Source organism: Streptomyces sp. NPDC002911, from assembly GCF_053591835.1.
Map to the genome: position 1 here is coordinate 1 of NZ_JBSFUO010000028.1, position 55443 is coordinate 55443.

Below are 55443 nucleotides of genomic sequence, written 5' to 3' on the forward strand. Positions count from 1 at the left end.
CAGCGGCAACGCTGCCCGCAGCCGCTTGTTCCAGCCCGGCTGCCTGGGCACGTACGGGAACATCGACCCCAGCCGGGAGTCCACGAACCGCAGCCAGCACGACTCCGAGGTGAAGCCCATCAGAGCCTGCGCAACAGCCAGGGTGACCAGCTCGGAATCCGTCAGCTGCGGCGGTCGACCAAGCCATCGAGTACCTCCGATCTCGTCGTCGATCTTCACCTGCAGTGCGGTCAGCAGGGCGTCCAGGTTGTTCGTCACACAACGATCTTGGACGCCCTGCCTGCGCTCCCAGACACACCGTCAGCATTCGGAATAACTCGTCCAGGAGATGGGCTTGGATCAGTGGCGCAGGACGCTTCGTCAGAAGATACTCACGATTCGAGTTACGGGCCCAAGGCACCGTTCGGTTGAGTATCACCTGCTTCAACGCCTCGTGGGTCGCCCGGTCCCACAGCCCCCTCACTGAGCCTTACGGGATTCCCGTCCTTGCCGAGCACCGGCCTGTGCTGGTGCATCAGGTAGCCGAGCGTGGCCTCGGAGAGGAGGATGTTCCTCAGGCTCTGTGGGGCCCGCGGGCGCCCTCCGGACGGCTTTCCGTACATCGTGGCCAGGTGGTCCGCAGGCGATGCCTCGCCCGCACGGTTGAGGCGGGCCGTTTCACTGCTGGTGGTGACGTTCTCGGGGTCGGCCAGGATGCGACGGGCGACATCTCGGAGCACCTCGGAGGGATGCGGGTGCAGTTCGACGTGGTCAACCCTGCCCCCCCATGACCTTGCGCACGTACTGGAAGCCGTACGACGGCTTGCCCTTCGGCCGGCCGGCGGCCCGGATCTTTATCGTGGCGTCGCGGGTTCCGGCGCTGGATCGCGCGGAGTTCCATCTGCGCGCCCCAGGCTTCCATGGTGAAGCGGTTCTCGTCTGCCGGGTCGTCCAGTTCCCAAGGACCGTCGTGTCCGTACGTGACGAGCATCTTCTTCTCGTCCCGCATCTTGTATCCGGTGTTCAGACAGTCGACGACGTTGCGTCCCAGCCGGTCCACGGCGGCCGCGACCAGACCGTCATAAGGGCCCTTCCCGTCACGGAGCCAGGGGCCCGCTTCGGGCGGGACACGGGGTCGGTGGCGCCCGAGACCTCCCAGTCGTCGGCCCAGCCGATGATGTGCGCGCCCACGGACGCGGCAGCTGTGAGCACGTTCTCCCGCTGACGCTCAGGGGACGACGTCGCCAGCTTCACGCGCGACAGTCGCCGCACTCCGAGCAGGCATGTACCGCATCCGTCGTAGGGACGTTCGATCGCATGTGGGGTCGTACCGTGCAAGATTCTCTCCGTTCGCGCACGCATGGTGAGGAGAATCGGCGGCACGACCCCTGGGAGCGATCTTGGTCAGCCCAGGAAGCTCAGACGAACCTGACGGTTGTCCTTAGCGATGTTCGTGTCGACCAGACAGACGGACTGCCACGTCCCCAGCGCCAGCCGCCCCCCGATCACCGGCAAGGTGGCGTGCGGTGGTACGAGGGCCGGAAGTACGTGATCGCGGCCATGGCCGGGACTCCCGTGACGGTGGCACCAGCGGTCGTCGGCGGGAAGCAGGGTCTGCAGAGCGGCGAGCAGGTCGTCGTCGCTGCCGGCGCCGGTCTCCAGGATCGCGATGCCGGCGGTGGCGTGGGGCACGAAGACGTTGAGCAGGCCGTCCCTGCCGTGAGCGGTGCGGGCCAGGAACTGCGTGCAGTCGTCCGTCAGGTCCACGACCGTTTCGGTCCGTCCCGTGGTGACGCTCAGCAGGTGTGTGGCGAAGGTGTCGGACATGGCCCCATTCTCTCGTCGCCGGGAATGTTTGCGCCCACCGGGAAGATCCGGGGCACAACCAGGGTTGGTAGAATCGTGAACAACATCGGGGCGTGTGAGCTGGACGTGGTCGTCATCGGCGCCGGGCAGGCAGGGCTGTCCGCCGCGTACCACCTGCGCCGCGCAGGCCTCGGCCCCGAACGGGACTTCGTCGTGCTGGATCATGCGCCCCGTCCCGGCGGCGCATGGCAGTTCCGCTGGCCCTCGCTCACGTACGGCAAGGTGCACGGCATGCACTCCCTCCCTGGCATGGAGCTGACGGGCGCCGACGACAGCAGGCCCTCCTCCGAAGTGATCGGCGCGTACTTCGACGCGTACGAGCTCCGCTTCGGTCTGCGGGTGCACCGGCCGGTCGAGGTGAGCGCCGTGCGCGAGGGCGCAGGCGGCCGCCTGCTCGTCGAGACCTCCGAGGGTACGTACGCCACGCGCGCGCTGATCAACGCCACCGGCACCTGGGACCGCCCGTTCTGGCCGCGCTATCCGGGCCAGGAGACCTTCCGGGGCCGGCAGTTGCACACCGCGAACTATCCGGGGCCGGACGAGTTCGTCGGCCTGCGGGTGATCGTGGTCGGCGGCGGAGCGTCGGGCACCCAGCATCTGATGGAGATCGCCGCGGTCGCGGCGGAGACGCACTGGGTGACGCGGCGCCCCCCGGTGTTCCGGGAAGGGTCGTTCGGCGAGGCCGAGGGGCGGGCCGCGGTGGCCATGGTGGAGGAGCGCGTGCGCAGCGGTTTCCCGCCGCAGAGCGTGGTGAGCGTGACCGGGCTGCCGCTCAACGACGCCGTCCGCCGCGCACGCGAGCAGGGGATCCTCGACCGGCTTCCCATGTTCGAACGAATCACGCCGGACGGGGTGGCCTGGTCCGACGGCCGCGCGGTCGAGGCCGATGTGGTCCTCTGGGCGACCGGCTTCCGGGCCGCCGTCGGTCATCTGGCACCGCTGAAACTCCGCGAGGCGGGCGGCGGCATCCGCGTCGAGGACACCCGGGCGGTGCGGGACGCGCGCGTCCACCTCGTCGGCTACGGCCCGTCCGCGAGCACCATCGGCGCCAACCGGGCAGGCAGGGCGGCCGTCCGTTCGGTCACCCGGCTGCTGGACAGCGTGACCGCCTGACCGGACACGGGTGACGTCCTCAGTGGGAGAGCACACGAACGCGGGATCGGGCATTCGCTCGAACGCTTGGGCGTTCCGGTTTTGATTGCTCAACCACCGTGCAGCGTCTGATGCTTACCAAGCACATGAGTCACCGAATGGACTTCCTGACCAGGGGAGCGGCGGCGCTGCCGTGTGCCCACCCTCTCAGACCCAGGGATCCCTGACGGCGGGTCCGGTGAACGGGGGCGAAACCGCGAAGCCTGAGTCCACGGTGACCGCCTCGGTGAGTGCTTCGAACGTACGGCGCGCGGGGTGAGCGAGTGGTCGGGGGACTGCGCGTCCCACAGGCATGGTCCGCCACGTGGAAGGGGAGTCCGCCCTGCACGTCGGGTGCGTAGGGGCGCGGGCGGAAGAACGCGCCGGGACCGGCTTCGGTCATCACGACGGCTTCCCGCATCCCCGCCGTCCCGCGCTCCGGCGCCTGAAGCTGCCGATGAGCACCTGCCCACCGGACAGCTGAGGCAGTGGCACGTGGAGTATCTGCAGGTGCATCAGGTGGCAGCCGGAGCCGGCTGGCTGTCGCGGCGGATCAGAGCGGCATAGCGCCCGTCCTGCGCGAGCAGCTCCTCGTGCGTGCCCCGCTCGGCCGTACGACCGTCGTCCAGGACCACGATCTGGTCCGCGTCCCGGACGGTGGAGAGCCGGTGCGCGATGGTGAGCGTGGTGCGGCCCTTCGACAAGGCGTCGATGGCCTGCTGCACTGCATGTTCCGTACGGGTGTCGAGGGCGCTGGTCGCCTCGTCGAGGATCAGTACGGGCGGGTCCCGGAGGATCGTGCGGGCGATCGCCAGCCGCTGCTTCTCGCCGCCCGAGAACCGGTACCCACGTTCGCCGACGAGGGTGTCGTAGCCGTCGGGCAGCCCCGCGATGTGGTCGTGGATCTGCGCGGCGCGGGCCGCGGCCTCGATCTGCTCGTCGGTCGCGTCCGGTTTGGCGAAGCGGAGGTTCTCGGCGACCGAGGCGTGGAAGAGGTAGGTCTCCTGGGAGACCACGCCGACGGCCCTGGCGAGGGTATCGAAGTCCAGGTCTCGCACATCGACGCCGTCGATCGTGACCCGGCCCGCCGTGACGTCGTACAGCCGCGGCACCAGGTAACTGAGCGTGGACTTGCCGGATCCGGTGGGGCCGACGACGGCGAGACTGTTCCCTGCGGGCACGGTCACGTCGATGCCGCTCAGGGTCGGGCCGCTCTTCGCGTCGTAGCTGAAGGTCACGTCCTCGAAGGCGATCTCGCCGCGGATCTTATGCAGCCGGACGGGCTTCTCGGGCTCGGCGATGTCCACGTCGAGATCGAGGTACTCGAAGATGCGCGCGAACAAGGCGAGGGACGTCTGCATCTGTACACCGGTGGAGAGCAGGCTCACGGCCGGCCGGAACAGGCCCTGCTGGAGCGAGACGAAGGCGACCAGTGTGCCGATGGAGACAGTCGTGACACCCGACTGGAGGGTGAGGCCCGCAGCCCAGTAGATGACCGCGGGCATGGCGGCCATCACGATCCCGATGGTCGACATCCTCCAGCGGCCCGCCATGTTGGAGCGTACTTCGAGGTCGACCAGACGCTCCGATTCCTCGGAGAAGGCCTTGGTGAGGGAGTCCGATCGGCCCATGGTCCGGCCGAGCAGGATGCCGCTGACCGAGAGTGATTCCGTGACCGTGGCCGCCATCGTCGCCATCTGCTTCTGGCGTTGGGTGGTGATCTTCTTGCGCTCCCTGCCGACCCGCCGGCTGATCCAGACGAAGACGGGGAGCAGGAGCAGCGAGACGAGGGTGAGCCGCCAGTCCAGCGCGAGCATGGCCACCACGGTGGCGATGACGGAGGTGAGGTTGGAGACCAGGGAGGTGGCGGTTGAGGTGACCGTCGCCTGCATGCCGCCGATGTCGTTGGCGATGCGGGACTGGACCTCGCCCGTGCGGGTCCGGGTGAAGAAGGCGAGCGGCATCCGCTGCAGCTGGGTGTAGACGGCGGTGCGCAGGTCGTGCATGACGCGCTGGCCGACCGTCGTGGAGATCAGGGTCTGCAGGACGCCGAAGACGCTGTTCATCACTGCCGTGAGGATCATGCCGAGCGCGAGCAGGGTGAGCAGACCCGTGCGCCCCTGGGGGATCGCGGTGTCCAGGATCTCGCGCAGCAGGAACGGGGAGGCGACCGACACCAGCGAGGAGGCACCGACCAGCAGCCCGACCACGGCGAGTCGGCCACGGTAGGGACGGAAGAGCCGGAAGATGCGGCGCAGCTCGGCGGGCGGCTGCCCGCCGTCTGCTGCTGGAGGTGTCCAGGTGGGATCGTCGGGTTTCATGGGCTCCTTCGAAGACGTGCGACGGGTGGGGTTCCCAGGCTTCCGACAGCCGACGCGGGGGCCCGGGGAGAGCTGGCAGGAGAGCAACCGTTGGAGAGCCTAGCTCATTGTTACCTCTATTCACAATGAACAGAGTCCTGATATTGTTCCCTCATGGACTCCCCCGATTCCGACGGCGTGCTCGCCGAGCAATTGCTGCGGCTCACACGCCGCCTCCAACGCATCCAGAGCCGGCAGCTGGAGCCGATCGGCATCACACCGGCCCAGTTCCGCCTGCTGCGCACGACCGCGCACTACGACGGCCCGCCCCGGATGGCCGATCTCGCCGAGCGTCTGGAGGTCGTCCCGCGGGCGGTGACCACCCTGGTCGACGGTCTGGAGGCGAGCGGCCGGGTGCGTCGCGCCCCGGATCCGACCAACCGCCGGGTTGTCCGTATCGAGATCACCGAGGAGGGTCGAGGGGTACTCCGTTCGATGCGCGCCGCGCGGAAGGCCGCCGCGGAGGAGATCCTGGCTCCATTGACCGCCGATCAGCGGGAAGTGCTCGGCGGACTGCTCACCGCTCTGGTCGACGGGATGCCGGAGCGCCGCCGCTGCTGAGGCATGCGGTGCGGCCACCGCATCGCGCGCCGTCGAGGGGATCCTGACATGCCGCTGCTGGAGACGGAGCCGGAAGCCCTGCACCCTCGGAAGGCACGCCCACCGTCGCCAGACCGGGTGCCGGGCTGGAAGGCGTCCGGGACCCCTTCGGAGCTGCGGGACGACCTGACCACTCTGCTCGGTCCGGAGAAGATGCTGTGGAAAGTCTCCGACCTCGTGACGTACGCCCTCCGAGGCCGGCCCTACCGCTTCCTGCCGCAGGCCATGCTGGCCCCCGAGGACCTCGAAGACGTCTCGGCGCTTGTCTCCTACGCGCACGGCAACGGCCGCGGCGTCGTCTTCCGAGCCGCCGGCACCAGCCTCAACGGCCAGGCGCAGGGTGAGGACATCCTGTTCGACGTGCGCCGCCACTGGCGAGGGATCGAAGCGCTGGACGGCGGGTCCGGGCCCGGGTCCGGCCCGGGACCGCCGTCATGCGGGCCGATGCCGCTCTCGCCCGGCACGGCCGGATCCTGGTCCCCGATCCCTCCAGTGCCATCGCCTGCACCATCGGCGGTGTCGTGGCGAACAACGCTTCGGAGATGACCGCGGGGACCACGAGGAATTCGTACCGTACGGTCTCCTCGCTGACCGCAAAGCGCGCTGTCTGCCTGCGAGCAGGCAGCGGCCTCGGTCCCCACGGATCTCGATCTGGTGGCTCCGGCCGTCTCGGTCATCAATGAGTTCACCCGGGACGCCGCCACGGTCTCCGGGTAGGGGAAGGCGCGCAAAAGTGTTCGTCACCGCGGTCGGCGGCTCCGCCCCTCGGGCACGACGCTGATCACCGAGGACTTCGCCGTGCCGCCGTCCCGGCTCTCCGAGTTGGGCGGAACGTACCCCGACGAGGCCCGCTCCCTCGCTACGAAATAATCGGTTGCCCCGGACGGGGTCAGGAAGCGAACCTTGCACGGTTTGGTCCCCCACTGTTCCACTAGGTCCGTCACGGATCTCCGCTTCCGATCCCTTGGGACGTCATGCAGATTCGCGATCTTCCGTACTCGGATCCCGGCGAGCCCGATGTACGGTCAGGCCCCCGTTTTCTGTTCTGGCTCGGGCGGAGTCAGCTCACCGGACAGCTCAAATCTCTCTCTTGGGGGCTGCTCCACCACTGCGCGATCGCGGGCCTCCCGCTCGCCGTCGGCCTGGCGGTACAGGCCGTCATCGACCGCTCCGGCCGGGGCCTCGCGATGGCCGGCGTCCTCCTCGTCGCCCTCGGCGTCCTCATCGCCGTGGGCGACACCATGCTCCACCGGACAGCGGTCACCAATTGGATCACCGCCGCGGCGCGGGTGCAGCAGCTGCTGTCGCGCAGGACGGCCGAGCTGGGCTCGGCGCTGACCCGGAGGGTGGCGGCCGGTGAAGTGGTCGCCGTATCGACCGGCGACGTGGAGAAGATCGGATGGTTCGTCGAGGCACTGTCGCGCTTCCTGGCCGCCGCCACCGCGCTCGTACTGATCTGTGTCGGGCTGGTCCTCTACCTGCCCTCGCTCGGTGTGCTGGTCGCGATCGCCACCCCGGTCCTGGCGCTGGCCGTACTGCCCCTTCTCCCCCGGGCCACCCGCCGGGCGGATCTGCAGCGCGAGAAGGCGGGCCGGGCCACGGAGCTGGCCTCCGACACGGTCGCCGGGCTGCGGGTACTGCGCGGCATCGGCGGCGAGGAGCTGTTCCTGGAGCGCTACCGGCTGGCGTCCCAGGAGGTCCGCAAGGCCGCCGTGCGCAGTGCGCGGATGTGGGCGCTCATCTCGGCGATCCAGGTTTTCCTGCCGGGAGTCCTGCTGATCTCGCTGGTCTGGTACGGCGCGACGCTGGCCCGGGACGGCCGGATCGACGTCGGCCAGCTGGTCACCGTGTACAGCGCGGCCACCCTGATGCTCTTCCCCCTGCGCAACGTGGAGGAGATCGCCATGGCGTACTCCTTCTCGCGGCCGTCGGCGCAGCGCGCGGTCCGGGTACTGTCCCTGCGTCGCAGTACCCGTCCCGCGCCGTCGGACGCCGCGTCGCCTCGGGGCGATCTGTACGACCCGGTGACCGGACTGATGGCGCCACAGGGCCTGTTCACCGCCGTGGTCTGCGGTGATCCTGACGAGGCGGGGCGGCTGGCGGAACGCCTCGGCGGCCATGCCGAGCCGGACGACACGTCCGGACCGGTCCCCTCCGTTCTGCTCGGCGGTGTGCCGCTGGACGAGCTGCCGCTCGAATCGGCCCGGGCTGCGGTGCTCGTGCAGGACAAGGACCCGGTACTGCTCTCCGGGACCCTGCGGGAGCTGCTGGACGTTCCGTCCTCGGGTTCCGTGACGGCCGAGGACGCACTCGCCGCCGCCCGGTGCGACGACGTGCTGGACGCACTGGCCCAGGCATCGGTCGACGCCGACGGCAACGCGTTGAACACCCGGATCACCGAGCGCGGCAGATCGCTGTCCGGCGGTCAGCGGCAGCGGCTGGCACTGGCCCGCTCGCTGGTCACCGACCCGGAGGCACTCGTGCTCGACGAGCCGACGTCCGCCGTCGACTCGCACACGGAGGCCAGGGTCGCCGCCGGCATCGAGCAGCTGCGCCGGGGCCGTACAACGGTGGCCTTCGCCTCGTCCCCGCTGCTGCTCGATGTCGCCGACCGCGTCGTGCTCCTTCACGGGGGCACGGTCGTGGCGGCGGGCACGCACCGCGAACTGCTGCGGGAAGAACCGCGGTACCGCGCGGTCGTGACCCGTGAGACCGACGGCGAGGCCGCGGCACGGGATGGGATCAACGCGATCGACGGCCTCCGGCCGGCCCGAGCGGTCGAGGAAATCGAGGAGAGCGCATGATCGGCCTGGCACCACCGGAGTACGACCCGGCCGCACCGCAGTCGGCGACGACCCTGCCGGTCGGTACACCGACGACGGTTCGGGCGTACGTGAGCGCCCTGCTGCGGCGCCACCGCAAGCCCTTCGCGGTACTGGTCGCGGTCAACGCGTCGGCGGTGATCGCGTCGATCACCGGCCCGTATCTGTTGGGCGGACTGGTCGAGGATCTCTCGAACGGGGTCACCGACCTCCATCTGGAGCGCACCGCCGCGGTGTTCGCGGTGGCGCTGGTCGTGCAGACCGTGTTCACGCGGACGATGCGGCTGCGCGGGGCCGTGCTCGGTGAGGAGATGCTCGCCGATCTGCGCGAGGACTTCCTCGTACGGTCGGTCAAGCTGCCGCCCGGCGTCCTGGAGCGGGCCGGGACCGGGGATCTGCTGTCCAGGATCACGACGGACATCGACCGGCTCGCCAACGCGATGCGTGAGGCCGTGCCTCAGCTGGCGATCGGCGTGGTCTGGGTCGGGCTGCTGCTCGGCGCGCTGACCGTGACCGCCCCGCCACTCGCACTCGCCGTGCTGATCGCGCTTCCGGTGCTGATCGGCGGATGCCGCTGGTACTTCCGGCGTGCGCCCTCCGCGTACCGCTCGGAGGCGGCCGGTTACGCGTCGGTCGCCGCCGTGCTCGCCGAGACCGTGGACGCCGGACGGACCGTGGAATCCCACCGGCTGGGGGCCCGCAGGGTCGCGCTGTCGGACCGGCGGGTCAAGGAGTGGACGGCCTGGGAGCGGTACACCCTGTTCCTGCGTTCGGTGCTCTTCCCGGTCATCAATACCACGTACGTGACGATTCTCGGCGCGGTGCTGCTGCTCGGCGGCTGGTTCGTGCTGGAGGACTGGATCACCGTCGGACAGCTGACGACGGGCGCACTCCTCGCCCAGATGATGGTGGACCCGATCAGCCTGATCCTGCGCTGGTACGACGAGTTGCAGGTCGCACAGGTGTCGTTGGCCAGGCTCGTCGGCGTACGGGAGATCGAGCCCGACGCGGGTGACGACCTCGTCGGTCCCGACGGCCGGGAGGTGAGGGCCGCGGAGGTGCACTTCGGCTACCGTGCGGGCGTCGACGTCCTGCACAAGGTGTCCCTCGACGTCGCCCCCGGTACGCGGCTGGCGCTGGTCGGGCCGTCCGGTGCCGGCAAGTCCACGCTCGGAAGGCTGCTGGCGGGGATCTACGCTCCCCGGGCGGGTTCGGTCTCACTGGGCGGCGCGGAGCTGTCCCGGATGACGGCGGAACGAGTACGGACCCATGTCGCTCTCGTCAACCAGGAGCACCACGTCTTCGTGGGTTCGCTCCGGGACAACCTCCTGCTCGCCCGTACGGACGCCGAGGACGCGGAACTGTGGGCCTCGCTCGCCGCGGTGGACGCGGACGGCTGGGCGAAGGCCCTCGACGAAGGGCTGGACGCGGAGGTCGGCTCGGGGGGCCTGGCACTGACCCCGTCACAGGCGCAGCAGATCGCGCTGGCCCGGCTCGTCCTGGCGGACCCGCACACGCTGGTGCTGGACGAGGCGACGTCGCTGCTCGACCCGCGGGCGGCCCGTCATCTGGAGCGTTCGCTGGCCCGGGTGCTGGACGGCCGTACGGTGATCGCGATCGCGCACCGGCTGCACACCGCGCACGACGCGGATGTGATCGCGGTGGTCGAGGACGGCCGGATCAGCGAGCTGGGCAGCCACGACGAGCTGGTGGCCGCGGACGGCGCGTACGCGGCACTGTGGCGCTCCTGGCACGGCTGAGCGGTCAGCCGGGCGCGGGGCCGGTGCTGCTGCGGGATGACCAGATCGATGGGGACGACCGAGGGATGCTGCTGAGGGTCGCGCACGCCGTCGAGCTGTGGGAGCAGCAGTCGTACGCAGCGGCGGCCGATCTCGGCGTAGTCGGTGCGGACGGTGGTCAGCGGGGCAGCAGGTAGGCGGCCTCCGGGATGTCGTCGTATCCGACGACACCGACGTCCTGCGGAACGTGGCGGCCGGCCTCGTGGAAGGCCCGGAGGTCGCCCGGTGCCATCCGGTCGTTGACGGCGAACACCGCCGAGAGACCTTCGGCCGGCCGGGCGGCTGCCCAGTGCGTATCCGGATGCAACGCTCCGGTCCCCGTACAGCGGGCTCAGCCACCTCGGCGCCCGCCGCGCGGAGAGCGGCGTGCCGGCCGTGCGCGCGCTGGTCGGCGACGGTCCGGCCCAGGGGGCCCGCGATGTGCTGGACCGTCGGGTGGCCGAGTCCGAGAAGATGCTCGGTCAAGTCCGAGTACCGAGCGGATGTTTCCGGTAACACAACGGGCGTCAACGCTCATGACGATCGCCCCCGGAACCCTCCGCCGCCCGGCCTCCCACGGTGACGACGTCCGCCGCACGGGAGGCGAAGTCCACCCTCCGAGGTGAGGATGAGAAGTGACTGGTCCCGAATACGGGGCAGGCGAGCGATGACCGCGTAAGCCCGAGAAGGGACGCACACCGTGGCACGACCCAGGATTCTCGTTGTCGGCGCCGGCTTTGCCGGGGTCGAGTGCGTGCGCCGGCTGGAGCGCAGCCTCGCGCCCGGCGAGGCGGACATCGCGCTCGTCACCCCGTTCTCGTACCAGCTCTATCTGCCGTTGCTCCCGCAGGTCGCGTCCGGGGTGCTCACTCCCCAGTCGGTCGCCGTCTCCCTGCGCCGGAGCCGGCGTCACCGCACCCGGATCGTTCCTGGCGGGGCCGTCGGAGTGGATACGAAGGCGAAGGTCTGCGTGGTCCGCAAGATCACTGACGAGATCGTGAACGAGCCGTACGACTACATCGTGATGGCCGCCGGCAGTGTCACCAGGACCTTCGACATCCCTGGACTGGTCGACAACGCCCGGGGCATGAAGACCCTGGCCGAGGCCGCCTACATCCGGGACCACGTCATCTCCCAGCTTGATCTGGCCGACGCCAGTCACGACGAGGAGGAGCGGGCGTCCCGGCTGCAGTTCGTGGTGGTGGGCGGCGGGTACGCAGGTACGGAGACGGCCGCCTGTCTGCAGCTGCTCACCAGCAACGCCGTCAAGCACTACCCCCGGCTGGATCCCAAGCTGATCAAGTGGCATCTGATCGACATCGCGCCCAAGCTCATGCCGGAGCTCGGCGACAAGCTCGGTCTCAGCGCCCTCGAGATCCTGCGCAAGCGCGGCATCGAGGTCTCGCTCGGTGTCTCCGTGGCCGAGGCCGGGCCGGACAAGGTGACGTTCACGGACGGCCGGGTACTGCCCTGCCGCACCCTGATCTGGACCGCCGGGGTCGCGGCGAGTCCGCTCGTCGCCACCCTCGGCTCCGAGACGGTACGCGGCCGGCTCGCCGTGACACCGGAGATGAAGCTGCCCGGCGCCGACGGTGTGTTCGCGCTCGGCGACGCGGCGGCGGTGCCGGACCTGGCCAAGGGCGACGGAGCGATCTGCCCGCCCACCGCCCAGCACGCCATGCGTCAGGGCCGCAGGCTCGCGGACAACATCATCGCGTCCCTGCGCGGCCGTCCGCTGCAGCCGTACGTCCACAAGGACCTCGGCCTGGTCGTGGACCTCGGGGGCCGGGACGCGGTGTCCAAGCCGCTGGGTATCGAGCTGAGGGGTATGCCGGCCCAGGCCGCGGCGCGCGGGTACCACTGGGCGGCGTTGCGGACGAACGTCGCCAAGACCCGGGTCATGACCAACTGGCTGCTCAACGCGATCGCCGGCGACGACTTCGTGCGCACGGGCTTCCAGGCGCGCAAGGCAGCCACCCTGCGCGACTTCGAGTACACCGACGCCTACCTCACGCCGGACGAGATCCGCGCACACACCGCCGGGACGAAAGCCTGAGGCTGACCCGGCCCCCGACCACCCTGCAAACGGGCGGGGGCCGGAGTCATGTCCGGCGGGAGAGCACCGTCTCGACCGTGTCTGCCTCCTGGGCCCGCTTGTCCTCGCGGTAGCGCAGGACCCGGGCGAACCGCAGGGTGACACCCGTCGGGTAGCGGGTGGAGCTCTGGAGTCCGTCGTAGGCGATCTCCACGACGAGTTCCGGGCGCACCGTCACCACGTGTCCGTCGTCTCCGGTGGCCAGATCCCGCAGGCGTTCGGTCTGCCAGGTGAGCATGGCGTCGGTGAGCCCCTTGAAGGTCTTGCCCAGCATCGCGAACGTGCCGTCCTCCCTGCGTGCCCCCAGATGCAGGTTGGAAAGCTTTCCCGTGCGTCTGCCGTGGCCCCATTCGGCGGCCAGCACAACGAGGTCCAGGGTGTGCACCGGCTTCACCTTCAGCCAGGAGGCACCCCTACGGCCCGCGCTGTACGCCGCCGTACCTCCCTTGACCACGACGCCCTCGTGCCCCCGGGCCAGCGTGGCCTCGGAGAACGCCAGCGCGGCCGCACGCTGCGACTCGTCCGTGGAGTCCTCCACGACGAAGCGCCGTACGCGCATCGGCTCGGGCACCAGCTCGGCCAGCTCCCGGTGGCGTTCGGCGAAGGGGAGGTCGAGGAGGTCACGTCCGTCGACGGACAGCACGTCGAAGAAGACGGGGAGCACGGGAACGGCACCGGCCGCGGTGGCGACGTCGCGCCGGGATCCCACCCGGCCGGCGGTCTCCTGGAACGGCCGGGGCCTCCCGTCGGCCCCGAGCGCGATCACCTCGCCGTCCAGAATGAACCGGTCTGCACGGAAGCCGGCCACCACCGCGGCGAGTTCGGGGAGCCGGTCCGTGATGTCGTCGAGCGTGCGGGTGTAGGCGCGCACCCGCGGCCCGTCCCGGTGCACCTGGACGCGGATACCGTCCAGCTTCTCCTCGACGACGCAGGACCCCAGCCGGTCGATCGCCTCGGCCACCGAGCGGGCGGTGTGCGCCAGCATGGGCTGGACCGGGCGGCCGACGGTGAGCCGGAAGGAGGCGAGCGCCCCCGGGCCCTCGGCGAGCAGCGCACGGGCGACGGGCCCGAGCGCACCGGCGAGCATGACGGCGCGGCGCACTTCGGCGCGCGGGGCTCCGGCGGCGTCGGCCAGGGCGTCGACGGCGACGGCGTCCAGCGCTCCCTGGCGTACTTCTCCGGTGAGCAGTCCGCGCAGAAAGTACTGTTCGTCCGCAGTGGCGGCGCCGAGCAGCCGCACCAGGCGCTCCTTGCGGGCGGACTGCGAGCCCGTGCCGGTCAGGGCGCCGATCGCGGTCAGCTCCGCGTTCGTCTCGGCCACGGTCAGTGTGGGTTCGTCGGCGGGCGCCACCGGAACGCGCAGAGCGCTCCAGCCGATCCCGAGCCGCCCCTGCGGGAGGTGGCCGGCGAGATAGGGGATGACGACCGGGACGTCGTCCGGCCCCGCCTCCCGGAAGAGTCCGGCCAGCAGGGCGGTCTTCCGGGTCCGGGCCGTCGTCGCGGCGACCTCCAGGGACACGTGGGCGAGCCGGGCGAGCAGCATGCCGCCCATGGTGCTACGGCCGCGCGCTCACCGCCCCCGGAGAGCGCCCGGGCGTCATATGACGTTGAGCGCCGCCGCGCCGCTCAGCCCCCCGACGATCATGAAGGCGGGCATCAGCACCTTGAGCTCCACCCAGCTGCCGGCCCGGAAACGCATGGCCTTCGGCGGCCCGATCGGATACCAGCGCTTGCGGCCCAGCGGGATCGGCCACAGGATCGGGCAGCCCGAGACCGTCAGTGCGTCCCCGATGTCGTGGACGAGGGCGCCGAGCACGATCGGGAGTCCGAGCCAGAGGTACTCCTGGCCGGGTGCGCCGAACAACCAGTCCGAACCGTTGCCGGGCTGGTCCAGCACTCCCGCCAGGATCCAGGCGCTGGTCGCGCCGAGCAGCCATACAAGGACGTCGCTGGACACCCTGGCGGCCCGCCACAGGAGCCCCTCGACCGCGAGGACGAGGTGGACGAAGAGGATCGCCAGGACCGCCCACCGGCCGCCGGTGATCGCCGCGACGGAGGCGGCCCCTCCGGTCAGCACGGCCCAGAGCCAGGTGTGCGTGAGAGTGCGGTGACCGCCGGTCCTGCGCGGGTCACCGGGTCCCCTTGTCGCTTTGTAGACCGCGTACGAGAGCTTGTCGACGATCTCGCAGAGGGCCTTGGATATCGGGCCGAAGGCCCGAGAGATGGTCGCCGACTTGTGGTCGAGGTCCGGGGCGAGCGCGGCGCCGGCGGTGATCAGGGCACCCACGACCAGGACGGGCCAGGGCATCGTGTGGCCCGCGGCGGCGGCCGCGGCACCCACCCCCAGCCAGGCTGCCGCCCCTGACAGAGAGTGTGCCGGTCCCATCATGGCTTTTCCCGCCCCCATCGTGATTCGGCCGTGCGTCCGGGCCGGGCCGCCATTGTCATTGCGAGGCAGCCGAGTTGAGTGGGCAGCGTATCGTCCGTGATCTTCGCCGGATCGTCCGGTTCCCTCATCCGGGCAGGAGACAGGCAAGATGGGGGCGTGACCCTTATCGATCAGCTGCCCCCGACCGCCGACCCGGACGCCCTCTTCGAGGCCTTCTCGTCATGGACCGAATCGCAGGGCATCACCCTCTATCCGGCTCAGGAGGAGGCTCTGATCGAGGTGGTCTCCGGGGCGAACGTGATCCTTTCCACCCCCACCGGCTCCGGAAAGAGCCTGGTCGCGGCGGGGGCGCACTTCACGGCACTGGCCCAGGACAAGGTCACCTTCTACACCGCGCCGATCAAGGCGCTGGTCTCGGAGAAGTTCTTCGACCTGTGCAAGCTCTTCGGCACGGAGAACGTCGGCATGCTGACCGGCGACGCCTCGGTCAACGCCGACGCCCCGGTCATCTGCTGCACCGCCGAAGTGCTCGCCTCGATCGCGCTGCGTGACGGCAAGTACGCCGACATCGGCCAGGTCGTGATGGACGAGTTCCACTTCTACGCCGAGCAGGACCGCGGCTGGGCCTGGCAGATCCCGATCCTGGAGCTGCCGCAGGCCCAGTTCGTGCTGATGTCGGCGACGCTCGGCGATGTCGCGATGTTCGAGAAGGACCTGACGCGCCGTACCGGCCGCCCGACGTCCGTGGTGCGTTCCGCGACCCGGCCGGTACCGCTGAGTTACGAGTACCGGCTGACGCCGATCACGGAGACACTCACCGAGCTCCTGGACACCCGGCAGTCGCCCGTCTACATCGTTCACTTCACACAGGCCGCGGCCGTGGAACGGGCGCAGTCGCTGATGAGCATCAACATGTGCACGAAGGAGGAGAAGGAAAAGATCGCCGACCTGATCGGCAGCTTCCGCTTCACCACCAAGTTCGGCCAGAACCTCTCCCGCTACGTGCGGCACGGGATCGGAGTCCACCACGCGGGCATGCTCCCCAAGTACCGTCGGCTCGTGGAGAAGCTCGCGCAGGCGGGCCTGCTGAAGGTCATCTGCGGGACGGACACGCTGGGCGTCGGCGTCAACGTGCCCATCCGCACGGTGCTGTTCACCGCTCTGACCAAGTACGACGGGGCCCGCGTGCGCACGTTGCGCGCCCGCGAGTTCCACCAGATCGCGGGCCGCGCCGGCCGGGCCGGGTTCGACACGGCGGGCTTCGTCGTCGCGCAGGCGCCCGAGCACGTCATCGAGAACGAGAAAGCCGTCAAGAAGGCGGGCGACGACCCCAAGAAGAAGCGCAAGGTGGTCCGCAAGAAGGCCCCCGAGGGCTTCGTCGCCTGGTCGGAGACGACCTTCGACAAGCTGATCCAGTCCGAACCCGAGCCGCTGACCTCCCGCTTCCGGGTCACGCACACCATGCTGCTGTCGGTGATCGCCCGTCCGGGCAACGCCTTCGCGGCGATGCGCCATCTGCTCGAGGACAACCACGAGCCGCGCCGCGCCCAGCTCCGGCACATCCGCCGGGCCATCGCCATCTACCGCTCGCTGCTCGACGGCGGTGTCGTGGAGCAGCTCGACACACCCGACGCCGAGGGCCGGATCGTACGGCTCACCGTCGACCTCCAGCAGGACTTCGCGCTCAACCAGCCGCTGTCCACGTTCGCGCTTGCCGCCTTCGACCTGCTGGACGCCGAATCCCCTTCGTACGCCCTGGACATGGTCTCCGTCGTCGAGTCGACGCTCGACGACCCGCGGCAGATTCTGGCCGCGCAGCAGAACAAGGCGCGGGGCGAGGCCGTCGGGCAGATGAAGGCGGACGGTGTCGAGTACGAGGAGCGGATGGAGCGGCTCCAGGAGGTCACGTACCCGAAGCCGCTGAGCGAGCTGCTCTGGCATGCCTATGACGTGTACCGCACGAGCCACCCGTGGGTCGGAGACCACCCCGTGTCGCCGAAGTCGGTGATCCGGGACATGTACGAACGGGCGATGACCTTCACGGAGTTCACGTCGAACTACGAGCTGGCCCGCACCGAGGGCATCGTGCTGCGCTATCTGGCGAGCGCGTACAAGGCGCTCGAGCACACCATCCCGGACGATCTGAAGTCCGAGGACCTGGAGGATCTGATCGCCTGGCTCGGCGAGATGGTGCGCCAGGTGGACTCCAGCCTGCTGGACGAGTGGGAGCAGCTGGCCAATCCTGAGGTGGAGACCGCCGAGCAGGCCCAGGAGCGGGCCGACGAGGTCAAGCCGGTGACGGCCAACGCCCGTGCCTTCCGGGTCCTGGTGCGCAACGCGATGTTCCGCCGGGTGGAGCTGGCCGCCCTGGACCGGGTCCGCGACCTGGGTGAGCTGGACGCCGACGCGGGCTGGGACGAGGACGCCTGGGGCGAGGCGATGGACGGTTACTGGGACGCGCACGAGGACCTGGGGACGGGCCCGGACGCGCGCGGCCCGAAGCTGCTGAAGATCGACGAGGACCCGGAGCACGGTCTGTGGCGGGTGTGGCAGGCCTTCGCCGACCCGGCGGGGGACCACGACTGGGGCATCCGTGCGGAGGTCGATCTCGCGGCCTCCGACCAGGAGGGCCGGGCCGTCGTCCGAGTCACGGCCGTGGGCCAGCTGTGACGGCGCACCGGCCGGGAGAGTGGAGAGGAACCGCATGACGAACCCCGCCGACAGGCTGGTCGATCTGCTCGACCTGGAGCGGATCGAGGTCAACATCTTCCGTGGCCGCAGCCCCGAGGAGTCCCTGCAACGCGTCTTCGGCGGGCAGGTCGCGGGGCAGGCTCTGGTCGCGGCCGGGCGCACCACGGACGGTGACCGTCCGGTGCACTCGCTGCACGCCTACTTCCTGCGCCCCGGCCGCCCCGGGGTGCCGATCGTCTACGACGTGGAGCGGGTGCGGGACGGCCGGTCCTTCACCACGCGCCGGGTCACGGCCGTGCAGCAGGGCCGGACGATCTTCAATCTGACGGCTTCCTTCCACCGCCCGGAGGAGGCCGGTTTCGAGCACCAGCTGCCGCCGGCCCGCGTCGTTCCGGATCCGGACGAGCTGCCGACGGTCGCCGACGAGGTGCGCGAGCACCTGGGCGGCCTGCCGGAGGCGCTGGAGCGGATGGCCCGGCGACAGCCCTTCGACATCCGCTACGTCGACCGGCTGCGCTGGACGCGTGAGGAGATCAAGGATGCCGACCCGCGCAGCGCGGTCTGGATGCGCGCGGTCGGGCCGATGGGCGACGACCCGCTCGTGCACACCTGCGCACTCACGTACGCGAGTGACATGACGCTGCTGGACGCGGTGCGTATCCCGGTCGAGCCGCTGTGGGGCCCGCGGGGCTTCGACATGGCCTCGCTGGACCACGCCATGTGGTTCCACCGGCCGTTCCGGGCGGACGAGTGGTTCCTGTACGACCAGGAGTCGCCGATCGCCACGGGCGGCCGCGGGCTGGCCAGGGGGCGGATCTACGACCGCCAGGGGCAGTTGCTGGTGTCCGTGGTGCAGGAGGGGCTGTTCCGTCGCCTCGACGTCGCATAGGCCCTCTGGGGTCAGGTGCCGGGCAGCGGGTCCTGGTCCACCTCGTGACGGCGGGTCCGGATGTCCGGGCCCGCCGGGTGCAGCTTGGCGTCGCAGGCGGGGCCGAGTCCGGTGCGTCGTGACTCCGCGCCGGTGAGTGGCCGTCCGCAGAGGGCGCACCGCACCGGGCGGCGGACCTCGCGACGGCCGGCTTCCGGTTGCGGTCCGGGGAAGAGTTCGGGATGGGGCTCGGGGGATTCCACGTACGGATCCTCTCAAGCCGGTATGACACCACGGGAGGGGCACAGCGGTGAGCAGCGTACTGAGGATGGAGCCCGCTCCACGGGACCCCGGGCCGGCGGCCGGGGGCGAAGCGTCCGCTCCGGTCGGCCACCTGGTGCGGCTCGCGGAGGGCGCGGGGCACGAGCGCGTGGCGGCGTACGTGGAGCGCGAACTGCCGTCCGGCGGGATACCCGCCTATCGGGCGGCGCGGGGCAGCGGTGCGCGCTCCTTCGTGCTGTGGGCGGACGAGCACCGCCGGGAACGGCTGGCCACCCTGGTGACCGTGTCGGCCGGTGGCGGTGTCTCGACCTACCAGGTGCTCGGAGCGCAGGGTGAGCTCATCGGTACGGTCGTCCGTGAGAAGGCACTGCGGGGCAGGGGCCTGCGCACCCGCTGGACGGTTATTCCGGCGGGCGGACAGGAGGCAGTGGGCTTCAAGGGCCGGATCCTCTGGTGGTGCGTGTGGTGGCTGCTCTCCCCGGTACAGACGTTGATCATCGTGCTGAGCCTGCTCAGCGGTGAGGGTGACGCGGCGCGCGGGCCCCGGCGCATCGTGTGGCGTGCGGGCGGGCAGGCCGTGCTGGAGTTCAGGTCGAAGGGCGACACGGTGCACCTCCGCGCGCCCGGATACGACTGGCGGCTGGGCGCGGCGCTCGTGGCCGTACTGCGCACGTTCGACAGCTGGTTGCTCGGGAACGTGTGGGACGACAAGAAGCAGTGACGGTCGGTCCCGCTGCCGGTCGAGTGCCTCGTCGAGGCAGGCTACCGGCTGCTCGTGCGGACCGAGAGCGAGGATCCGCCGGGCCGGCGCGTCGGTGGGCAGAGGTACTGCCGTCCGCGCGGAGCAGCGCTACCGCCCTCGGTCGCAGGACAGCCGAGGAGGTCGACAGCGACTTCGTGTGCCGCTGCGGGGAATCGAAGCGCGGAGCGGTGATCCAGTCGGCCCTTGCGTGCTCCGACACCAGCGCGCCGTTCTGCAGGTCGCCCCCCAGGCCGTGCGCCGCTGTGGGAAGGTACCGGTCCATGACCGTCCGATCTTCGTCATTCCACCTGGACAGCCACTATCCGTCACACGCCTGCCGACCGCTTCCCCCGTCCCGCGGAGGTGCCGCGTGGACATGATCCATGTCCGCGCCGTCAGCCCGCCGGACCTCACCGACCGGGTCGAGGAGCTCCTCGCCGATGACCCGTACGTCCTGAACCTGATCGTGCAGCGGGATGCCGTGCGCAACCCCGACGGCGACTCCGTCGCGTGCGACGTGCTGCCGGGGGCCGCGAACGAGGTCCTTCGCGGCCTGCGGGATCTTCAGGTCGACCGCCGGGGCTCCGTCGTCGTCGAGCCGGTCGACATGGCGTTCGCGGGGCAGGCCTCGGAGCGGGCCACGCGCAAGCTCGGAGTGCTGGCCAACGCGCCGGTCTGGGAACAGGTGGAAGCGCGTATCAGGTCCGAGGCGAGGTATCCGCCGAGCTTCTACCTGTACCTGGTCATCGCCGGCCTCATCGGCTCGGTGGGCATCGTGACCAACTCCCAGATCCTGATCGTGGGGGCCATGGTCGTCGGGCCCGAGTACGGAGCGATCGTCTCCGTGGCGCTGGGCATCGACCGGAGGGACCGGGCCACAGTACGCAGAGGGCTGTCCGCTCTGTGCTCGGGCCTTCTGCTGACGATCGCGGTCACCTTCCTGTTCAGCCTGCTCATCCGCGGGTTCGGTCTTCAGTCGGAGGCGTTCGACAAAGGGCTGCGGCCCGTCTCCGACCTGATCAACACCCCTAACTTCTTCTCCGTCGCCGTAGCGACCCTGGCCGGCGTCGTCGGCATCGTGTCGCTGACCGAGGCCCGCACGAGTGCCCTCCTCGGGGTGTTCATCTCCGTCACGACCATCCCGGCGGCTGCGGCCATCAGCGTCTCCACCGCCTTCGCCAGCTGGTCCGAGGCGCGGGGTTCCCTCGTCCAGCTCCTGGTCAACATCGTGGTGCTCATCGTGGTGGGCGCGGGCGCGCTCAGGTGCCAGCGGGCGATCTGGCGGCGCGCGGGCCTGGGCCGGGCCAGGTACGGGGGACAGGCCTGAGGCCGCACGGCGCCATTTGCCCCCGGACCGGTCCGAGCGGCCGGAACCGGGCCGACCCGGGATGATGTAGGACAGGGCCGCCCCCACGGCCCCGCACGCCGTCAGGAGGGCCGCCATGCCCCAGGAACGCACCTCACCGCTCCGTGCCGTGCCGGGCGCGACACCGCAGGAACGGGCCGCCCTCGGCCGGGCGGCCCGCAGGCGGACCCCCCGGTCCAGCCAGGGTGTGTACGAGTCACCGGCGGACCGCCCGGACCCACTGACCGTCCTGGAGACCCAGTCGGCGGCCCGGGTACCCGAGCTCGTGCCGATCCGCTACGGACGGATGACGGAGTCCCCGTTCCGCTTCTACCGGGGTGCTGCGGCGATCATGGCCACCGACCTCGCCGGTACGCCGGACTCCGGGATCCGGGCGCAGCTGTGCGGTGACGCCCATCTGCTGAACTTCAGACTGCTCGCCTCCCCTGAACGCCATCTGCTGTTCGACATCAACGACTTCGACGAGACGCTGCCCGGCCCGTGGGAGTGGGATGTCAAGCGACTGGCGGCGAGTCTCGTCATCGCGGGGCGCGCGAACGGCTTCTCGGACAAGGAGCGGGGGCGCATCGTACGGGCCACGGTGCGGTCGTACCGGGAGGCCATGATCCGGTTCGCGGACATGCGCAATCTCGATGTCTGGTACACGCGGACCGATGTGGACCATCTCCGGGCCGTCGCCGCCGACAGGCTGGCTCCCCAGGGCCGCAGGCGTCTGGCCAGGGCGACCGAGAAGGCCCGCACCCGGGACAGTCTGCAGGCCTTCGACAGACTCACCGAGGTTGCCGACGGGCGGTTCCGGATAGCCGCCGACCCACCCCTGCTCGTCCCCCTGAAGGACCTGCTGCCCGGCCCGCAACGCGGCGTGGTGGAGGCGCAGCTGGGGAAGCTGATCCGGCAGTACGGCCACAGCCTGCCGTCGGACCGCAGAGCGCTGCTCGCCGACTACCGTCCGGCCGACATGGCGCGCAAGGTCGTGGGCGTGGGCAGTGTCGGAACACGGTGCTGGATCATCCTGCTGCAGGGCAGGGACGAAGGGGACCCGCTCTTCCTGCAGGCCAAGGAAGCCGACATCTCCGTGCTCGCACCGTTCGCGGGGCCGAGCGCGTACCGGAACCAGGGCGAGCGCGTGGTGGCGGGCCAGCGCCTGATGCAGGCGGCGGGCGACATCTTCCTCGGCTGGCAGCGGGTGGACGGGATCGACGGGAAGCGCCGGGACTTCTACGTACGCCAGCTGCGCGACTGGAAGGGCGTCGCCGAGCCGGAACAGATGGTGCCGCGCGGCATGGGCGCCTTCGGCGAGGTGTGCGGGACGACTCTGGCACGTGCCCACGCGCGGTCCGGGGACCGGATCGCCATCGCCGCCTACCTGGGGCGCGGTGACGTGTTCGACCGGGCGCTGGAGTCGTTCGCCGAGCTGTACGCCGACCGGAACGAGCGGGATCACCGGGCACTGGTCGACGCGGTGGCGGCGGGCCGCCTTCCCGCAGCCGGGGCGGACGCACGGTAGCGGGCCCTCGAATCGTCACGCCTCAGCAGCGGGTACATCACGGACAGAACGCTACATCGTGGTATCACCGTGGAGATCCCGGCGGAACAGCGTGTTGCGGCCGGGACCCGACACTGAGGAGAGCATGACGATGTCGGCCGAACCCGGCGCCGCCCCTGGGACCGGACACCCTGATCCTCTCGCCGTGGTGCGCACCCGGGGGTACGCAATTCTTCTGATCACGGTGGCGGTCCTCGGAGTCCCCATCTCCGCGGCCGCGTTCGGCTTCCTGGCGCTCGTGCACGAACTCCAGTCGCTGACCTACGAGGATGCGCCCCGGACTCTGGGGTTCGACGGCACGCCTCCGTGGTGGCCGGTACCCCTGCTCGCCCTGGCCGGCCTGCTGACCGGACTGACCGTCCGCCACCTGCCGGGAAAGGGCGGGCACAACCCGGCGGAGGGCATGTCGCACGCGGGACCACCGGCAGCGGTGGAACTTCCCGGTATCGCACTCGCCGCGCTGGCCTCACTGGGACTGGGCGCGGTTCTCGGACCGGAGGCACCACTCATCGCCCTCGGCGGCGGGCTGGCCGTGTACGCGGTGCGCCTGGTCAAGCCCGGCATCGAGCCGAGCGCGGGCGCCATGGTGGCGGCCGCCGGGAGCTTCGCCGCCGTCAGCGCCCTGCTGGGCTCGCCCCTCCTGGGCGCCTTCCTGTTGATGGAGGCGTCCGGACTCGCCGGGATGATGCTCGGCCTCGTGCTCGTGCCGGGGCTGCTCGCCTCCGGCATCGGCTCGCTCATCTTCATCGGCCTGGGATCGTGGACCGGCCTGGGGACATACTCCCTGACCCTCCCTCACGTACCGCACGCACCCCAGCCCACACTTGCCGAGTTCGGCTGGGCCATCGCTCTCGGAGCCGCGGCGGCCCTCGCGGGCACGGGCATCAGGAGGCTTTCCCTGGCCTTGCAGGAGCGAGTCGGGCAGAGGCAGGTGACCGCGACCGTCGTGATGGGTCTCGCCGTCGGCGTACTCGCGCTGCTCTACGCCGAGAGCACGGGCAGGAACGCGTCCGAGGTGCTGTACTCGGGCCAGAACGCCCTCGGCGGTCTGCTCGCCGAGGACGCCACGTATGCGGCCGGAACGCTCATCGTGCTGATCATCTGCAAGGCGCTCGCGTACTCCGCTTCCTTGAGCACCTTCCGAGGCGGCCCCATCTTCCCGTCGATGTTCCTGGGAGCGGCGGGCGGGCTGGCCCTGTCACATCTGCCCGGCCTGAACGCCACGTCTGGCTTCGCGATGGGCATCGGGGCCATGTGCGTGGCGATGCTCAGACTGCCGATGACATCGGTGCTGCTCGCCACGCTGCTGCTGGGATCCGAGGGCGTCACCGTCATGCCGCTCGTGATCGTCTCCGTGGTGGTCTCCTACGCCCTCGTGCTCAGGCTCGAGCGTCCCGATGCGGCCCCGAGCACAGGGCCCAGATGACGAAGACGTTGATCGCGATGAGGACGAGGGACCAGAACGGGTAGTACGGCAGCCACAGGAAGTTGGCGACGGCCAGGAGTCCGGCGAGCAGGACACCGACGGCGCGCGCCCAGAGGGCTCCGCTGAACAGGGCGCAGCCTGCGAGGACGACCACGATCCCCAGGATGAGGTGCACCCAGCCCCAGCCGGTCAGGCTGAACTGGAACACGTAGTTGCGTGTGGAGACGAACAGGTCGTCCTTGGCGATGGCCGCGATGCCTTCGAAGATGGCCATGGCTCCACCGAAGATCATCATCACCGCCGCGAAGACGGTCCAGCCGGACTGGGCTCCGCGCCCGCCGACGGTGTCGTGCCCCGCTTTCGTTCCGCTCGCACTTCCAGCCATGTCGGCCTCCTCGGTTGTCCAGCCGATGAGCGACTCGAACGACTCGCTTTGCGGCTTATGCTCCGTTTCAGCCTGACACGGCATCACCCGACCGGCACACCGGACCACCCTGACTCACCTCTCCGATCCGAGATAGAATCCCGAATACGAGAGAGCTGGAGGGAGCGGACTCCGTCGACGCCCGGCTCGCGGCCCGGCTGGGCGCGCTCCGCGACGAACACGGCTGGTCGCTGGACGAGCTGTCCCGGCGCGCCGGAGTGAGCCGCTCGACCCTGTCGCGCCTGGAGCGTGGCGAACTGAGCCCCACCACCACGGTGCTCGGACAGCTGTGCACGGTGTACGGGCGGACGATGTCGCGGCTGCTGACGGAGGTGGAGGCCGAGCCGCCACAGCTGGTTCGGGCCGCACGGCAGCCGGTATGGCGGGACGAGCGGTCCGGGTTCGTACGCCGCTCCGTCTCACCGCCGCACGTTGGACTGCGTGCCGAGGTCATCGAAGGCACACTCGACGCGGGCGCCGACATCTCCTACGAGAACGCGTCCGTGCCCGGCTTGGAGCAGCACATCTGGGTACTCGAGGGCACGGTCGAGATCACCGTCGAGCGGACCGCGCACACCGTGGGCGAGGGCGACTGTCTGCGCTTCCGGCTGCACGGCCCCTCACACTTCCACTGCCCGGGCCCGCGACGGGTCCGCTACGCCTTGATGATCGTCCTGCCGTGAATGTGAGAGGACCCGCTTCATGACCGAGATCGTCCCCGTGTCCGGCCCCGAACTGGTCACGTACGCCGATGAGCTCGCCGCCCTGCTGATCGAGGCCGTGGAGGGCGGAGCCTCGGTCGGATTCCTCGCCCCGCTGGACCGGGCGACGGCCGCCATCTGGTGGCGGGAGCGGGCCGCCGCAGTCGAAGCGGGAGACCAACAGGTGTGGATCGCCCGGGACGACCAGCGGGTGGCCGGCACCATCGGGCTGGTCAAGGCGGCCCTGCCCAACGCTTACCACCGCGCGGAGATCTCGAAGCTCATGGTCAGGCCCTCCGCCCGCGGCCGGGGAGTCGGCCGGGCTCTTCTCGCGGCGGCCGAACAGTCCGCTGCCGACCAGGGGCTGACACTGCTGGTCCTGGACACCGAGACGGGAAGCGACGCCGAGCGCCTCTACTGCTCGGCGGGCTGGACGCCGTGCGGCTCCGTCCCGGACTACGCGGCGGACCCGTACGGCACGCTCAAGGCGACCACGCTCTACTACCGGCTCCTCGGCCCGCGGGAGGCTTCCCCGCAGGAACCGTCACAATGAGAACGACGGCACGCCAACAAGGAGATATCACATGACCCTGCACGACATCCCGCTCCACACCCTCACCGGCGAACCGACCACGCTGGGGGCCTACGAGGGCTCTGCGGTCCTGCTGGTGAACGTCGCCTCCAAGTGCGGGCTCACTCCGCAGTACGCCGGCCTGGAAAGGCTTCAGAAGGAGTACGGAGGCCGCGGTTTCACCGTGCTCGGGGTGCCCTGCAACCAGTTCGCCGGTCAGGAGCCGGGCACCGCCGAGGAGATCCAGACGTTCTGCTCGACGACGTACGGGGTCAGCTTCCCGCTGCTGGAGAAGATCGACGTCAACGGCGAGAACCGGCACCCGCTGTACACGGAGCTGACCAAGCTCGACGACGCCGAGGGCGTTGCCGGGGACGTCCAGTGGAATTTCGAGAAGTTCCTGATCTCCCCGGCAGGTGAGCCGGTCGCCCGGATCCGCCCCCGCACCGAGCCCGAGGCGCCCGAGGTCGTGGCGGCCATCGAGGCGCAACTGCCTCGGTAGCGGGACGGACAGTACGCGGGGCCGGGCCGGCGTACGGTCCGGCCCCGCCCTCGTCACTAGCGGATCGGCATCCCCGACAGGGTGCGGGCGATGACCAGGCGCTGGATCTCGCTCGTGCCCTCGAAGATGGTGTAGATCGCGGCGTCCCGGTGCATGCGCTCGACCGGGTACTCACGGGTGAAGCCGTTGCCGCCGAGAATCTGCACGGCCTGGGCGGTGACCGTCTTCGCCGTCTCGCTCGCGTAGAGCTTCGACATCGAGCCCTCGGCCGCCGTGAACGGCTTGCCGGCGCTCGCCATCCAGGAGGCGCGCCAGACCAGCAACCGTGCGGCGTCGATCTGCGTACGCATGTCGGCCAGCTGGAAGGCGATTCCCTGGTTGTCGATGATCGGGCGGCCGAACTGGGTCCGCGTCCTGGCGTAGTCGAGCGCGACCTCGTAGGCGGCGCGGGCGGTGCCGACCGCCATCGCTCCGACGGCCGGGCGGGACGCCTCGAAGGTGGCCATCGCCGCGTTCTTCACGCGCTCGCCACCCGTCTTGGCGCGCTCGCGGGCCCGGGCGAGGCGCTCATCGAGCTTCTCCTTGCCGCCGAGCAGGCAGTGGCCGGGGATGCGGACGTCCTCGAGGACGACCTCGGCCGTGTGCGAGGCGCGGATGCCGTGCTTCTTGAACTTCTGCCCCTGCGAGAGGCCGGGGGTGGCCGGCGGGACGATGAAGGAGGCGTGACCCTTCGAGCCCAGCTCGGGGTCGACGACGGCGACGACGACGTGGACGTTGGCGATACCGCCGTTGGTCGCCCAGGTCTTGGTGCCGTTGAGCACCCACTCGTCCTTGACCTCGTCGTAGACCGCACGTGTACGCATCGAGGCCACGTCCGAGCCGGCGTCCGGCTCGGAGGAGCAGAAGGCGGCGACCTTCACGTCGGACGCGTCGCCGTACATCTGGGGGATCCAGGTGCCGATCTGCTCCTCGGTGCCGTTGGCGAGGACGCCGACGGCCGCCAGACCCGTACCGACGATCGACAGGGCGATTCCCGCGTCACCCCAGAAGAGCTCCTCCATGGCCATGGGGATGCCGAGGCCCGTAGGGTCGAAGAACTGCTGAGCGTAGAAGTCGAGGGAGTAGATGCCGACCTTAGCCGCCTCCTGGATGACGGGCCAGGGCGTCTCCTCACGCTCGTCCCACTCGGAAGCAGCCGGCCGGATCACCTCGGCGGCGAATCCGTGCAGCCAGTCACGGATCTGCTTCTGGTCGTCGTTGAGCTCGAGCGTGAACTCGGCCATGGTTACCTCCATGCACTTCCGGATAAACCCGTTACTAGCGGTAACAACAGTCTGTTACCAGCAAGTAGCTTCTGTCAACCGGTCACCTACGGATCCGCGTGTGACAGAGCAGGGTGTTACGTTGCCCGAGACCGACGAGATCGCAGGGATCGCAGGACAGCCGGGTGGGGCGGGAGAGTACGACATGGAGACCACGCGAGGGGCCGAACGGCAGCGCACATCGGCCGAACGTCGCCGTCGGGAGCTGCTGGAGGCCGCGGACCGAGTGGTGCTCAGGGACGGCCCCAAGGCGTCCATGAACGCGATCGCCTCGGAGGCCGGGATCACCAAGCCCATCCTCTACCGGCACTTCGGCGACAAGGGCGGGCTCTACCGCGCGCTCGCCGAGCGGCACACCGATGCCCTGCTGAGCGCCCTGCGGGCCGCGCTCGACGCACCATCCGAGCGGCGCGAACGGGTCGAGTCGACCCTGGACACCTACCTCGCGGCGATCGAGGCGCGTCCGCAGGTCTACCGCTTCCTGATGCACCCGTCCGACGACGCGGCCCCCGCACCCGAGCAGGGCTTCGACGTCGGCCGGCACTCGGCACCGCTCCTGCGCCGCCTCGGGGAGGAGCTGGGCAAGGTGATAGCGGAGCGGGTCGATCTCGGCCCCGACAGCCAGCAGATGGCCCGCATCTGGGGCCACGGTATCGTCGGCATGATGCACGCGGCGGGCGACTGGTGGCTCGGTGACCGCCCGTGTTCGCGCGAGCAGCTGGTACGCAGCCTCGCCGACCTGCTGTGGGGCAGACTGGCCGAAGCGGGCGACCTGCCGGGCGGCCCGGGGTTCTGAGGGCACCGCCCGGCTCAGTCGGCGGCCGTGCGCCCCCACGGCGCCCGCCGCGCAGCGCGCAGCGCCCTGGCGCGGCGCAGTCCCGTGAGCCGGTCCGGGTAGATCAGGCCGTCGAGATGGTCGCACTCGTGCTGCAGGCAGCGGGCGAACCAGCCGGTGCCGGTGATCCGCACCGGGTCCCCGGTCACGGTCCGGCCCTCGACCACCGTGTGGTCGAAGCGCGGGGTGCCCGCTTCCAGGCCCGGAAGTGAAAGGCACCCCTCCGGTCCGCGTACGGTGATCCCGTCGGCCTCGACGAGTACGGGGTTGACGAGATGGCCGAGGTGCCGGACCTCGTCGTCGTCCGGGCAGTCGAAGACGAACACCTTCAGCGGCACGCCGATCTGGTTCGCGGCGAGCCCGACGCCGTTCGCGGCGTACATGGTGGCGAACATGTCGTCGACCAAGCGGGCGAGCGACGGCCCGAAGTCGGTGACGTCGCCGCAGGGGCCGTGGAGCGCCGGGTCACCGAACAGGCTCAAGGCACGAACGCGTCCGGAACTGCCGGGGATCGGGCGGTTTCGCATGGGGAGAAGCGTACGTTCCACGTGACCTCCACGTTCCCCGTGGTGCCGAGGTGCGGTCGTCGTGCCGGACATCGATAGGCTGGGTGCGGACTTACGCAAGGAGGATCTAGGACGATGGCAGGCAACACGGAGCCGTTGTCGCCGCGGGCCAAGCTCGCCGTGACGGCGGGCAAGGCCGCGGCGGCGGTGTCGCGCGCTGCGGGGCGCGGCAGCGGATCGGTGATCGGCGGCCGGGTGGCGCTCAAGCTCGACCCCGACCTGCTCGGGCGGCTGGCGCAGCACCTGGATGTGATCCTCGTGTCCGCGACGAACGGCAAGACGACCACCACCCGGCTGATCGCCGAGGCACTCCGGGCCGCTGGGCCCGTCGTGTCGAACGCGCTCGGCGCCAACATGCCGGCGGGGATCACCTCCGCGCTGGCCGGCGGCTCGGACGCGAAGTACGGCGTGATCGAGGTCGACGAGAAGTACCTCGCCGGCGTCGCACGCGACACGACGCCGAAGGTGATCGCGCTGCTCAACCTCTCGCGCGACCAGCTGGACCGCGCCGCGGAGACCCGGATGCTGGCCGAGAAGTGGCGTGAGGGCCTGTCGGGCTCCAAGGCCGTGATCGTGGCCAACGCCGACGACCCGCTGATCGTCTGGGCAGCTTCCTCCTCCCCCAATGTGGTGTGGGTGGCGGCGGGGCAGGCGTGGAAGGACGACGCCTGGTCCTGCCCGTCCTGCGGCGGTGTGATGCAGCGCCCCGGTGACGACTGGTTCTGCGGCGAGTGCGGTTTCCGCCGCCCCGCTCCGAGCTGGGCGCTGAACGGCGACTACGTCCTGGACCCGCACGGTTCCGCGTGGCCGATCCACCTCCAGCTGCCGGGCCGGGCCAACAAGGCCAACGCCACGAGCTCGGCCGCCGTGGCCGCGGTCTTCGGCGTGCCGCCGCAGGTCGCCCTGGAGCGCATGTACCAGGTGCAGGCCGTGGCAGGCCGCTACGACGTCGTCAGCTTCCTCGGCCGTGAGCTCCGGCTCCTGCTGGCGAAGAACCCGGCGGGCTGGCTCGAAACGTTTTCCCTGATCGATCCGCCGCCCACTCCGGTGATCCTCTCGGTGAACGCCCGGGGCGCCGACGGCACGGACACTTCCTGGCTGTGGGACGTCGACTACACCCAGCTCTACGGTCACCCGATCTTCGTGCTCGGCGACCGCAAGCTGGACCTCGCGGTCCGGCTCGAGGTGGCCGGACTCGACTTCCGTGTCTGCGAGAACCTGGACGAGGCCGTCCAGATGGCTCCGCCCGGACGCATCGAGGTCATCGCCAACTACACCGCCTTCCAGGATCTGCGCCGTCGTGTCGGCAACTGACCCCCGCGCGGGCAACCCCCGGAGAGGACGAAGCATGAGCAACAACAGCCTGCGGCTGGTGTGGGTCTACCCCGACCTCCTCAGCACCTATGGCGACCAGGGCAACGCCCTGGTGGTGGAGCGCCGGGCACGCCAGCGCGGTCTCGACGTGTCGCGCGTGGACGTGCGCAGCGACCAGCCCATCCCGACGTCGGGCGACATCTATCTGATCGGTGGCGGCGAGGACCGGCCGCAGCGGCTCGCCGCGGAGCGGCTGCGCCGTGACGGCGGACTGAGCAGGGCCGCGTCGAACGGCGCGATCATCTTCTCGGTCTGCGCGGGCTACCAGATCCTCGGTCACGAGTTCATCAACGACCTCGGCGAGCGGGAGCCCGGCCTCGGGCTGCTCGACGTCGTCTCGACCCGGGGTGAGGGTGCCCGGTGCGTCGGCGACGTGCTCGGGGACATCGACCCGAATCTGGGCCTGCCGCCGCTGACCGGCTTCGAGAACCACCAGGGCATCACCCACCTCGGCCCGGCGGCGCGCCCGTTCGCACGGGTGCGGCTGGGCGGAGGCAACGGCACGGGTGACGGCACGGAGGGCGCGTACAACGACACCGTGTTCGGCACGTACATGCACGGACCGGTCCTCGCACGCAACCCTCTGATCGCGGACCTGCTGCTGAAGCTGGCCCTGGACGTGAACGCGCTGCCGCCGTGTGACGACCGGTGGTACGAGGCGCTGCGCGCCGAGCGGATCGCCTCGGCGACCCAGCCCGCCTGATCCGGCCGCCTGGCACATCCCGCCTGCCGCATCCCGTACGGACCGGCCCTGCACGAGGGCCGGTCCGTACGTGTGCGGCCGGTGTACATCCGGTGGACGTCCAGCAGTCGGACAGTGGGTGCGATACCGCCACCCCACGCCGGTAGGGTGGCGGGGATCCAACCGGACGACGTGGTCCGGCGTCGGCCCACGTTGCAAAGGTTTCCCGGGCAATGCGAATTGGTGTGCTCACCTCCGGCGGCGACTGCCCCGGCCTCAACGCCGTCATCCGTTCCGTCGTGCACCGCGCCGTTGCCGACCACGGCGACGAGGTCATCGGCTTCCACGACGGCTGGAGGGGCCTCCTCGAGTGCGACTACCGCAAGCTCGACCTCGACGCGGTCGGCGGCATCCTCGCCCGCGGCGGCACGATCCTCGGCTCCTCCCGCGTCCAGCCCGCACATCTGCGTGACGGTGTGGAGCGCGCGAAGGGCCATGTCGCCGATCTCGGCCTGGACGCGATCATCCCGATCGGCGGCGAGGGCACGCTGAAGGCCGCCAACCTGCTCTCCGAGGCGGGCCTGCCCATCGTCGGCGTGCCCAAGACCATCGACAACGACATCGCCTCCACCGACGTGACCTTCGGCTTCGACACCGCCGTGGGGGTCGCGACCGAGGCACTGGACCGGCTGAAGACGACGGCCGAGTCCCACCAGCGAGTGCTGATCGTCGAGGTCATGGGCCGGCACACCGGCTGGATCGCTCTGCACTCGGGCATGGCGGCCGGCGCGCACGCCATCGTCGTACCCGAGAGGCCTTTCGACATCGACGAGCTGACCGCACTGGTCGGCCGGCGCTTCTCGGACGGCAAGAAGTTCGCGATCGTCGTCGTGGCGGAGGGCGCCAAGCCCCGGGAGGGCTCCATGGAGTTCAACCAGGGCAAGAAGGACATCTACGGCCACGAGCGCTTCGCCGGCGTGGCGACGCAGCTCTCCGGTGAGCTGGAGCAGCGCCTCGGCAAGGAGGCCCGCCCGGTGATCCTCGGTCATGTGCAGCGCGGCGGCACCCCGACCGCGTACGACCGCGTCCTGGCCACCCGCTTCGGCTGGCACGCGGTGGAGGCCGCTCACCGCGGCGAGTTCGGCATGATGACGGCGCTGCGCGGAACGGACATCACGATGGTTCCGCTGGCGGCGGCGGTGGAGACCCTGAAGACGGTTCCGGCCGAGCGCTACGCCGAGGCGCAGGTTGTGCTCTGACGGTCACCACTCGCCCTGAACCGCCCCCGGCCGCACCCGCGGCCTGGGGCGGTTCTAGTCTGGAGCGGACAACCGACGTGAAACGGGGACGTCCCCAGCGGGAGTGAACAGATGGATCACAGCGGGCACGGCATGAACATGGATCTGCCGCCGTTCACGCTGGGACGTGGGCTCGAATTCTCCGCGGACCCGTTCTTCCTCATCGGCTGCCTCGCCGCACTCGCCCTGTACGGCTACGGGGTCGTGCGGCTGCGCAGCCGGGGTGACGGCTGGCCGGTGAACCGGATCGTGTTCTTCGTCATCGGCGTACTGTCCATCGCCCTGGTGATGTGCACGGGGCTCAACGACTACGGCATGGTCATGTTCAGCGTGCACATGGTGCAGCACATGGTGATCAGCATGGTCTCGCCGATCCTGCTGCTGCTGGGCGCCCCCGTGACGCTGGCGCTGCGGGCACTGCCGGTGGCGGGGCGGGACCGCACAGGTCCGCGCGAGCTGCTGCTCAAACTGCTCCACAGCCGCTACATGAAGATCATCACACATCCGGTGTTCACGATCCCGCTCTTCATCGCGAGCCTGTACGGGCTCTATTTCACCCCGCTGTTCGACTTCCTGATGGGGTCGAAGACGGGCCACATCGCGATGATGGTGCACTTCCTGGCAGTCGGCCTGGTGTTCTTCTGGCCGATCATGGGCGTCGACCCCGGTCCGCACCGGCCCGGTTACGTGATGCGCATGCTGGAGCTCTTCGCGGGCATGCCGTTCCACGCGTTCTTCGGGATCGCGCTCATGATGGCGAGCCAGCCGATGGTGAAGGCGTACGAGAATCCTCCGGCCTCGCTCGGTATCGACGCCCTGAGTGACCAGACCGCGGCCGGCGGCATCGCCTGGGCGTTCAGCGAGATCCCGTCCGTGCTGGTGCTGATCGCCCTGGTCTTCCAGTGGTACCGCTCCGAGCAGCGGACGGCCAAGCGCTCCGACCGTGCCGCGGACCGGGACGGCGATCAGGAGCTGAAGGCGTACAACGCCTATCTCGCCTCGTTGCAGACACGCGGACAGTAGCGGTGGACACCCCTGAGGGGTGACCATGGCTGCAACGGCCGTGCGGCCGGGTGAGGAGCGTGTGCTCATGCCTGGATCCACGAAAACCATGGGAGTGCTCACCGTCGGTGCGCTGGTCGCGGTGACGGCGTACACGGTGGCACTGGGGAGCAACGGCTGGCTGTGGTTCGGCTGGGTGATCCTGGGGCTCGCCACGCTGGGGATGCTCGCCACCCGCGACACCTGAGGCGGTACCCAGGGTCCGGGAATGTCCACGTCGCGTGCCGGTCGTCACCGCACACCCGGCCGCCCCCGGGCCGGGTGCCGCCACCTCGCATCCCATGCGCCGGGCGAGCGCGAGCGGCAGTGCTAGGGTCGCGTCGACCTTCGTACCCCTGGCCCGGCGACCGGGCGGGGTGCACGGGTTCAAAATGATCATTCCCGCCCAGCCGGAACCACGCGAACCGACCCCGCAGAGCCACGAAGGCTTCGAATGGCTCCACGTGCTCAACGGACGCCTGCGGCTGGTGATCGGCGAGCGCGACCAGACGCTGCCGCCCGGCGAGGCAGCCGAGTTCGACACGTCCTTGCCCCACTGGCTGGGGAGCGCCGACGGCGGCGTGGTCGAGCTTCTCATCCTGTTCGGCGTGCAAGGGGTGCGTGCGCATGTACGCACCGACTCTCATCGGTCGTCTCAGGCCGGGAGCCGGCAGTGAACTCGACGAGCGATTCCGTACGCGCGTCCTCTCGTACCGTCGCCGCCGCACTGCGCAGCGACCGGCGGACCTCCTCCACTCCGTGCCCTGGACCTGACCTATGCCGGCTACGGCGTAGCTGCCAGTGATGTGCGAGGCCATGGCAACGCTGCTGCTGCCGCCTGGGTCCTCGGCAGGAACGTGGAGGACGCTGCGGCGGCCCGCGACGAGACAGGGGCGTTTCGAGAGGTGGAACGGGCGTGCTCTGCCTACGACTTCGCGAATGATATCCGGTGCCCCGTCGGCCGTGGGCGGTTGCTCGGTGCTTCCCGGAGAGGTCCCGAACCGTCTTCGGCCCGCGGGCTTCCCGCAGAGTCCCGGAACAGGGCTACGATCGATCGCCGGAGAGCAGCGACGAGCTCGTACGGACCGTCGACCGTATGTGACCTGGCAGAACGCGGCCAACAGCCCGGTCCAGAAGGCTAGGAGAGATGCTGTGTTCTATTACGTCCTGAAGTACGTCCTTCTGGGCCCCCTGCTCCGGCTGGTCTTCCGGCCCCGCATCGAGGGACTCGAGCACATTCCCGACGACGGTGCGGCCATCGTCGCGGGCAACCATCTCTCCTTCTCCGACCACTTTCTGATGCCCGCGATCCTCAAGCGCCGCATCACATTCCTCGCGAAGGCCGAGTACTTCACCGGCCCCGGTATCAAGGGAAAGCTGACCGCCGCGTTCTTCCACAGCATCGGGCAGATCCCCGTGGACCGGTCCGGCAAGGAGGCGGGACAGGCTGCCATCCGCGAGGGACTCGGGGTGCTGAGCAAGGGTGAACTGCTGGGCATCTATCCGGAAGGCACCCGCTCGCACGACGGACGGCTGTACAAGGGCAAGGTCGGGGTCGCGGTGATGGCGATCAGGGCAGGGGTGCCGGTCATCCCCTGTGCGATGGTCGGGACGTTCGAGATCCAGCCGCCTGGGCAGAAGGTACCCAAGATCAAGCGGGTCACGATCCGCTTCGGCGAGCCGCTGGACTTCTCCCGCTACGCCGGCCTTGAGGACCAGAAGGCAGCTGTCCGGGCGGTCACGGACGAGATCATGTACGCCATCCTCGGGCTCTCCGGGCAGGAGTACGTCGACGAGTACGCCGTCAAGGCGAAGGCGGCGCAGGCCGAGGAGTCCAAGAGGTTCCCGCGGCGGCCACGCTGAGCGGGGAATCTGCTGTCGGCCGATCTCCCTGGCCCGGCCGATGAGGCAGCCGTAGCGTCTCTCGTATGAGCAGAGGACGAGCGTTCGTGCTGGGCGCGACGGGACAGATCGGCCGGGTCGCGGTGCGGGCCCTGGCCGGGGACGGCTGGGAGGTGACCGCGGCCTCCCGCGGCGGCGCCCGGGACGGCACCTGGGGCGGCGGGGTCCGCACCGTCGCGCTCGACCGCGAGGAGGAAGGAGCACTGGCGGCGGCGCTCGGCGGCGGGTGCGACGTCCTGGTCGACATGGTCGCCTTCGGCCGGGACCACGCGGCGCAGCTGGCGGGGCTCGCGGGCCGGGCCGGGTCCGCGGTCGTCATATCCAGTGGCGCGGTGTACGAGGACGCCCGGGGCCGCAGTTTCGACACCCAGGGTGAGCCTGACGGTTTCCCGGAGTATCCGGTGCCGATCCCGGTGACGCAGCGTACGGTCGCGCCCGGGGACGGCACGTACGCGACACGGAAGATCGCGCTCGAGGAGGAACTGCTGGCGGTCGGCGACGCGTTGCCGGTGACGCTGCTGCGGGCAGGCGCGGTGCACGGGGAGCACTGCAGGATGCCGCGCGAGCTGTACTTCGTCAAGCGTCTGCTGGACGGTCGCCGGCGGCGGGTCCTCGCCTACGGCGGGGCGAGCCGCTTCCATCCGGTCCACGTGTCCAACGTCGCCGAGCTGATACGGCTCGCCGCTCTGCGGCCGGCATCCCGGGTGCTCAACGCGGGAGACCCGCAGCCACCGACCGTCGCCGAGATCGGCGCGGCTGTGGACGACGTGCTCGGCCTGAAAACCGAAACGGTGCTACTGCCCGGTGCGCCGCCCCAGGACGGTGTCGGGGAAACACCGTGGAGCGGCGCACATGACGTCGTCTACGACATGTCGGCCGCCGAACGGGAGTTGGGCTACCGCCCGGTGACGGCGTATGCCCCGTCGCTGCCGCAGACCGTCGAATGGCTCGCCGCACAGCTCGACGGACGCGACTGGCGGCAGGCCTTCCCGGATATGGTGCGCACCTACGGCGAGGCACTCTTCGACTACGTGGCCGAGGACGCCTGGCTGGAGGGGTACGACCGGAGGGCGTGAAGCGGGCGGCCTCCGGCCGGAGATGAGCAGGTGGCACCGGCCGGGGTGAGCGGGCGGCCGCCGGAAGACATCGGCCGCCCGCTCACGTTCAGGTGGTGATCACGGCTTCGGTGTGGCGTGCGGAGCGCACGTCACATCGCGCCGGTCGGTCCTCCCGGTGAGCAGGTAGGTGTCCACCCGCTCGTTGATGCAGGGATTGACCAGGCCGGTGACACCGTGCGAGCCGGCGCCCTCCTCGGTGATGAGGCGAGAGCCCGCGAAGCGCTCGTGCAGCTCGACGGCGCCCTCGTACGGCGTGGCGGCGTCGCGCGTGGACTGCACGATCAACACCGGCGGCAGGCCCTTGCCCGTGCGGACGTCCAGCGGGGTCTGCTGCTTGGACGGCCAAGTCGCGCAGGGCAGGTTCATCCAGGCGTTGGCCCAGGTCATGAACGGGTGGTCCCGGTGGAGCCTGGTGTTGTCGCGGTCCCACTTCCTCCAGCTGGTGGGCCACTTGGCGTCCGCGCACTCGACCGCCGTGTAGACGGCGTTGCCGTTCTCCGAGCTGATGTTGCCCGCGGTGTCCGACAGGTCGGGTGCCGCGGCGTCGATCAGCGCCTGGGTGTCGCCGCCCAGATAGTCGCTCCAGATCTGGGCGGTGGGCGCCCAGGCGGAGTCGTAGTACGGCGCGCCCTGGAAGAATCCGATGAGCTCGGCGGGTCCGACGACGCCACCGATCGGGTTCTTCTTCGCCGCCGCGCGCAGCGTCAGCCAGGCCTGCTCGACCTTCTCGGGCGTGTCACCGATGTGGTAGGCCGCGTCGTTCTCGGCGACCCACTCCTTCCAGTCGTTCCAGCGCGTCTGGAAGGCGATGTCCTGGTTGAGGTTGGCCTCGTACCAGATGTTGTCCGTCGCCGGGTTGACCACGCTGTCGACGACCATGCGACGTACGTGCGACGGGAAGAGCGTGCCGTAGACCGCGCCCAGGTAGGTGCCGTAGGAGACGCCCAGGAAGTTGAGTTTTTCCTCACCGAGCGCGGCGCGGATGACGTCCAGGTCGCGTGCGGTGTTGGGCGTGGTCATGTGCGGCAGCATCTCGCCGCTGCGCTCGGCGCAGCCGTCGGCGTACTCGGCCGCCAGCTTGCGCTGGGCCCGCTTGTCGGCCTCACTGTCCGGCACCGGATCGGCCTTCGGGGCCTTCACGAACTCCTGCGGATCGATGCAGGAGATCGGCGCCGAGTGGCCGACCCCCCGCGGGTCGAAGCCGACGAAGTCGTACGCCTTCGCGGTCTTCGTCCAGAGCGGGTTCTTATTGACGATGCGCTTCGGGAAGGCCATACCGGAGCCGCCGGGGCCTCCGGGGTTGTAGAGGAGAGCGCCCTGGCGCTCGTCCTTCGTGCCCGTGCTGACGTGCCGGTCGACGGCGAGCTTGATCTGTTTGCCGTTCGGCTTGCTGTAGTCGAGCGGAACGCTCACCCAGCCGCACTGGATGGGTGCGGCGATCGCCCAGTCGGCCGGACAGTCCGTCCAGTCGATACCCGCCTTCGCGGCCCGGGCGGCGGCGGTCTGTACACCGCGCGCCTCCTGGTTTCCGTGGTGCCGGACGTCGGCACCGGCGGCCGGTGCGCCCATCGCCCCCGCTATGAGCGTGCCCGCGATCAGTGTGCCGGCCGAACCGAGCACCGCTGTGCGCCTCAAGTGGAACCTCCCCCTACGTGATGCCCCGCCATGGCGGCGCGTTCGTCTCCGTGTCTCCAGGCGGATCCTTTCGTCTGTGAGGTTGCCGAGAACAGGGCGTGCGCATGTTTCTTTACCGAACCAATAACCGGTGCCTGCTGTCCCGCTGAGCGAACTCAGTGCTTCGGGAGGGCTCTGGCCCCCTTCAGTAGTTCCTCCAGCGCCTCGTCCAGCACCGCGCGCAGCAGCCGAGCGTCGGCGGCGAGCGCGGTCACCAGCACAGCGGGACCGGCCAGCGGAGTGAGCGCGGCCGTGGGGCCGAGCAGGCGCGGCGTGGGAAGGGCGCCGTCGAACGCCGGGTCGACGACGAGCAGTTGTCCGACGGCCCGGTGTCCGCCCAGGACCGCCGCACCGTCCCAGCCCCCGGGCGCTCCCGGCCCGTACGCCAGCTGCTGGTCGAGCAGTGGTCGTCCGGCTCTGCGTACCGTCAGACGGGTCGAGAGCCGTCCGGTGCGCTCACCGTGCCGGCCCAGAATCTGTTCCTCCCGGAACACCAGGCGTGCGGAGCCGGAGAGTTCTGCCCGGGTGGTCATGTCGAGTGCGCTGCCGTGGGCGGAGACGAGCTGTTCGGGGAGCCAGTGGAGTTCCGCCCCCTCTCTCACGCTCAGCCGTACGTCGTACGAGGCGGGGACTGCGTCCGGCCCGGGCCCCGGCAGCGCCACGGTGGCGGCGACGGAGTCCACCGCCAGCCGGGCACCGTCCGCGGCCCGGACCTCGATGGCGAGCCGGTCGCCGCCGAGGGGTGCGCTCATCGCACCGACCACGGTGACACGCGCGCATGTGGGGTCCGGCGATCTGGTCCGGCGCAGCGCGAACGGCCCGTCGCTCTCCAGCACCGGAAGGGCGGTGGCCCCCCGCCCGTCGGCGACCGCCGTGATCCGGGCGGTGGCCGTGATGCTCATACCGACCAGTCCGCGAGCCGTGCCCGCACCCAGTCGGCGACGGGTGCGACACCGTCGGCGCCGGTCAGGGAGGTGAACACCACGGGGAGTTCGCCGCGTTGGTCGGCGGCGTCGCGGGCCATCCGGTCCAGGTCGGAGCCGACGTAGGGCGCGAGGTCTGTCTTGTTGATGACGAGCAGGTCGGCGGTGGTGACTCCGGGGCCGCCCTTGCGCGGGATGTCGTCGCCTCCCGCGACGTCGATCACGAAGACCTGGGCGTCGACGAGCCCTTTGGAGAAGGTGGCGGTGAGGTTGTCTCCGCCCGATTCGACGAGGATCAGATCGAGAGGGCCCACGGAGTCCTCCAGGTCCTCGACCGCTTCGAGGTTGGCGGAGATGTCGTCGCGGATGGCGGTGTGCGGGCAGGCACCGGTCTCGACGGCCTGGATGCGCTCGGGTGGCAGCACCGCGTTGCGGAGCAGGAAGGCGGCGTCCTCTCGGGTGTAGATGTCGTTGGTGACGACGGCGATGGAGACGCGGTCGCGCAGGGTGCGGCAGAGGGCGGCGACGGTGGCCGTCTTGCCCGAGCCGACCGGGCCGCCGAGACCGATCCGCAGGGCGCGCCGGGTGCCGTCGGGGCGCGCGGCATCTGCGCTGACGGCCGCGGGGCCGTGGGATGTGTGGTCGAGATGCATGGGTGCGGCTCCAGGTCTGCAGTGCTGGATGTCAGGAGGCGAACAGGCGTACAGGCCAGGCCGCGTGGGCCTCGGCGGAGATGTCGAGCAGCGGGGCGGACGCGGCCGGCAGGGCGTCGATGCCGTGCAGCGCGGCCTCGGCGGCCTGTGCGGCGACCCGGTCGAGGGCGGGCGTGAGCCGGGCGAGGACCGCGGTGGCCTCGAAGGGGTCCAGGGACAGCAGGCGGACCACCGCGGTCGCCGGCCCGCTGACCGTCTCGTAGGCGACGCAGTGCGCGGCGTCGACAGGGCCCAGGCGCGCGGCGCGGGCCGTGAGGCCGAGGACGACGGGCTGGTGGGCGCCGCGTGGCCGGGCTTCGGCGAGCGCGGCCAGTTCGGGGCTGGGCCAGGTGGCTCGCGCCGCCCGCATCAGCTGCCGGCCGAGCTTGCGTGCGACGTTCCTGAGGGCGGGCGAGGGCGTCCGGGCGTCGGCGGCCTCGTCGAGGGCGAGCGGGTCGAGGCCGTAGGCCGCCGCGGCGGCCAGGGCGGCGGAGGTGAGTCCGGTGGTGTGGAGTCGGCCGAGGCAGAAGTCCGCCAGGTCCTGGGCGTTGCGGATGTGTCCTGCCTTGACGGCCGGCTCGGCGCCACCGGAGTGGGCGTGGCCGCCGGCGGGGAACCGGCCGTCGGCGAGGACGAGCAGGGCTGCGCGAGTCGTCATGAGGTACCGGCCTGCCCTCAGAAGAGGAAGTAGCGTTGCGCCAGGGGAAGTTCAGTAGCCGGGGCCGGTTCCACCGGATCACCGTCGATGGATACGGCGAAGCTGTCGGGGTCGACGTGGACCCGGGGCAGGGCGTCGTTCTCCCGCATGTCCGCCTTGGTGACGCCGCGGGTGCTGGTGATCGCCACGAACGCCTTGCCGAGCCCCAGGCGCTCGGGCAGTCCGGCCTCGATGGCGGCCGGGGAAACGAAGTTGAGTGAGTTTGATGCGGGCGCCCGGCCCACGGCGCCGAACATCGGGCGGGGCATGACCGGCTGCGGAGTCGGGATCGAGGCGTTGGCATCGCCCATCTGCGCGTACGCGATCTGTCCGCCCTTGATCACGGTCTGCGGCTTGACGCCGAAGAACGCCGGATCCCAGAGCACCAGGTCGGCGAGTTTGCCGGTCTCGACGGAACCGATCTCCCGGTCCAGACCTTGGGCCACCGCCGGGTTGATGGTGTATTTGGCGACATAGCGACGCGCTCGGTGATTGTCGGCGGGGCCGTCGCCCGGCAACGCACCGCGTCGCCGCTTCATCACGTGGGCGGTCTGCCAGGTACGCAGGATCACCTCGCCGATGCGGCCCATCGCCTGGGAGTCCGAGGAGATGATCGAAATGGCTCCGAGGTCATGGAGGATGTCCTCGGCCGCGATGGTCGAGGGCCGGATACGGGACTCGGCGAAGGCGAGGTCCTCAGGCACCGCGGAATTGAGGTGGTGACAGACCATCAGCATGTCGAGGTGCTCGTCGATCGTGTTGACGGTGTGCGGCCGGGTCGGATTGGTGGAGCTGGGCAGGACGTAGGACTCCGAGACCACGCTGATGATGTCGGGAGCGTGCCCGCCGCCCGCACCCTCGGTGTGGTACGCGTGGATGGAGCGCCCCGCGATGGCGGCGAGCGTGTCGGCGACGAACCCGGCCTCGTTGAGCGTGTCGGTGTGGATGGCGAGCTGGGCGCCTGTCTCCTCGCACACGCTCAGACAGGCGTCGATGACGGCGGGGGTGGCGCCCCAGTCCTCATGGATCTTGAATCCCAGTGCTCCGGAGCGCAGCTGGGAGTGCATGGCCTCGCGGGACATCGTGTTGCCCTTGCCGAGCAGTCCTATGTTGACCGGGTAACCCTCCAGCGCCTCGAACATCCGGGCAAGGTGCCAGGGACCCGGAGTGACCGTCGTGGCCTTGGTCCCTTCGGCGGGCCCCGTGCCACCGCCGAGGAGTGTGGTGATCCCGGAGGAGAGTGCCTGGTCGACGAGGGTCGGCGAGATGAAGTGGACGTGCGCGTCGATGGCGCCGGCGGTGATGAACTTGCCGTTGCCCGCGATGATCTCGGTCTCGGGCCCGATGACCAGCGCAGAGTGGACACCATCCATCGTGTCCGGGTTCCCGGCCTTGCCGATGCCCGTGATCCGGCCGTCGCGGATACCTATGTCGGCCTTGACGATGCCCCAGTGGTCGATGATGACGGCGCCGGTGACAACGGTGTCGGGGGCGCCTTCGGCGCGGGTCGTCCGCGCCTGGCCCATGGATTCACGGATCACCTTGCCGCCGCCGAACACGGCTTCGTCGCCGGCCCGTCCGGGCCCGCCGGACCGGTCCTCCTCGATCTCGACGAAGAGATCGGTGTCGGCGAGCCGGATGCGGTCACCGATCGTGGGCCCGAACAGATCGGCGTACACGGGGCGACTGAGCTCAGGCATCGAGGGAACCTCCGGTGTCGCCGCGCAGTCCGGGGACGATGCGCAGACCTGCGAGCGGGACGAGTTCGACATCGACGGGGATACCCGGCTCGAAGCGCACAGCGGTTCCGGCAGCGATGTTCAGCCGCAGCCCGTGGGCGGCTCGACGGTCGAACTCGAGGCCGGTGTTGGCCTCGGCGAAGTGGTAGTGCGAGCCGACCTGTACAGGACGGTCCGCGCCGTTGAGGACGGTGAGACGGGTGACGGGGCGCCCCTCGTTGAGCGGCACCGGGTCCTGCGCGTACAGGATCTCTCCGGGAATCATCGGCCGCTCCCCCGTCAGACGATCGGGTCGTGGACGGTGACGAGCTTGGTGCCGTCCGGGAAGGTGGCCTCGACCTGGACGTCGTGGATCATCTCCGGTATGCCGTCCATGACGTCGTCGCGGGTGAGGATCTCCCTGCCGGAGGCCATCAGTTCGGCCACGGTCCGGCCGTCGCGGGCACCTTCGAGGAGGTGGGAGGTGATCAGCGCTATCGCCTCGGGGTGATTCAGCCGCAGTCCGCGCGCCCTGCGCTTCTCTGCGACATCGGCCGCCACATGCATGAGCAGGCGTTCCTGTTCGTGCGGAGTCAGTTGCACGCTTCCACCCTCTTCGTCTTCCGCCCGGTACCTGCCCCGGACGCAGCGGACCCTACCCCGCCTTCAACACTCTGTTGAATGATGAGGAGGGTTCCGCGACCAGGTATTGCACGTTAGGGCGAAAGTTTTTCCGGCGCGTTAACTGATTTTTTGCGGATCCATGGACGTCGGCGCACGCAACCCGCCCTCCGGGACGTCGGGCTCGGATCTGCGACAGCACCCCGGACAGCACGAGGGCACCCTCAGGATCCGCTGTCACGGCGGTGCGGCCGCAACCCGCGACGCGATCGAGGACCTCGTCGTATACGGCGCAGCCGTCATCGCCGGGACGGGGCCGCAGCCGCGCGGCCCTGCCCCCACCCTCGGACCGCGTCAGCGGTCCCGGTCCTCATGACCGCGGTGCTCCGCCTGGAGGCGCTCGACCAGCTCGGCCGCATCAACCCCGCCCGCGGTGGCGACACGTACAGTGCGCTCCGGGCGGCTCAGGCTCTCGCGTCCCGGTCCGCCGCCCTCCGCGACGCACTCGCGTCGATGCACGAGCGGGGCGAGTCACAGTTCCACGCGGACACCCTGGCCAGGGCGCTGCGGCTGCTGGACGGAGAGCGTCGCGCCGGTCGGGTCTCCGTGCCTCCCGCGTCACCGAGTTGAGCACCTCCGCTGCCCGACTCGGGCTCCCGGTGGGCTTTTCGACGCCCTTTCACGACACGCCCGACAGACCGACCAGTTTTCCTCGCTCGATCGGCGTAGAAACTCCCCCTGCCGAGGGCCAGCCCAACTTGCGCACCGAGCGCGGACACTGAACGGAATACATCGTTCCGCCCCTGGTACGCGGCTGGTCCCGTGCAGTCGCCACGGCTCCGAACCGGCCGCGTCCACCCGATCGGATCAGTCGTGACGACTCTCACATATGCCTGATTCCGCGAGGAAATCCGGCAGGGCGTGCGTAAAGATCCCTGGGACGACAAGCCCCCGCCACCGCGGCGGGGCGGTCCGGGCGGACGCCGAGTCCTGCCGCTGTCCGGATGCCTGGTCGACAGGAATGGATCGGCAGGAGTGGAGGACCCGAGCACAACGGGCCGGCCGGATATCCGGACGGCCCTCGGGGTGAAGCCGCTTCGCGCGGCCGGGCAACTTCGCCAGCCCGAACCCGACAGGTCATCCTTCACAGGCGGCTGACGAAGGGTTGCGCATGACTGCGCAGGTTCATGTCCGCTCTCTGTTCGCCCGGGCCGGCACGGCTTCGGTTCTGACATTCGCCGTAGGCGCCACCATGCTGGCACCCGGTTTCGTGAACGACGCCGAGGCCGCAGCTCATTCGACGAAAGCCCTCAAGATCGCCGCTTCGAAGAAGGGCGCCCCTTACAGCCTGGGCGCCACGGGCCCCCATCGGTTCGACTGCTCCGGGCTCACGCTCTACTCGTTCAAGAAGGCCGGCAAGAAACTGCCCCGCACGGCGCAGCAGCAGTACAACAAGACCCGCCATATCTCCCGGTCGCAGCGGCAACGTGGCGACCTGGTCTTCTTCCATGCGGGCCGCAGCGTGTACCACGTCGGCATCTACGCCGGGAGCGGGAGGATCTGGCACTCACCGAAGACCGGCGCCGTGGTTCGGCTGGAGAAGATCTGGTCCGGCAACGTCTGGTACGGGAGGGTCCGCTGACAGCCTTTGTCACCTGTCTCAGCGCAACAGGGGCCCGGTCACCAGTACGAGTCCCAACGCGGTGAGCGCCGTGCCGCTGCCGCCCTCGATCGCACGGGCGGTACGCGGCCGGCGCAGCCACCGGCCCAGGCGGTCCACCAACAAGCCACGGCCGGGAACCAGACGAGAGCGAGCACGACGACCACCGCTTTCCGGCGGACGATCTCCGTGGTGCACCGGGGGGAACAGAACACCGCGGCGGCTACCACGCTGATGGCGCTCCTGCGCAGCGGCTTCGGCCGGGCCTCCGCCGCGTGAGGACGGCCCCGTCCGACGGCGTCAGTTCTGTACGGGAACCGGCCAGGGAAGAGCGATCGACACGGTCTTGCACCCGTCCGGAGTGGGGCTGACGTCGAGCCGGCCGCCGTGCTCCTTGGTAAGGGCCCGGATGATCACCATTCCCCGGCCGTTGTCCCGGCCGGCTGCGGCGGACAGCCCCTGGGGCCGACAAGGGTGGCTGTCCGTCACACCGAAACAGACCTCCACATCCCGGTCGAGACGGAGGTGCACGGTGAAGGTGGGTGACTGCCCGAAGGTGTGCTGGACGGCGTCGGTAGCGAGTTCCGAGACGATCAGCATGGTGGTGGCAGCGGTGTCGCCGCCCCCGGCCAGGCCCCATTCGGCGAGTACCCCATCCACATATCTCCGGGCCGCGGAGACCGAGGCCGGATCGCTCGGCAGAGTGACGGTTGCTTCCTGATGTCCGCCATGGCGACGCCGTCCCTTTCCCGCCCTGACCGACACGGCCGGCCTGGATCGTGCTTCGCGCCAGACTGCCACCGCCATGCGGAACGGCCCTGCGGTACGCCGTCGCAAGCCCAACGAGAAGGTGCGCAGTCGGCGTCACACCTCGGGACTCACCCCGCACCCAGGTGGCGGCGCAGCAGCCGCAGCACCGGGGTGAACAACTGCGTGGAAACCGCTCCCTTGCGCGGCGATCAACTCGCAGTACGGGACTCCAGGGACACGGACCTGGCCGCCGCTGCGCTTCTCTGCGCCGGCGTGGACATCGTTCGTCGCCGGCCTGCGGCCGTCTGATCAGCTGACCGGCAGGGGCGCCGTCGCGAGGACCGTACGCACGACCGTGATGATCTGTTCCTGCGTCAGGTCCGCCCGGGCGGTCAGTCTCAGCCTGGAGATCCCGTCCGGCACCGACGGCGGCCGGAAGCATCCTACGGCGAGACCCGCCGCGCGGCAGTCGGCCGCCCAGCGCACCGCCGACTCCGCCGAGGGCGCGCGGACCGACACGACGGCGGCGTCCGGACGTACCGAGGTCAGTCCGGCCGCCGTCAGCCGGCCGTGCAGTTCCACGGCGACGGCCCCGGCCCTCACCGCGCGTCCGGGTTCACGGCGCAGCAGACGCAATGCGCCCAGAGCCGCCCCGGCGGCCGCCGGGGCGAGACCGGTGTCGAAGATGAACGTACGCGCCGTGTTGACCAGGTGGCTGATGACCCGGGCGGAACCGAGCACTGCTCCGCCCTGGCTGCCGAGCGACTTGGAGAGGGTGAGCGTGGAGACGATCCCTTCGCCGCCTGCGAGCCCGGCGGCCTCGAGCGCGCCGCGCCCGCCCGTGCCCAGGACGCCCAGTCCGTGTGCGTCGTCCACGAGGAGGGCGGCACCAGCGTCGCGGCAGACGTCGGCGAGACCTGCCAGCGGGGCGGCGTCGCCGTCCACCGAGAAGACGGAGTCGGTAACGGTCAGCGCCCGTCCGCCGTGCGTGTGGAGGGCCTTGCGGACGGCCGCGGGATCCGCGTGCGGCACGACGGCGGTGGCGGCCCGGGAGAGCCGGCAGCCGTCGACGATCGAGGCGTGGTTGCCGGCATCGGACACGATCAGCGAGTCGTGTCCGGTGAGCGCCGTGAGTGCGGCGAGGTTGGCCGCATAGCCGGAGGAGAACACCAGGGCGGCTTCGAAACCACAGAAACCGGCGAGTTCGCGCTCGAGTTCGGCATGCAGTGCGGTGGATCCGGTGACCAGCCGCGAGCCGGTGGCCCCCGCGCCCCATGTGCGTGCCGCCTCGGCCGCGGCCGCGGTGACCTCCGGGTGCCGGCTCAGACCCAGGTAGTCGTTGCTCGCGAGGTCCAGCAGTTCCGTCCCGGCGTGCCGGGGGCGCAGCGTCCGGACAAGTCCGGCGTCGGCACGGCGCCGGGCCTCTTCGTCGATCCAGTCGAACGGGGCGTAGGACATGGGCGGGTCCCTTTTTGTAGGCAGCTCACAGACCCTAGCCGGGTGCGCAACAGGCCAGGGTGTGGCAATACACACAGCATCGACCGGCTCTGCTGTCCGGTTCCTCCTTGGCCGATGGCGGTGCCGTACGTCAGGATCAAGGCCATGGACCTGCTGAACACGCTGGTGGAAAAGGGGCTGCGGCGCGAACTGCCGACCCGTGACGAAGCGCTCGCCGTGCTGGCGACCTCCGACGAGGAACTGCTCGATGTGGTGGCCGCGGCCGGAAAGGTGCGCCGCCAGTGGTTCGGCCGGCGCGTCAAACTCAACTATCTGGTGAACCTGAAGTCCGGCCTCTGCCCCGAGGACTGCTCGTACTGCTCGCAGCGGCTCGGCTCCAAGGCCGAGATCCTCACGTACACCTGGCTGAAACCGGACGAGGCGAAGAAGGCCGCTGCGGCGGGGGTGGCCGGCGGCGCCAAGCGGGTGTGTCTGGTGGCCAGCGGCCGGGGACCGACCGACCGCGACGTCGACCGGGTGTCCCGGACGATCGAGGCCATCAAGGAGCAGCACGAGGACGTCGAGGTGTGCGCCTGCCTCGGCCTGCTCTCGGAGGGCCAGGCCGACCGTCTGAGGTCGGCGGGCGCCGACGCGTACAACCACAACCTCAACACCTCGGAGGACACGTACGGGGACATCACGACCACGCACACGTACGCCGACCGGGTGGACACCGTGCAGCAGGCCCAATCCGCCGGGCTCTCGGCGTGCTCCGGTCTGATCGCGGGCATGGGCGAGACCGACGCCGACCTGGTGGACGTGGTCTTCTCGCTGCGCGAGCTGGATCCCGACTCGGTGCCGGTGAACTTCCTGATCCCCATGGAGGGGACCCCGCTCGCGAAGGACTGGCACCTCACGCCGCAGCGGTGCCTGCGCATCCTGGCGATGGTCAGGTTCGTGTGCCCGGACGTCGAGGTGCGGCTCGCGGGCGGCCGTGAGGTCCATCTGCGTTCGATGCAGCCACTCGCCCTGAATCTGGTCAACTCCATCTTCCTGGGTGACTATCTGACCAGTGAGGGCCAGTCCGGGCAGACCGACCTCGACATGATCGCGGACGCGGGTTTCGAAGTGGAGGGGGCGTCCACGACGACGCTCCCCGAGCACCGCGCGCCGGCGGCCGGAGGCTGCGGTTCGCACGAGGGCGGCTGCGCTCCGTGCGGCGACACCGCCGAGACCGCTCCGGAGTCGTCCGGGGCCCTGACGGCGCGTACGGACCTGGTAGCGGTACGCCGTCGCGGCGCCGGAACGGACCTCGCGCCCAATGCCTGATGCGCTCCGCCCCGCAGAACTCCGCGCCCTGGACCGGGCCCACGTCTGGCACCCCTACGGCCCGATGCCGGGCCGGCAGGAGCCGCTGGTCGTCGAGTCCGCGTCCGGGGTGCGTCTGCGGCTGGCCGAACCCGCGCATGGTCAGCGTGAGTTGGTGGACGGCATGTCGTCCTGGTGGTCGGCGGTACACGGCTACAACCATCCGGTGCTCAATGAGGCCGCCCGTGGCCAGCTGGACCGGATGAGCCATGTGATGTTCGGCGGGCTCACACACGAGCCCGCCGTCCGGCTGGCGACCCGGCTGGTGGAGATCACTCCGGAGCCGCTGCAGCACGTCTTCCTCGCCGATTCGGGGTCGGTCTCCGTCGAGGTCGCGGTGAAGATGTGCCTGCAGTACTGGCGTTCGGCGGGGCAGCCCGCCAAGCACCGGCTGCTGACCTGGCGCGGCGGCTACCACGGGGACACCTGGCAGCCGATGTCGGTGTGCGACCCTGACGGCGGGATGCACGAGCTGTGGTCGGGTTCCCTCCCCCGGCAGATCTTCGCGGACGCCCCTCCGGACGGCTTCGACGCCGAGCCGGACGAGGCCTATGCGAGGCATCTGCGCGAGCTGATAGCCACCCATGCCGACGAGTTGGCGGCGGTGATCGTGGAGCCCGTGGTGCAGGGGGCCGGCGGGATGCGCTTCCACTCCCCCGCGTATCTGCGGGTGCTCCGCGAGGCGTGCGACGCGAACGGCGTACTGCTGGTGTTCGACGAGATCGCGACGGGATTCGGCCGTACCGGGCAGTTGTTCGCGGCGGGGCACGCCGGGGTGTCGCCGGATGTCATGTGCGTCGGCAAGGCGCTGACCGGCGGCTATCTGACGCTGGCGGCGACGCTGTGCACCTCGGAGGTGGCGGAGGGCATTTCGAGCGGGGACGTGCCGGTGCTGGCGCACGGGCCGACGTTCATGGGCAATCCGCTCGCCTCCGCGGTGGCCTGCGCGTCCGTCGATCTCCTGCTGGGCCAGGACTGGGCGCTGGAGGTCGAGCGGATCGGCGCGGGGCTGCGGCAGGGGCTGGCCGAGGCCGCCGGTGCCCCGGGCGTACGTGACGTCCGAGTGCTGGGCGCGATCGGGGTCGTACAGCTCGATCACGAGGTGGACATGGCGGCCGCGACACGGGCCGCGGTCCGCGAGGGAGTGTGGCTGCGCCCGTTCCGCGATCTCGTGTACACGATGCCGCCCTATGTGACCGGCGACGACGATGTGGCACTGATCTGCCGGGCCGTGTGCGCCGCGGCGAAGGAAGGCTGAGATGACGATCCTCGTGGTGACCGGTACCGGCACCGAGATCGGCAAGACGATCGTGACCGCAGCGGTGGCGGCCGCATTCCGGGACCTCCGTGTCGCGGTACTCAAGCCCGCCCAGACGGGTGTCGCCCCAGGCGAACCGGGGGACGCCGCCGAGGTCGCACGGCTGGCCGGCCCTCATGTGACAGCGGTCGAACTGGCCCGTTTCCCGGAACCGCTGGCGCCCGGGACAGCGGCACGCCGCGCCGGTCTCGCACCCGTACGCCCGTACGAGATCGCCGAGGCCGCCCAGAAGCTGGCGACCGAGCACGACCTGGTGCTGGTCGAGGGCGCGGGTGGGCTGCTCGTCCGCTACGACGAGCAGGGGGCCACACTCGCGGACGCCGCACGGCTGATCGCCGCGCCCGTGCTGGTGGTGGCGCCCGCGGGCCTGGGGACCCTCAACGCCACCGCGCTGACGACGGAGGCGCTGCGGACGCGAGGCCTCCTGTGCCCCGGAGTGGTGGTGGGGAGCATGCCCGCCGAACCGGATCTGGCGTCGCGGTGCAACATCGACGACCTGCCGGTCGCAGCGGGCGCGCCGCTGCTCGGCGCGGTGCCGGCCGGGGCGGGGGCCCTGGAACCGGCAGACTTCCGGGCGCGCTCGGCGAGTTGGCTGGCACCGGAGCTGGGCGGAAAGCGTCCTGCCGGATGAGCGGCTGAGCGGGTCTGTACGGGGAAGAATTCAAGGAGGGCCATAGCCACGCGCCCTCCGAGGAGGCCCGATCATGCGACGGCGCAGCGCACCTGTCCCCCGGGACGCCGTGCACCACCCGGTATTCGCCCGCTTCTACGCCCGGATGAGCGTGACCGCCGACCTCAAAGGGGGTGTGGCGGGGCATCGCGACGAGCTTCTCACCGGTCTCTCCGGCCGTGTCATCGAGATCGGGGCGGGTAACGGTCTCAACTTCGCGCACTACCCGGGGGCCGTGTCCGAAGTGGTGGCGATCGAGCCGGAGCGCATACTGCGGCAGCTGGCGGCAGGTGCGGCGCTGCGTGCGAAGGTGCCGGTCGATGTGGTTCCGGGCACGGCCGAGGCGCTGCCGGTCAAAAGCGAGGCGTTCGACGCGGCAGTGGCCTCGCTGGTCCTGTGCACCGTCTGGGACCTGCCGCGTGCGCTGGCGGAGATCAAGCGGGTGCTGAGGCCGGGCGGTGAGCTGCGGTTCTTCGAGCACACCCTGGCGCCCGGCCGGGCGCTGGCGACGGCGCAGCGGGCAGCGGACCGCACCTTGTGGCCACTGCTCTTCGGGGGCTGTCACACGGCGCGGGACACCGTCGCGGCGATCGAGGAGGCAGGCTTCGAGCTGGGGCTGTACCGCAGCTTCCGTATCCCGGAGAAGGGTCTGCAGCTGCCGAGCTCCCCTTGTGTACTCGGCGTGGCCCGTCGGTCCGCCGTCTTGGACCGCTCGGCGCGGGCGAACTGAGCTGCCCCGGTCACAGGCTCCACCGGCGCAGCTCGTCCGCGATGTGACCGGACGTCGGCCTTACCCTCCTCCACCGGACGGGCCAGATCGCGCACCTGCTCGGGAGAGGTGATGACCTTCAAGCCTGAAGCGACGAGATAGCCCTGGGCGGCGGAGGCGAGTATTGCGTTGGAGTGCTCGAGCGCGGGTACACAGGGGAGCAGTTGCAGCGTGGCGGCAGCCCGGGAGTGCGGGTCGTTGCAGACGAGGCCGGCTCCTGGGCGGCCTGGCCCGCCTCCTCGCCCGCCGCGAGGCCACCGCCGAGGCCGGTGGCGGCACGCCCGCAGAAGCGGGCTCACCTCGCGGCCGTCGCCACGGAGGGCCGCCACCCCCGCCCTTACCGCTGCGGGCCCGTCCCCTTCGGCGAGCCCCGCAGGCGTCTCATGGACGGCGCAATGGTCACTGATCAGGTGGCCCTCGGATTCGGCCGGCATCGACGACCGCTCCGGTCGACTTGGACCATGACCGATCTTGCTGTCCGCTGCACCACCCTCTCGGACACGGACGCCGTACCGCACTCCTGGCGCGAGGCGGCGGAAGGCACCGGCATCACCGATGCCCACGACGGCCCGACCCGGCTGATCGCACGGGATCCGGAAGCCCTGCTCCCCCGCGGAGCGGGACGGCCGGATCGCCGGCAAGGTATCGCCGCCGCACTGACGGATGCCGCCGAACGACGGTTCCTCGCCCGGGACGGGCGGCGGGTCGATGCATAATCCTCGAGGCAGACGAACAGGAACATCACGCATGGTGTGCGACTGACTACCGCCACGAGAACCACTGGCGGCGCCTGATCAAGCCCCTGTGACTGGGTCCGGGCCGTCGGCTGCCTGCAGCTTGGTGCCGCGAACCACGCTCCGGACCGAGTACTTTGCCGATCCTTTACTATGTATCCTCGACCGTCCGACACTCTTTCGAAAGGTGTGAGCGTCCGCCCATGGGCGAGCCTCCTAGTAGTCGATACCGCCGACATCGCGCGAACCTTCTGCCCCTGCCCGATCATGGGACGGAGGTGAACCGATGACCGAAGTGGTTCTGCTCCTCGTGGCGCTGATGCTCTCCCTCGCCTGCGGCGCATTCGTGGCAGCCGAGTTCTCTTTGACCACCGTGGAGCGCGGCGAGCTCGAACGGGCCGTCGAACGAGGAGACCGTGGCGCGTCCGGAGCGCTCAAGGCCGTACGCAGCCTCACCTACCAGCTCTCCGGTGCACAGCTCGGTATCACCGTCACCAACCTGGTCGTGGGCATGCTCTCCGAGCCGTCCATCTCCAAGCTGATCCAGGGGCCGGTGGAAGCAACCGGGCTGTCGCCCGGCGTGTCCTCCTCGCTGGCGCTCGTGATCGGCACAGCGCTGTCCACCGTGGTGCTGATGGTGGTCGGCGAGCTCGTCCCCAAGAACTGGGCGATCTCCTCACCGCTGGCCGTCGCCAAGGCGGTCGCCGCGCCGCAGCGCGCGTTCACGGCGGTGTTCCGGCCTTTCATCACCCATCTCAACAACACCGCCAACCGGATCCTGAGGCGCTTCGGCCTCGAGCCGGCCGAGGAGCTGGCCTCCGCGCGAAGCCCGCAGGAGCTGGTGGCCCTGGCACGCCACTCCGCGAAGGAGGGCGCGCTCGAGGCGGACACCGCCGAGCTGTTCGTACGTACGCTCAACCTGTCCGAACTGACCGCGGAGAACGTGATGACCCCGCGCGTCCAGGTCACCGCCCTCGATGTGCAGGCGACTGCCGAGGACGTCGCCAACGCCACCCGGGCGACCGGCCTCTCCCGGTTCCCCGTCTACCGGGGCAGCCTGGACTCAGTCGTCGGTGTCGCGCACATCAAGGACGTGCTGGCCATTCCCGCGGACCAGCGGCCCCGTAAGCGGGTGTCGGACATGCTGCGCGAACCGTTGCTGGTGCCGGAGACGCTCACGGTGGACCGCCTGCTGGACCGGCTCTCGGGAAAGCTGGCCATGGCCGTCGTCATCGACGAGTACGGCGGCACGGCGGGAGTCGTGACGCTGGAGGACATCGTGGAGGAAGTCGTAGGCGAGGTGCGGGACGAACACGACCCTCACGAGACCCCCGATCTGGCGGCCGCGGGCGAGGACGCGGACGGACGCACCCTGTGGTCCGCCGACGGAGCGGCCCGCATGGACCAGCTCCGCACCATCGGGCTGCGCGTACCGGACGGGCCGTACGAGACCCTGGCCGGGCTGATCGCCACGGAGGTCGGCCGCATTCCGGTGGTCGGCGACACCGTCGAGCTCACGGGCTGGCGAATCGACGTGGTGGACGCTTCGGGGCACCGTGCCGCGCGTGCGCTGCTGCACGCACCGCTGCCCGGTAGCGACGAGTCGGCGGAGGACGAACGATGATCGCCGTCCAGCTCTTCATCGGCTTGCTGACCCTGGTCGTCAACGCCTTCTTCGTCGGCGCGGAGTTCGCTCTGATCTCCGTACGCCGCAGTCAGATCGAGCCCGAGGCCGAAGCCGGGAACCGGCGGGCCCGCAGCGTCATCTGGGGCCTGGAGCACGTGTCGGCGCTTCTCGCGGCGGCGCAGCTGGGCATCACGCTCTGCACGCTGGTACTGGGTATCGTCGCCGAGCCCGCCATCGCACATCTGCTGGAGCCCGTCTTCGACTCGGTGGGGGTGCCGCACGGACTGGTGCACCCGATCTCGTTCGTCATCGCGCTGACCGTGGCGACGTATCTGCACATGCTGCTGGGCGAGATGGTGCCGAAGAACATCGCGTTGGCCGAGCCAGCCCGCACCGCGCTGCTGCTCGGACCGCCGCTGGTGACTCTCGCCAGGGCGCTGAAGCCGGTGATCTTCGCGATCAACGCCTTCGCGAACGCGCTGCTCAAGCTCATGCGGGTGGAGACCAAGGACGAGGTCTCAGCGACCTTCTCCGACGACGAACTGGCACGCCTCGTCAAGGACGCGGAGGACTCCGGGCTCGTCGACGACCGCTCGGCGGACCGTCTGCGCCACGCGCTGGAGCTGGGCCGCCGCCCGGTCCAGGACGTTCTCCTTCCGGTCGACCGGGTGCTGTACACCAGGGTCGGTACGACCCCGGAGGAGCTGGAGCGGCTCTCGCACGAGTCCGGCTTCTCGCGTTTCCCGGTGATGGACAGCGAGCAGCGCATCATCGGGTACCTCCACGTGAAGGACGCGCTGGACGCCACGCCGCGCGATGTGCCGTTCCCGGTGACGGCTCTGCGGCCGATTGCCCGAGTGCGGGCGGCGACGCCGCTGGACGACGTGCTCACCGCGTTGCGGAGGAGCCGCACGCACCTGGCCGCCGTACTCGACGAGGACGGCCGGCTGGCAGGCATGATCACGATGGAGGACGTCCTGCGTGAGCTGGTCGGCAGGCCCCAGGTCCGCTGACGTCGGCTCCCGGTGACGGGCACGGGGAGGGGGCACCGTGCCCCTCCCCCGCGCTCCTGCGGCCCCTGACGGCGGCCCTCTGTCGCGGTACGATCGGCAGCGCCATGGAATTGAATGCCTCCTACACCAGTCTCGTCGCGGTCGGCGACTCGTTCACCGAGGGCATGTCGGATCTGCTGCCCGACGGTTCCTACCGCGGCTGGGCCGATGTCCTCGCCACCCGTCTCGCGGCCCACACGCCCGGATTTCGGTACGCCAATCTCGCCGTACGGGGAAAGCTCATCGGCCAGATCGTGGACGAGCAGGTCCCGGTCGCCGCGGCCCTGCAACCGGACGTGATCACCGTTGTCGGCGGACTCAACGACACCCTGCGGCCGAAGTGCGACATGGGCATGGTCCGTGGTCGCCTGGAGGAGGCGGTGGAGCGTCTCGCGCCGTCGTGCAGAACCTTGGTGCTGATGCGCAGCCCCGGGCGCAACGGTCCGGTTATGGAACGCTTCCGTCCGCGCATGGAAGAGCTGTTCGCGCTGGTCGGCGACCTGGCCGAACGCCATGGCGCACTGGTGGCTGACCTGTACGGCGCGGAGTCGCTGGGCGATCCGCGGATGTGGGATGTCGACCGGCTGCACCTGACGGCCGAGGGCCACCGCAGGGTCGCGGAAGCGGTATGGCAGACGCTGGGGCTGCCCGCGGAGAGCGACTGGCGGACCCCGATGCCCGCCACTGCGCCCGCACGGTGGGCGCAGCGGAGGATCGACGACGTCCGGTTCGCCCGGCAGCATCTGATGCCCTGGATCGGGCGGCGCCTGACCGGGCGCTCCTCCGGCGACGGCCGGGCCGGCGCGCAGTTCGACGCGGGGCTGGGTAAGGCGTTCTGGATCACTCCCGAGGACGTGTCAGCGCCCGGACCGGTGGCAGGCTGGCGCCGGCTGGACGGCTGACGCATTGGCGCAGTTTTCCCTGTTACGCATGTGACTGGTGGGGCAGCATAGGTGCTCAGCGCGCAGGAACACCCTGGGCACCGGAGCGGGGAGTGCCCATGAGCGGCGTACCGGACATCCAAGAGCAGGCGGACGGGATCGACACCGGCAAGCCTCACTCGGCACGGGTCTGGAACTACTGGCTGGGCGGCAAGGACAACTACGAGGTCGACCGCCAGTTGGGCGCGACGATGGAGAAGCTCTATCCGCAGATCATCGATATCGCGCGTGCCTCCCGTCGCTTCCAGGCCCGGGCGGTCCGCCATCTGGCCGGAGAGGCGGGGATTCGGCAGTTCCTCGATCTCGGCACCGGCCTGCCGACCGCGAACGCGACCCACGAGGTCGCACAGGCCGTCGTCCCCTCAGCGCGCGTGGTCTACGTGGACCACGACCCGATCGTGCTCGCCCATGCACGCGCGCTTCTGACCAGCAGCCCCGAGGGTGCCACGAACTACGTGCACGCGGATCTGCGGGACACCGGGACCGTGCTGCGGGAGGCAGCCCGGACCTTGGAT

Annotated in this window: 55 protein-coding genes, 6 pseudogenes and 1 riboswitch (1 of these 62 only partly in view); of the genes and pseudogenes, 38 read left to right on the forward strand and 23 right to left on the reverse strand. The window is 70.2% G+C overall.

Going from position 1 to position 55443, the window contains the following annotated elements; genetic code table 11:
- The 4 genes and pseudogenes from ACWD04_RS28075 to ACWD04_RS28090 form a co-directional block, all read right to left on the reverse strand.
- Positions 1 to 258 (reverse strand): annotated as a pseudogene (locus ACWD04_RS28075) (IS982 family transposase); the annotation flags it as partial.
- A 295-nt stretch (positions 259 to 553) separates the two neighbouring features.
- The gene (locus ACWD04_RS28080) at positions 554 to 1039 is read right to left on the reverse strand and encodes a hypothetical protein (RefSeq protein WP_451136532.1); all 486 of its coding nucleotides are present in this window, start codon (positions 1037 to 1039) and stop codon (positions 554 to 556) included.
- A complete protein-coding gene (locus tag ACWD04_RS28085; RefSeq protein WP_451136533.1) occupies positions 1003 to 1233 on the reverse strand; it encodes a hypothetical protein in 231 nt (76 codons plus the stop codon). Before ACWD04_RS28085 ends, ACWD04_RS28080 begins: the two co-directional genes overlap by 37 nt.
- 150 nt (positions 1234 to 1383) lie before the next feature.
- On the reverse strand, positions 1384 to 1806 hold the full coding sequence (locus ACWD04_RS28090; protein ID WP_451136534.1) for a secondary thiamine-phosphate synthase enzyme YjbQ: 423 nt from the start codon (positions 1804 to 1806) through the stop codon (positions 1384 to 1386).
- 75 nt (positions 1807 to 1881) lie between these two features.
- On the opposite strand from ACWD04_RS28090, the gene ACWD04_RS28095 reads away from it, so the two are divergent.
- Complete coding sequence (locus ACWD04_RS28095) at positions 1882 to 2958, forward strand: FAD-dependent oxidoreductase (protein WP_451136535.1); 1077 nt, start codon at positions 1882 to 1884, stop codon at positions 2956 to 2958.
- A 533-nt stretch (positions 2959 to 3491) separates the two neighbouring features.
- On the opposite strand, the gene ACWD04_RS28100 is transcribed toward ACWD04_RS28095, so the two are convergent.
- A complete protein-coding gene (locus ACWD04_RS28100; RefSeq protein ID WP_451136536.1) occupies positions 3492 to 5297 on the reverse strand; it encodes an ABC transporter ATP-binding protein in 1806 nt (601 codons plus the stop codon).
- 153 nt (positions 5298 to 5450) lie between these two features.
- Between ACWD04_RS28100 and ACWD04_RS28105 the strand changes: the two genes are divergently transcribed.
- The 5 genes and pseudogenes from ACWD04_RS28105 (at position 5451) to ACWD04_RS28125 (ending at position 10694) form a co-directional block, all read left to right on the forward strand.
- A complete protein-coding gene (locus tag ACWD04_RS28105; protein WP_451136537.1) occupies positions 5451 to 5897 on the forward strand; it encodes a MarR family winged helix-turn-helix transcriptional regulator in 447 nt (148 codons plus the stop codon).
- Between the two features lie 48 nt (positions 5898 to 5945).
- A pseudogene (locus ACWD04_RS28110) lies at positions 5946 to 6529 on the forward strand (FAD-binding oxidoreductase); the annotation flags it as partial.
- 381 nt (positions 6530 to 6910) lie between these two features.
- Entirely contained in the window at positions 6911 to 8740 is a 1830-nt protein-coding gene (locus ACWD04_RS28115) for an ABC transporter transmembrane domain-containing protein (protein WP_451136538.1), read from the forward strand.
- Positions 8737 to 10518, forward strand: coding sequence for an ABC transporter ATP-binding protein (locus ACWD04_RS28120; RefSeq protein ID WP_451136539.1), 1782 nt, complete (start codon positions 8737 to 8739; stop codon positions 10516 to 10518). The genes ACWD04_RS28115 and ACWD04_RS28120 overlap by 4 nt, the downstream gene beginning before the upstream one ends.
- Positions 10497 to 10694, forward strand: coding sequence for a hypothetical protein (locus ACWD04_RS28125; RefSeq protein ID WP_451136540.1), 198 nt, complete (start codon positions 10497 to 10499; stop codon positions 10692 to 10694). Before ACWD04_RS28120 ends, ACWD04_RS28125 begins: the two co-directional genes overlap by 22 nt.
- Here the strand turns inward: ACWD04_RS28125 and ACWD04_RS28130 are convergent.
- On the reverse strand, positions 10676 to 10864 hold the full coding sequence (locus ACWD04_RS28130) for a substrate-binding domain-containing protein (protein WP_451136541.1): 189 nt from the start codon (positions 10862 to 10864) through the stop codon (positions 10676 to 10678). The genes ACWD04_RS28125 and ACWD04_RS28130 overlap by 19 nt on opposite strands.
- A gap of 372 nt (positions 10865 to 11236) precedes the next feature.
- Between ACWD04_RS28130 and ACWD04_RS28135 the strand changes: the two genes are divergently transcribed.
- Positions 11237 to 12592 carry an NAD(P)/FAD-dependent oxidoreductase gene (locus ACWD04_RS28135; protein ID WP_451136542.1) on the forward strand — a complete coding sequence of 452 codons (1356 nt, stop codon included), beginning with the start codon at positions 11237 to 11239 and terminating at the stop codon, positions 12590 to 12592.
- Positions 12593 to 12638: 46 nt separating this feature from the next.
- On the opposite strand, the gene ACWD04_RS28140 is transcribed toward ACWD04_RS28135, so the two are convergent.
- Entirely contained in the window at positions 12639 to 14174 is a 1536-nt protein-coding gene (locus tag ACWD04_RS28140) for an ATP-dependent DNA ligase (RefSeq protein WP_451136543.1), read from the reverse strand.
- Positions 14175 to 14228: 54 nt separating this feature from the next.
- Complete coding sequence (locus ACWD04_RS28145) at positions 14229 to 15020, reverse strand: metal-dependent hydrolase (protein WP_451136544.1); 792 nt, start codon at positions 15018 to 15020, stop codon at positions 14229 to 14231.
- A gap of 156 nt (positions 15021 to 15176) precedes the next feature.
- Here ACWD04_RS28145 and ACWD04_RS28150 point away from each other — a divergent pair, with 156 nt between their 5' ends.
- A complete protein-coding gene (locus tag ACWD04_RS28150) occupies positions 15177 to 17690 on the forward strand; it encodes a DEAD/DEAH box helicase (RefSeq protein WP_451136545.1) in 2514 nt (837 codons plus the stop codon).
- Positions 17691 to 17724: 34 nt separating this feature from the next.
- Positions 17725 to 18600, forward strand: a complete 876-nt coding sequence (locus ACWD04_RS28155; protein WP_451136546.1) for an acyl-CoA thioesterase — start codon at positions 17725 to 17727, stop codon at positions 18598 to 18600.
- Between the two features lie 11 nt (positions 18601 to 18611).
- Here ACWD04_RS28155 and ACWD04_RS28160 read toward each other — a convergent pair whose 3' ends face one another.
- Positions 18612 to 18842, reverse strand: coding sequence for a DUF6011 domain-containing protein (locus tag ACWD04_RS28160; RefSeq protein ID WP_451136547.1), 231 nt, complete (start codon positions 18840 to 18842; stop codon positions 18612 to 18614).
- 47 nt (positions 18843 to 18889) lie between these two features.
- On the opposite strand from ACWD04_RS28160, the gene ACWD04_RS28165 reads away from it, so the two are divergent.
- The 4 genes from ACWD04_RS28165 (at position 18890) to ACWD04_RS28180 (ending at position 23941) form a co-directional block, all read left to right on the forward strand.
- On the forward strand, positions 18890 to 19582 hold the full coding sequence (locus ACWD04_RS28165) for a hypothetical protein (protein ID WP_451136548.1): 693 nt from the start codon (positions 18890 to 18892) through the stop codon (positions 19580 to 19582).
- A 391-nt stretch (positions 19583 to 19973) separates the two neighbouring features.
- Positions 19974 to 20930: a DUF389 domain-containing protein gene (locus ACWD04_RS28170; RefSeq protein ID WP_451136549.1), complete on the forward strand. Its 957-nt coding sequence runs from the start codon at positions 19974 to 19976 to the stop codon at positions 20928 to 20930.
- A 115-nt stretch (positions 20931 to 21045) separates the two neighbouring features.
- Entirely contained in the window at positions 21046 to 22476 is a 1431-nt protein-coding gene (locus tag ACWD04_RS28175) for a DUF2252 domain-containing protein (RefSeq protein WP_451136550.1), read from the forward strand.
- A gap of 130 nt (positions 22477 to 22606) precedes the next feature.
- Positions 22607 to 23941 carry a chloride channel protein gene (locus ACWD04_RS28180; protein WP_451136551.1) on the forward strand — a complete coding sequence of 445 codons (1335 nt, stop codon included), beginning with the start codon at positions 22607 to 22609 and terminating at the stop codon, positions 23939 to 23941.
- Here the strand turns inward: ACWD04_RS28180 and ACWD04_RS28185 are convergent.
- On the reverse strand, positions 23895 to 24326 hold the full coding sequence (locus ACWD04_RS28185; protein ID WP_451136552.1) for a DUF7144 family membrane protein: 432 nt from the start codon (positions 24324 to 24326) through the stop codon (positions 23895 to 23897). The genes ACWD04_RS28180 and ACWD04_RS28185 overlap by 47 nt on opposite strands.
- A gap of 155 nt (positions 24327 to 24481) precedes the next feature.
- Between ACWD04_RS28185 and ACWD04_RS28190 the strand changes: the two genes are divergently transcribed.
- Genes ACWD04_RS28190 through ACWD04_RS28200 form a run of 3 tightly spaced genes read left to right on the forward strand, consistent with a single transcriptional unit; the run spans position 24482 to position 26139 of the window.
- Positions 24482 to 25048 (forward strand): helix-turn-helix domain-containing protein, encoded by a 567-nt coding sequence (locus ACWD04_RS28190; RefSeq protein WP_451136596.1) that lies wholly within the window; start codon positions 24482 to 24484, stop codon positions 25046 to 25048.
- A gap of 19 nt (positions 25049 to 25067) precedes the next feature.
- Positions 25068 to 25619 carry a GNAT family N-acetyltransferase gene (locus ACWD04_RS28195; RefSeq protein ID WP_451136553.1) on the forward strand — a complete coding sequence of 184 codons (552 nt, stop codon included), beginning with the start codon at positions 25068 to 25070 and terminating at the stop codon, positions 25617 to 25619.
- A 31-nt stretch (positions 25620 to 25650) separates the two neighbouring features.
- Positions 25651 to 26139, forward strand: a complete 489-nt coding sequence (locus tag ACWD04_RS28200; protein ID WP_451136554.1) for a glutathione peroxidase — start codon at positions 25651 to 25653, stop codon at positions 26137 to 26139.
- Between the two features lie 56 nt (positions 26140 to 26195).
- Here the strand turns inward: ACWD04_RS28200 and ACWD04_RS28205 are convergent, their stop codons facing one another.
- Complete coding sequence (locus ACWD04_RS28205) at positions 26196 to 27422, reverse strand: acyl-CoA dehydrogenase family protein (RefSeq protein WP_451136555.1); 1227 nt, start codon at positions 27420 to 27422, stop codon at positions 26196 to 26198.
- Positions 27423 to 27606: 184 nt separating this feature from the next.
- Here ACWD04_RS28205 and ACWD04_RS28210 point away from each other — a divergent pair, with 184 nt between their 5' ends.
- On the forward strand, positions 27607 to 28257 hold the full coding sequence (locus ACWD04_RS28210; protein ID WP_451136556.1) for a TetR family transcriptional regulator: 651 nt from the start codon (positions 27607 to 27609) through the stop codon (positions 28255 to 28257).
- 14 nt (positions 28258 to 28271) lie between these two features.
- On the opposite strand, the gene def is transcribed toward ACWD04_RS28210, so the two are convergent.
- A complete protein-coding gene (gene def, locus ACWD04_RS28215; RefSeq protein WP_451136557.1) occupies positions 28272 to 28823 on the reverse strand; it encodes a peptide deformylase in 552 nt (183 codons plus the stop codon).
- A gap of 114 nt (positions 28824 to 28937) precedes the next feature.
- On the opposite strand from def, the gene ACWD04_RS28220 reads away from it, so the two are divergent.
- The 8 genes and pseudogenes from ACWD04_RS28220 to ACWD04_RS28255 all read left to right on the forward strand — a co-directional run bounded on the left by ACWD04_RS28220 (position 28938) and on the right by ACWD04_RS28255 (position 36235).
- Positions 28938 to 30176, forward strand: coding sequence for a Mur ligase family protein (locus ACWD04_RS28220; RefSeq protein WP_358679713.1), 1239 nt, complete (start codon positions 28938 to 28940; stop codon positions 30174 to 30176).
- 34 nt (positions 30177 to 30210) lie between these two features.
- Positions 30211 to 30939 carry a type 1 glutamine amidotransferase gene (locus tag ACWD04_RS28225; protein WP_451136558.1) on the forward strand — a complete coding sequence of 243 codons (729 nt, stop codon included), beginning with the start codon at positions 30211 to 30213 and terminating at the stop codon, positions 30937 to 30939.
- A 212-nt stretch (positions 30940 to 31151) separates the two neighbouring features.
- A complete protein-coding gene (locus tag ACWD04_RS28230) occupies positions 31152 to 32177 on the forward strand; it encodes a 6-phosphofructokinase (protein ID WP_451136559.1) in 1026 nt (341 codons plus the stop codon).
- Positions 32178 to 32288: 111 nt separating this feature from the next.
- Positions 32289 to 33239: a cytochrome c oxidase assembly protein gene (locus ACWD04_RS28235; protein WP_451136560.1), complete on the forward strand. Its 951-nt coding sequence runs from the start codon at positions 32289 to 32291 to the stop codon at positions 33237 to 33239.
- A 67-nt stretch (positions 33240 to 33306) separates the two neighbouring features.
- Positions 33307 to 33465: a hypothetical protein gene (locus ACWD04_RS28240; RefSeq protein WP_382495563.1), complete on the forward strand. Its 159-nt coding sequence runs from the start codon at positions 33307 to 33309 to the stop codon at positions 33463 to 33465.
- A gap of 124 nt (positions 33466 to 33589) precedes the next feature.
- Positions 33590 to 33934 (forward strand): annotated as a pseudogene (locus ACWD04_RS28245) (cupin domain-containing protein); the annotation flags it as partial.
- Between the two features lie 475 nt (positions 33935 to 34409).
- Entirely contained in the window at positions 34410 to 35120 is a 711-nt protein-coding gene (locus ACWD04_RS28250; RefSeq protein ID WP_451136561.1) for a lysophospholipid acyltransferase family protein, read from the forward strand.
- 65 nt (positions 35121 to 35185) lie between these two features.
- Entirely contained in the window at positions 35186 to 36235 is a 1050-nt protein-coding gene (locus ACWD04_RS28255; protein ID WP_451136562.1) for an NAD-dependent epimerase/dehydratase family protein, read from the forward strand.
- A gap of 99 nt (positions 36236 to 36334) precedes the next feature.
- Here ACWD04_RS28255 and ACWD04_RS28260 read toward each other — a convergent pair whose 3' ends face one another.
- The 7 genes from ACWD04_RS28260 to ACWD04_RS28290 form a co-directional block, all read right to left on the reverse strand.
- Complete coding sequence (locus ACWD04_RS28260) at positions 36335 to 37846, reverse strand: alpha/beta hydrolase (RefSeq protein WP_451136597.1); 1512 nt, start codon at positions 37844 to 37846, stop codon at positions 36335 to 36337.
- Between the two features lie 221 nt (positions 37847 to 38067).
- Positions 38068 to 38853, reverse strand: a complete 786-nt coding sequence (locus tag ACWD04_RS28265) for an urease accessory protein UreD (RefSeq protein ID WP_451136563.1) — start codon at positions 38851 to 38853, stop codon at positions 38068 to 38070.
- Positions 38850 to 39527, reverse strand: coding sequence for an urease accessory protein UreG (gene ureG, locus ACWD04_RS28270; protein WP_451136564.1), 678 nt, complete (start codon positions 39525 to 39527; stop codon positions 38850 to 38852). The genes ACWD04_RS28265 and ureG overlap by 4 nt, the downstream gene beginning before the upstream one ends.
- Positions 39528 to 39558: 31 nt before the next feature.
- Positions 39559 to 40224 carry an urease accessory protein UreF gene (locus ACWD04_RS28275; RefSeq protein ID WP_451136565.1) on the reverse strand — a complete coding sequence of 222 codons (666 nt, stop codon included), beginning with the start codon at positions 40222 to 40224 and terminating at the stop codon, positions 39559 to 39561.
- Between the two features lie 17 nt (positions 40225 to 40241).
- Positions 40242 to 41963, reverse strand: coding sequence for an urease subunit alpha (locus ACWD04_RS28280; RefSeq protein WP_451136566.1), 1722 nt, complete (start codon positions 41961 to 41963; stop codon positions 40242 to 40244).
- Positions 41956 to 42267: an urease subunit beta gene (locus ACWD04_RS28285; protein ID WP_451136567.1), complete on the reverse strand. Its 312-nt coding sequence runs from the start codon at positions 42265 to 42267 to the stop codon at positions 41956 to 41958. Before ACWD04_RS28285 ends, ACWD04_RS28280 begins: the two co-directional genes overlap by 8 nt.
- A 14-nt stretch (positions 42268 to 42281) precedes the next feature.
- Complete coding sequence (locus tag ACWD04_RS28290; protein ID WP_451136568.1) at positions 42282 to 42584, reverse strand: urease subunit gamma; 303 nt, start codon at positions 42582 to 42584, stop codon at positions 42282 to 42284.
- Positions 42585 to 42974: 390 nt separating this feature from the next.
- Here ACWD04_RS28290 and ACWD04_RS28295 point away from each other — a divergent pair, with 390 nt between their 5' ends.
- On the forward strand, positions 42975 to 43232 hold the full coding sequence (locus tag ACWD04_RS28295; RefSeq protein ID WP_451136569.1) for a hypothetical protein: 258 nt from the start codon (positions 42975 to 42977) through the stop codon (positions 43230 to 43232).
- Positions 43233 to 43597: 365 nt separating this feature from the next.
- Positions 43598 to 43770: riboswitch (cyclic di-AMP (ydaO/yuaA leader) on the forward strand.
- A 3-nt stretch (positions 43771 to 43773) separates the two neighbouring features.
- Complete coding sequence (locus ACWD04_RS28300) at positions 43774 to 44244, forward strand: C40 family peptidase (RefSeq protein ID WP_451136570.1); 471 nt, start codon at positions 43774 to 43776, stop codon at positions 44242 to 44244.
- An 18-nt stretch (positions 44245 to 44262) separates the two neighbouring features.
- Here ACWD04_RS28300 and ACWD04_RS28305 read toward each other — a convergent pair.
- A pseudogene (locus ACWD04_RS28305) lies at positions 44263 to 44432 on the reverse strand (LysE family translocator); the annotation flags it as partial.
- Between ACWD04_RS28305 and ACWD04_RS28310 the strand changes: the two are divergent.
- Positions 44431 to 44541, forward strand: a pseudogene (locus ACWD04_RS28310) (LysR family transcriptional regulator); the annotation flags it as partial. The pseudogenes ACWD04_RS28305 and ACWD04_RS28310 sit on opposite strands and share 2 nt — an antisense overlap.
- 21 nt (positions 44542 to 44562) lie before the next feature.
- Here ACWD04_RS28310 and ACWD04_RS28315 read toward each other — a convergent pair.
- A complete protein-coding gene (locus tag ACWD04_RS28315; protein WP_451136571.1) occupies positions 44563 to 45027 on the reverse strand; it encodes an ATP-binding protein in 465 nt (154 codons plus the stop codon).
- Here ACWD04_RS28315 and ACWD04_RS28320 point away from each other — a divergent pair.
- Complete coding sequence (locus ACWD04_RS28320; protein WP_451136572.1) at positions 44992 to 45321, forward strand: DUF397 domain-containing protein; 330 nt, start codon at positions 44992 to 44994, stop codon at positions 45319 to 45321. The two genes, ACWD04_RS28315 and ACWD04_RS28320, sit on opposite strands and share 36 nt — an antisense overlap.
- On the opposite strand, the gene ACWD04_RS28325 is transcribed toward ACWD04_RS28320, so the two are convergent.
- Complete coding sequence (locus ACWD04_RS28325; protein ID WP_451136573.1) at positions 45322 to 46470, reverse strand: 8-amino-7-oxononanoate synthase; 1149 nt, start codon at positions 46468 to 46470, stop codon at positions 45322 to 45324.
- A 144-nt stretch (positions 46471 to 46614) separates the two neighbouring features.
- On the opposite strand from ACWD04_RS28325, the gene bioB reads away from it, so the two are divergent.
- The 4 genes from bioB to ACWD04_RS28345 all read left to right on the forward strand — a co-directional run bounded on the left by bioB (position 46615) and on the right by ACWD04_RS28345 (position 50535).
- Positions 46615 to 47778: a biotin synthase BioB gene (bioB, locus tag ACWD04_RS28330; RefSeq protein WP_451136598.1), complete on the forward strand. Its 1164-nt coding sequence runs from the start codon at positions 46615 to 46617 to the stop codon at positions 47776 to 47778.
- The gene (locus ACWD04_RS28335) at positions 47771 to 49075 is read left to right on the forward strand and encodes an adenosylmethionine--8-amino-7-oxononanoate transaminase (RefSeq protein ID WP_451136574.1); all 1305 of its coding nucleotides are present in this window, start codon (positions 47771 to 47773) and stop codon (positions 49073 to 49075) included. Before bioB ends, ACWD04_RS28335 begins: the two co-directional genes overlap by 8 nt.
- Before the next feature lies 1 nt (position 49076).
- Entirely contained in the window at positions 49077 to 49766 is a 690-nt protein-coding gene (gene bioD, locus ACWD04_RS28340; RefSeq protein ID WP_451136575.1) for a dethiobiotin synthase, read from the forward strand.
- A 73-nt stretch (positions 49767 to 49839) separates the two neighbouring features.
- Positions 49840 to 50535, forward strand: coding sequence for a class I SAM-dependent methyltransferase (locus ACWD04_RS28345; protein WP_451136576.1), 696 nt, complete (start codon positions 49840 to 49842; stop codon positions 50533 to 50535).
- A 10-nt stretch (positions 50536 to 50545) separates the two neighbouring features.
- Here ACWD04_RS28345 and ACWD04_RS28350 read toward each other — a convergent pair.
- Positions 50546 to 50780, reverse strand: a pseudogene (locus ACWD04_RS28350) (fic family toxin-antitoxin system, toxin component); the annotation flags it as partial.
- A gap of 255 nt (positions 50781 to 51035) precedes the next feature.
- Between ACWD04_RS28350 and ACWD04_RS28355 the strand changes: the two are divergent.
- From ACWD04_RS28355 to ACWD04_RS28375, 5 genes are all read left to right on the forward strand, one after another.
- Positions 51036 to 51290, forward strand: a complete 255-nt coding sequence (locus tag ACWD04_RS28355; protein ID WP_451136577.1) for a hypothetical protein — start codon at positions 51036 to 51038, stop codon at positions 51288 to 51290.
- A gap of 304 nt (positions 51291 to 51594) precedes the next feature.
- Complete coding sequence (locus ACWD04_RS28360) at positions 51595 to 52932, forward strand: hemolysin family protein (RefSeq protein ID WP_451136578.1); 1338 nt, start codon at positions 51595 to 51597, stop codon at positions 52930 to 52932.
- Complete coding sequence (locus ACWD04_RS28365; protein ID WP_451136579.1) at positions 52929 to 53948, forward strand: hemolysin family protein; 1020 nt, start codon at positions 52929 to 52931, stop codon at positions 53946 to 53948. Before ACWD04_RS28360 ends, ACWD04_RS28365 begins: the two co-directional genes overlap by 4 nt.
- A gap of 104 nt (positions 53949 to 54052) precedes the next feature.
- Positions 54053 to 54889 (forward strand): SGNH/GDSL hydrolase family protein, encoded by an 837-nt coding sequence (locus ACWD04_RS28370; protein ID WP_451136580.1) that lies wholly within the window; start codon positions 54053 to 54055, stop codon positions 54887 to 54889.
- Between the two features lie 98 nt (positions 54890 to 54987).
- Positions 54988 to 55443: the 5' portion of an SAM-dependent methyltransferase gene (locus ACWD04_RS28375; RefSeq protein WP_451136581.1), read on the forward strand. Its footprint extends 345 nt past the window's final position; 456 of the gene's 801 nt are visible here — the first part of the coding sequence; it begins with the start codon at positions 54988 to 54990; its stop codon lies beyond the right edge, outside the window.

Bases quoted from the DNA above. Each gene is read 5' to 3' on its own strand.
- ACWD04_RS28105 (WP_451136537.1), top strand. From the start codon at position 5,451: ATGGACTCCCCCGATTCCGACGGCGTGCTCGCCGAGCAATTGCTGCGG.
- def (WP_451136557.1), bottom strand. From the start codon at position 28,823: ATGCGAAACCGCCCGATCCCCGGCAGTTCCGGACGCGTTCGTGCCTTG.
- ACWD04_RS28155 (WP_451136546.1), top strand. From the start codon at position 17,725: ATGACGAACCCCGCCGACAGGCTGGTCGATCTGCTCGACCTGGAGCGG.
- ACWD04_RS28360 (WP_451136578.1), top strand. From the start codon at position 51,595: ATGACCGAAGTGGTTCTGCTCCTCGTGGCGCTGATGCTCTCCCTCGCC.
- ACWD04_RS28120 (WP_451136539.1), top strand. From the start codon at position 8,737: ATGATCGGCCTGGCACCACCGGAGTACGACCCGGCCGCACCGCAGTCG.
- ACWD04_RS28115 (WP_451136538.1), top strand. From the start codon at position 6,911: ATGCAGATTCGCGATCTTCCGTACTCGGATCCCGGCGAGCCCGATGTA.
- ACWD04_RS28220 (WP_358679713.1), top strand. From the start codon at position 28,938: ATGGCAGGCAACACGGAGCCGTTGTCGCCGCGGGCCAAGCTCGCCGTG.
- ACWD04_RS28325 (WP_451136573.1), bottom strand. From the start codon at position 46,470: ATGTCCTACGCCCCGTTCGACTGGATCGACGAAGAGGCCCGGCGCCGT.
- ACWD04_RS28185 (WP_451136552.1), bottom strand. From the start codon at position 24,326: ATGGCTGGAAGTGCGAGCGGAACGAAAGCGGGGCACGACACCGTCGGC.
- ACWD04_RS28370 (WP_451136580.1), top strand. From the start codon at position 54,053: ATGGAATTGAATGCCTCCTACACCAGTCTCGTCGCGGTCGGCGACTCG.
- ACWD04_RS28355 (WP_451136577.1), top strand. From the start codon at position 51,036: ATGACCGATCTTGCTGTCCGCTGCACCACCCTCTCGGACACGGACGCC.
- ACWD04_RS28235 (WP_451136560.1), top strand. From the start codon at position 32,289: ATGGATCACAGCGGGCACGGCATGAACATGGATCTGCCGCCGTTCACG.
- ACWD04_RS28320 (WP_451136572.1), top strand. From the start codon at position 44,992: ATGGCGACGCCGTCCCTTTCCCGCCCTGACCGACACGGCCGGCCTGGA.
- ACWD04_RS28230 (WP_451136559.1), top strand. From the start codon at position 31,152: ATGCGAATTGGTGTGCTCACCTCCGGCGGCGACTGCCCCGGCCTCAAC.
- ACWD04_RS28205 (WP_451136555.1), bottom strand. From the start codon at position 27,422: ATGGCCGAGTTCACGCTCGAGCTCAACGACGACCAGAAGCAGATCCGT.
- ACWD04_RS28345 (WP_451136576.1), top strand. From the start codon at position 49,840: ATGCGACGGCGCAGCGCACCTGTCCCCCGGGACGCCGTGCACCACCCG.
- bioB (WP_451136598.1), top strand. From the start codon at position 46,615: ATGGACCTGCTGAACACGCTGGTGGAAAAGGGGCTGCGGCGCGAACTG.
- ACWD04_RS28260 (WP_451136597.1), bottom strand. From the start codon at position 37,846: ATGGGCGCACCGGCCGCCGGTGCCGACGTCCGGCACCACGGAAACCAG.
- ACWD04_RS28100 (WP_451136536.1), bottom strand. From the start codon at position 5,297: ATGAAACCCGACGATCCCACCTGGACACCTCCAGCAGCAGACGGCGGG.
- ACWD04_RS28180 (WP_451136551.1), top strand. From the start codon at position 22,607: ATGTCGGCCGAACCCGGCGCCGCCCCTGGGACCGGACACCCTGATCCT.
- ureG (WP_451136564.1), bottom strand. From the start codon at position 39,527: ATGCATCTCGACCACACATCCCACGGCCCCGCGGCCGTCAGCGCAGAT.
- ACWD04_RS28200 (WP_451136554.1), top strand. From the start codon at position 25,651: ATGACCCTGCACGACATCCCGCTCCACACCCTCACCGGCGAACCGACC.
- ACWD04_RS28145 (WP_451136544.1), bottom strand. From the start codon at position 15,020: ATGATGGGACCGGCACACTCTCTGTCAGGGGCGGCAGCCTGGCTGGGG.
- ACWD04_RS28255 (WP_451136562.1), top strand. From the start codon at position 35,186: ATGAGCAGAGGACGAGCGTTCGTGCTGGGCGCGACGGGACAGATCGGC.
- ACWD04_RS28280 (WP_451136566.1), bottom strand. From the start codon at position 41,963: ATGCCTGAGCTCAGTCGCCCCGTGTACGCCGATCTGTTCGGGCCCACG.
- ACWD04_RS28175 (WP_451136550.1), top strand. From the start codon at position 21,046: ATGCCCCAGGAACGCACCTCACCGCTCCGTGCCGTGCCGGGCGCGACA.
- ACWD04_RS28225 (WP_451136558.1), top strand. From the start codon at position 30,211: ATGAGCAACAACAGCCTGCGGCTGGTGTGGGTCTACCCCGACCTCCTC.
- ACWD04_RS28300 (WP_451136570.1), top strand. From the start codon at position 43,774: ATGACTGCGCAGGTTCATGTCCGCTCTCTGTTCGCCCGGGCCGGCACG.
- ACWD04_RS28285 (WP_451136567.1), bottom strand. From the start codon at position 42,267: ATGATTCCCGGAGAGATCCTGTACGCGCAGGACCCGGTGCCGCTCAAC.
- ACWD04_RS28140 (WP_451136543.1), bottom strand. From the start codon at position 14,174: ATGCTGCTCGCCCGGCTCGCCCACGTGTCCCTGGAGGTCGCCGCGACG.
- ACWD04_RS28265 (WP_451136563.1), bottom strand. From the start codon at position 38,853: ATGAGCATCACGGCCACCGCCCGGATCACGGCGGTCGCCGACGGGCGG.
- ACWD04_RS28210 (WP_451136556.1), top strand. From the start codon at position 27,607: ATGGAGACCACGCGAGGGGCCGAACGGCAGCGCACATCGGCCGAACGT.
- ACWD04_RS28275 (WP_451136565.1), bottom strand. From the start codon at position 40,224: ATGACGACTCGCGCAGCCCTGCTCGTCCTCGCCGACGGCCGGTTCCCC.
- ACWD04_RS28335 (WP_451136574.1), top strand. From the start codon at position 47,771: ATGCCTGATGCGCTCCGCCCCGCAGAACTCCGCGCCCTGGACCGGGCC.
- ACWD04_RS28090 (WP_451136534.1), bottom strand. From the start codon at position 1,806: ATGTCCGACACCTTCGCCACACACCTGCTGAGCGTCACCACGGGACGG.
- ACWD04_RS28240 (WP_382495563.1), top strand. From the start codon at position 33,307: ATGCCTGGATCCACGAAAACCATGGGAGTGCTCACCGTCGGTGCGCTG.
- ACWD04_RS28195 (WP_451136553.1), top strand. From the start codon at position 25,068: ATGACCGAGATCGTCCCCGTGTCCGGCCCCGAACTGGTCACGTACGCC.
- bioD (WP_451136575.1), top strand. From the start codon at position 49,077: ATGACGATCCTCGTGGTGACCGGTACCGGCACCGAGATCGGCAAGACG.
- ACWD04_RS28295 (WP_451136569.1), top strand. From the start codon at position 42,975: ATGACCGCGGTGCTCCGCCTGGAGGCGCTCGACCAGCTCGGCCGCATC.
- ACWD04_RS28365 (WP_451136579.1), top strand. From the start codon at position 52,929: ATGATCGCCGTCCAGCTCTTCATCGGCTTGCTGACCCTGGTCGTCAAC.